The organism is Sphingomonas sp. PP-CE-3G-477, assembly GCF_003050745.1.
Classification (GTDB): Bacteria; Pseudomonadota; Alphaproteobacteria; order Sphingomonadales; family Sphingomonadaceae; genus Sphingomonas.
Genome location: NZ_QAOF01000006.1, coordinates 1 through 57,671 on the forward strand (window position 1 = coordinate 1; position 57,671 = coordinate 57,671).

Here is a 57,671-nt window from a genome sequence, read left to right on the forward strand (position 1 = left end):
GAGGAGCCCGAGAACCGCAAGCCGCCGCCCACATGTCCCTTCATCTTAACCTACAATGTCAAAGAGCCGACAAAAATACCGACACTCGCATAACCTCCCTTTCGAGAAGCTTGGAGCATCTGGTTTTTTACGACCGTCGCAGAAGCCGTGAGGCACTCCGCTGCGGTGACACCCCTCTAGGGCCACCTCCCGATACCGTCAAACGCTTTTTTACAGTTTCAGGTCACTTTTCGGATAATTCAAAGCTCGCACGCTCAGTGGCGCTGAGTGTCGCCGTGTGACCCTCAGCGAGGGTGCAGCTTGGCGAGCGCGATGCCGGCAAGGTTCTGGGCTCGACCAATATGTCGTATGCGAAGCCGGTCGAAACGGATCGCCAGTTGCTCGAACGTTACCCGGTGTGCCTCGAGCTCTACCGAACGGCACCGCGCCGTTCCCTTGGCCTGGGTCACGACCAGCGTGGAATCGCCGATCAGCGTGATATCGCGGTCGCCGTTTATGGCTGCGATCTCGAGCGCATGAATGGCCGCCAGCCATTCGGCGTCGCTGTTGCTGCCGTTGCCCAGATCGTGGCGGTAATGGGTAACGCCCTTGCGGACGACTGCGCATTCGATCGGGCCAGGGTTTGGCCGGCACCCGCCGTCGAAAAACAGCTTGGTCGACTCCCCATAAGCCATCAGGCTTTGGCTCGCGGGTTCGTCGTTCCCTTGTCGGATGCCGTATGCTTCCGATGCGCGAGCACTGCGCCGACGGCGATCATGCCAAGACCCGCGACCGGCGATCCCCGTCGGATCGACCGCAGTCCACCGAGCGCCAGAAGCGATGCGGGTAGGCCTGCCTGCACGCCACTCAGATGCGCGACGGCCAAGATCCCTGCCCCGTCCGGCTCCACGGGCCTAGCAATTGGTCGCGACTCGACTTCGGTCGCAACCGTATCCGCGACGGCCGCACCCCGCGTTCCCATCGGCGTGGCGGCGCCGGTCGTCGTATCGCTCGTCGTCTGGTGTTCGAGTTCCGAATTCAGCTCTGCGCCAAGCAGGAAGACGTAGGCCGAGAGCCACAGCCATGTCAGCAGCACGATGACCGCGCTCAGCGATCCATAGGTCGCGCCGTAATTTCCGAAGCGCGAGACGTAGACGCCGAACCCGATCGTCGCACCCAACCAGATAATCGTTGCCGCCAGCGATCCGGGAGTCAGCCACGCCCACTTGGCTTTGTGCCGATTGGGGCCGAACCGATACAGGCATGCCGCCGCCGTGACGCCCAGCGACGCGAGCACGCCGTAACTCACGAGGCGGATCGCTGTGAGCAGGATTTCAGGCGCGCCGGGTATCAGGCTGTCGAGCAACGCAAACGCCGCTGTCGAGAGCGCGGCGACCAGCGCCAGCAGGACGGCACCCCCGGTGATCGCAAAGGCGAGCAGGTTCAGCGCGATGAACCCTCGCGTCTCCTTCTCTTCGTACGCGATGTTCAGCGCGGTAACGATCGACGATGCCCCCTTCGTCCCGCCGTACAACGCGATCCCAAGCGCGATGACGAGACCGAACCCCTTTTTGCCTTCCGACGTATTGACGACCGTGGCGAGTTGGTCGCCAATCACGCGCGCCGCATCTTCCGGAAGGACGTTAAACAACGCGCGGATGTTCGCGACCACCGTCGTCGTGTCCGCGACCAGGCCGTAGATCAACACGACCGACGCGAGCAGCGGGACGATCGCGGCGAACCCATAGAATGCGGTGCCGGCCGCGATCAGGCCGATATTGTCGTCGTTACCCTCGGCCCAGGTGCGCTTCAGGACCTTCCACCATTCGCTCGCCGACATCGACCAGGGGCTGGTGGCGGTATGCGCCATCGGGTGATCGGTATCGGCCAGCGTCTTGCTCCTCGGGATCGGTTCGGCGGGCAAATCCCTCCGCCCACCTAACGCAGCGCGCGCATAAACGTGCCGGATCGGCGGCTAGAGTTGCCGCAAGGCCTGCGCGGGTCGCGCACCCAGGATCGGCCATGCACCGATCAGCCCGATAGCCATGGTCAGCCCCGCCCCGCCGAGCAACGTGACAAGGACGGTCGCATAATCGGGCAGCCATTCGAACGTGAACAGCTGCGTCACGACATACCACGCCCCGCCAAGTCCCAGCAGCAGCGCGAGTACCGACAGGACGACGCTGAGAAACGCATATTCCAGCGCCTGGACGCCAAGCACCTGCCAGCGTGTCGCGCCGAGCGTCCGCAGGATCACGCCGTCATACGTACGCGCCTCCCGCGCCGCCGCGATCGCACCGATCAGCACCGCGATACCGGCGAGGATCGCGACCGACGCGGCGGCGGTAATCGCCGTCGCCATCTGCGTCACGATCGCGCGCACCTGGCCCAGCACGCCGCGGACCTCGATCACCGATACCGATGGAAAGCGGGGTAGCAGCGCGCGCATCACTATCGACTCCTGCCCGGGCGCGAGATCGATCGTCGCGGCAAGATTATGCGGCGCGTCCTCGATCGCATTGGGCGAGAAGACCATCACGAAATTGAAGCCCAGCGTATCCCAGCTGATCCGGCGGAACGACGCGATCCGCGCGGTCCGCTCGACCCCGAGCAGCGTGTAGCTAAGCGGGTCACCGATCTTCAGGTCGAGAACCTTGGCTAACCGCTCGTCGATCGAAACCAGCGGCGGTCCGCGGTAATTGCGCGGCCACCAGCGGCCCGCGGTCAGTTCGCTTCCCTCTGGGAGGGTCGCCGAATAGGTCAGGCCGCGCTCGCCCCGCAACGCCCAGGCGCCCTCGGGCAGCGTCTTGAGGTCGGCAACCCGCGTCGTACCATAGCCGGTGATGGTACCGCGCATCGCGGGCACGGTCCGTATCACCGGGTGCGTCGCGATACCCTCGATCGTGCGGCGAAATTCGGCTTCGCGGTCGGGGGGCACGTCGAGCGCGAACAAGGCCGGTGCACGGTTCGGCACGGTGCGCGCGATGTTGGCATCGATGCTGGTACGAATGCCTGCGAGCAGGACGAACAAGGTAAGACCGAGGCCGAGCGCGACGACCAGCGTGCCGGTCCGCGCGCCAGGACGATGCAGCCCGGCAACCGCAAGCCGTAACAAAGGACGCCTGGACCTGGGCAGCAATGCCGCGCCGCGCCGGACACCCCATCCGAACAGAGCAAGCATCGCGAGGACGACAGCGACGGCCGCGAGGAACCCGGCGCTGAGCAATGGCTGTTCGGCGGTCGACAGCGCCAGCGCGACGACGGCGGCGCCCGCACCCAGGACCCAAGGCAAGGTTTGGCGCTGCGGAACGCGGCGCTCGCCCGGCAGTCCGCGCAACAGCCCGGCGGCAGGAATCTGTCCGGCCTCGATCAGCGGTGGCGCCGTGAAGGCCAACGCGATCAGCATGCCATAGGCGGCGGCAAGCGCGAGCGGTGCGGCCTGGACGGTGAACCGGGGTGCGACCGGCAGGACGTCGCCCGCAAGCCACACGATCAACGGCACGGTCACGACACCCGCGATCAGTCCTGCGGCGATTCCCATTCCCGCGACGACCGCGACCTGCAGCACGTAGATCCGCGCCACGATGCCCGACGTCGCACCGAGCACCTTCAACGCGGCGATGCTGCCACGGCGCGCGGTCAGGTAGGAGGATACGCCGTTGCCGACGCCGATCCCGGCAATGACCAGCGCAGACAGTCCCACGAGCAGAAGGAACTGCCCCATCCGGTCGACGAAACGCTCGGCACCGGGTGCGGCCCGATCGCGGGTCTTGGTTTCCCAGCCGCCGGTCGCGAACGCCGCCTTGAAGCGATCGGTTGCCGCTGTCGGGGAGGCTCCCGTCGGCAGCCGGATGCGGTATTTGCTCTCGTACAGGCTCCCCGGCTGGACAAGCCCGGTTCGGGCGATACCGTCGAGCGACACGATCGCGACCGGGCCAAACGTGAACCCCTCCCCCAGCCGGTCCGGCTCGCTCGTAACGATGCCGCCGACGGTGAACGCCGCGGTTCCCAGTCTCAGTTGCGCGCCGCGCCCGATCCCAAGGCGCTCCGCCAGCGCCGGTCCGATCAGGACGGTGTTCGCATCGAGCGATTTCGCGGACGTTTCGCCACGCAACGCAAGCGTGCCGTACAGGGGATAAACGGCATCGACGCCCTTGAGTTCGATCGGCACGCTGTTGGTGCCGCGCACCGCCATCGCCTGCATCCGGATCGTTTCGGAGACGGTACCAAGGCGTGCCATCGCGGCGCGCTCGGCTTGCGTGGCGGCGCGTTGCGACGCGGCGAACTCGACGTCGCCGCCCAAGATCGCGCTACCGCGAGACGCGAGTTCCGTGTCGATCGCCTGTGTCAGGCTGCCGATCGCCGCCAGCGCACCCACGCCAAGGAACAGGCAGGCAAGCAACAACCGAAGTCCGCGAAACCGCAGGTCGAGTTCACGCCGCGCAAGCCGCCACGCCAGCCGCCAGTCGCTCACCGTTGGTGGTCCGTCAGGATGCGGCCGTCGGAAAGTTCGACGATCCTGTCGCAGCGCGCCGCGAGGACCGGGTCATGGGTGATCACGATCAGCGTCGCGCCGGTGGCCGCGCGGCGATCGAACAGCAGGTCCATGATCGACGCGCCGGTCGCGGCATCCAAATTGCCGGTGGGTTCGTCCGCGAACACGATGTCCGGCCGTGGCCCGAGCGCGCGCGCGATCGCCACGCGCTGCTGTTCGCCGCCCGACAACTGGGTCGGATAATGGCCGATACGATGCGACAGCCCGACCGCATGCAGTTCGGCCTCCGCCCGATCGAACGCGTCCGCCATCCCGGCGAGCTCCATCGGCACGGCGACGTTCTCCAACGCGGTCATCGTCGGCAGCAGATGGAACGCCTGCAGGACGATGCCGATGCGACCCCGGCGCGCGCGCGACAACGCGTCCTCGTCGAGCGCCCCGAAGTCCAGCCCCGCGACCCGAACTCGACCACCGCTCGCCTGTTCGAGCCCCGCCAGGATCGCCATCAGCGAAGACTTGCCCGATCCTGACGGTCCGAGCAGCGCGGTGCTGGTATCGCGCGCAATATCGAGGTCGATACCCTTCAATATCGTCGTCGCCGCGGTCGACGCGCCTAGGGTCAGGGTGACATCGCGGATCGAGATCACCATGTCCCCACCAGCAAGCTCTTGGTCCTTGGCGGCAGGCTGTAGGTCGTCGGCAGCAAGCGCGGGCGCAATGTCAGTCATGGGCGGTGGGAGATCTTCACGTTGGAGCAAAATCGAAACGGCAGACGCTGGACACTCTATGGGGTCGGCGCGCTGCTTCTCCAAGCGGCGTTGCTGACCGGCTGCGACAGGCACGATGCGCCGCCCGCCCCTGCGCAGGTCGAGAACACCGCGGTGCCGGCCCCTGCCCCCGTGGCCGCGACCCCGGCGCCAAGCGGACCGGCTCGCCTGATCCTGGCGTTCGGTGACAGCCTGTACGCCGGATACGGCCTCGATCGCGGCCAGAGCCTGCCCGATGCCGTGCAGAACAGGCTGCGACGCGACGGGATCAATGCGACCGTCGTAAACGCCGGCGTGTCGGGCGACACCAGCGCGGCGGGGCGGCAGCGGTTCGCATTCGCGCTGAGCAACCTGCCGCGCAAACCGGACCTCATACTGATCGGGCTTGGCGGAAACGACGTCCTGCGACAGATTGCCCCCGCCGAGACGCGCGCGAACATGACCGCGATGCTGGAGGAGGCAAAACGTCGCGGGATCCCGACGATGCTGACCGGGATGATGGCACCGCCGAACCTTGGCCCGGAATACACGTCGCAATTCAATCGGATATGGCCCGATCTTGCCAAGACATACGATACATCGCTGTACCCGTTTATTCTCGACGGGGTGATCGGCGACGCCAAGCTGATGCAGGCGGACCGGGTTCATCCCAACCCCGTCGGTGTGGATCGCATCGCAGCACGCGTTGCGCCACTCGTCGAAACGGCGTTAGGACAAGGTAGCTAGGATCGGTACGGCACCGGCACCATCGCCTGGTAAATCTACCAGGCGGTGACGGTGCATCGCACGCTGAAGGTAACGGGCTATGCTGTCGGGCTAACAGCAGGCGTGGAGCAGAAAAAGGGACTCGAATGCAATTGAGCGGTTTGATCGCACGGCTGGGGCGACATCTGGATCTCACCGAGGCGGAGCGCGAGGCGATCCTCCATGCCGAAAAAGGCGAGCGGCGGCTGAAGGCCGGCGACGTATTGATGGCGGAAGGTGGCGAAAGCCACGCCTTGTACGTCGTTCGCCAGGGCTGGCTCCATTCCTCGACCAAGCTCGTCACGGGTGGCAGGCAGATCCTGCGGTTCCATTATGCGGGCGACCTGATCGGCACGTCGAGCATGGCATGGTCGCAGGCGGCGGCTACGCTCACCGCGATCTCCGATTGCACCGTCATCGAGATGCCGAAGACCGAGCTCGGCCTCCTGTTTCGCGCACAACCGCGGATCGGCGGGCTGCTTTACGCAATCGCCGCCGCCGAGAATGTCGCGATGAGCGATCGGCTGACCACGATCGGGCGGATGGGCGCGAGCGAGCGACTGTCGACGTTGCTGCTCGATATCATCGCACGACTGCGGGTGACGGCCGGCGGGATCGTCGACTCGTTCGATCTGCCGCTGACGCAGACCGATATCGGCGATGCGCTGGGTCTGACCAAGGTCCACGTCAACCGGACCATTCGCGCGCTGGAAAAGACCGGCGTGATCGAACGGACCGGCCGCCGCGTGAAGATCATGGACGAAGCCGCATTGGTCGCCGCGACCGGGTTCACCGATCGCTATGGCGAGATCGAGACCGCCTGGCTGCCTGCCGCGGCGGCGTAGGAATCAGGTGCGGTCGACGACGAACAGCGTGACGCGGTCGTACTTGATGTCGCCTGGGTTGAAGATCGCGTCGGGCACGAACGAACGATCGGTAACCGCGATGTCCTTCAGGCCGGCAAGCTTGAACGTGCCGAGCTTGATCTCCTTGGGCGGCTGACCGTCGCGCTCCAGCGTCACCGCATCGACGAACACGTCGTCGTGCTTGGTGTACAGGATGTGCGGCGCCAGCGTGCAGACCATGCGGTTATAGGTCGCGGTAATGCACTTGCGCATCGCAATCGCCTGCAGAAGCAGGGCGTTCGCGTTGGCCGGGGCGGACTGGTCGTCGGGGGTCGAGGTCATGTTGTGCATCGCAGCATAAGTTGAAGGATCGAAGCCGTTAGGCCCAACGCGGCGGTCGCGACAAGGGATAACTTGTCGCCGAGGCAGCTTTAGGCCGCCGACACGACCTCGTCGGTATGCACGTCGAAGCCGACCAGACGCGCAGGACCGAAGGTGGTCGTAAGCGCCGTATCGGTTGCGTCCCTGCCGCGTGCCATCAGGATCCGGCCGATCCGCGGCTGATTGTGGCGTGCATCGAAGGTATGCCACGTTCCGCCGAGATACACGTCGAACCACGCCGAAAAGTCCATCGGCGCGTCGACCGGGGGGATGCCGATGTCGCCGAGGTAGCCGGTGCAGTAGCGGGCGGGGATGTTCATGCAGCGGCACAACGTGATCGCGAGGTGTGCGAAATCGCGGCACACGCCCTGGCGCTCTTGATAGACGTCCCACGCCGTTTTGGTCGGCCGGGCATAGTGATAGCCGAACTCGACATGATCGTGCGCGAAGTCGACGATCGCCTGGACTCGCTGCCAGCCTGCCGGGACGTGCCCGAACAGCGACCATGCCGTCTCCGACAGACGATCGGTCTCGCAATACCGGCTGCCGAGCAGGAAAATGAGGATATCGTCGGGCAGATCCTCGACGGCGTGCTGGATCGCATCCGGCGTCACCGGGTCAGGCTCGCCGCTGTCCTCGATCGTGAAATCGCACGACAGCGTCAGCCCACCCTTGGGAACGGTGATCCGCGTGCAGACGTTGCCGAACGCATCGAGATAATCATACGCCGGCACGTCGGGGTCGTCGACGATCCGGTGCGGGGTGATGAGATCCTTGTTACGCGATGGGTGGATGCTCAGCATCGTCAGCATCGGCGTCGCGACGTCGGTTTCGAAGCGGATGGTATAGCCAGCGCGGATCAGCATCGAAGTCCCCCTTATCAAACCGTTAGCGATGAGTGTTGATAGTCTGCAGCAACGTCGTCGACGGTGATGTCGACCGACACACTCATGTCGAGAAAGCTTCCCGGAAAGCCGCTCCAGGTGCCGGAGACCGGTACTGCCTGATATATGTCGCGCGCGACCGCGACACGGACGAGGCCGCGGTTGCCGACGATGCCGTTGGTCGGATCGAACTCGACCCAGCCCGATCCGGGCAAGTACACGCGGACCCAGGCGTGCGTGTTGCCGCCGCCGGTCCGCTGCTCTCTACTTGTCGGATTGTAGACATAGCCCGAGATGAACCGCGCCGCGAAGCCGAGCGCGCGAACCGCCTCGATCATCAGCATCGCGTAATCCCGGCAGGTGCCCTTGCGCTTGGCCAGCGTCTCCATCGGCGACTGCGTGCCCTTTTCGGGGCGCGGGACGTAGGTGAACTCACGCCGGATCGTCGCCGTCATCTCGGACAGCATCGCGAGCGTATCGGTGGGGCCGCCGGTCCCGACGAACCGCCGTGCCCAGGTGTCGATCTCGCGCAGCGGATCGTGATGCTGGCGCTCGATCGAACGAAGCAGGTCGGGCATCTCTTCCGACGAATAGGTGAAGGGATACAGCCGCGCGTAATCCTCGATATCGACGTCCTGCAGCTCGGCCGGGGTGTGGAGAAGGCGCACCGTACTGTCGATGACCAGCTCCCGCGCGCGCTTCTTGAAGGTGGCGATCGCGACCGAATTGCCGAACACGTCCTGCAACCAGCGGACGTCGGAGGGCTCGGGGCTGATCGTGAGCTGCGCGTCGATCAGATGCTGATCGTAGCTCTCACGAGGGCGAACCATGATCCGGTGCTCGCCAAACGCAACCGGATTGCGGTACGAGTATGTGGTTACATGAGAGAGCGTTAGAGATGGCATCCGGGATCCACGTCGCATGAACAGCAATGTCAGCCAATCGCTGCTTACGACCGAGGATACCTCTCCGGTCAGGGTGATCAACCCGGCAGGCGCATCATCGTTCCTGCTGATCGGCGATCACGCGGGAAAGGCGGTTCCGGCGCGGCTGGAATCGCTGGGGATCGGCGACGCGGATCTGTCGCGCCACATCGGCTGGGATATCGGCATCGGCGAGCTCGGCGCGCTGCTGGCCGAGCGGCTCGATGCGGTGTTCGTGCGCCAGACCTATTCGCGGCTGGTAATCGACTGCAACCGCAGCCCCGATCAGCCCGACGTCATCGCAACGGTCAGCGACGGGACGCTCGTTCCGGGCAACGCGGGGCTGACCGAGGCGGAGCGCGCGGCACGCTTCGCCGAGATCCACGCGCCCTATCACGCCGCGATCGCCGCCGAACTCGCGCGTCGCGATGCACTGGCCATGCCGACGGTCGTGATCGCGCTGCACAGCTTTACGCCCATGATGAGCGGCCCGATGCGCGATCAGGCACGCCCCTGGCAGATCGGCATCCTCCACGACGGCGGCGATACCGTGTTCGCACACGCCCTGCTCGACGTGCTGCGCAGGGAGCCGGACCTCACCGTCGGTGACAACGAACCGTACCGCATGGACCTGATCGACTATACGATCCCGCGTCACGCCTACCCTGCCCGCGGCTATGCCGAGATCGAAATCCGGCAGGACCTGCTGGGATCGACCGCCGATTGCGATGCCTGGGCGGATCGCCTCGCGCGGCTGCTTCCACTGGCGCTCGAAAGGGCGGGCAGGATCTGAACGCGCATGGTCCGAGCCACCGTGCGGGATCGTCTTTCCCGTTGATGCGTTTGCTCGCCGCCCTTGTCACGTGAGGTCGCGCCCTCCGACGTTCGAGATATAATGCAGCGACCAATGACCACGCCGAATGCCGTAATCCCGGCGCAGGAGCGTTATCAGGCGTTGTTCGAGGCGATCGACGCGGGGCTGTGCATCATCGAGATGATGTTCGAGGGTGAACGCGCGGTCGATTACCGGTTCGTCGAGGTCAATCCTCAGTTCGAAAGCCAGACCGGACTGGTCGACGTCGTCGGCCGAACGGCAAGCGAACTCGTCCCCGATCTCGAGCGGTTCTGGTTCGACACCTACGGCCGCGTCGCGCTGACCGGCGAACCCGCGCGGTTCGATCACGGCTCGGAACCGATGGGACGCTGGTTCGACGTTCATGCCTTCCCGGTTGGCGACGGCTCGCCGAGGATGGTGGCGATCCTGTTCAACGACGTCTCCGCGCGCCGCCGCGCGGCGATCGCGACGCAGGAGAGCGAGGAGCGCCTCAACCAGGCGCTCGCGGCGGGCAACGGCATCGGCACCTGGGACTGGGACGTTCCCAACGACCGGGTCAAGGCAGACGAGCGCTTCTCACGGCTGCACGGCGTTCCGGCAGAGCTTGGCCGGAAGGGCGCGCCGCTCGAGCTGTTCTTCGGCAATATCCACGCCGACGACCTCCCCGGCACGCGCGCGGCGGTAGCCGATGCGGTCGGGGCCGGCGGTGACTTCGCGGTGGAATATCGCCTCGTCCAGCCGGATGGTGCGATCCGGTGGGTGGCGGCGCAAGGCCGTTGTCGGCTCGCGCCGGACGGCACCGCGCTGCGGTTTCCCGGCGTCAGTTTCGACATTACCGAGCGCAAGCAGGCGGACCTGCGCCAGCGCACCCTGCTCGAACTGAGCGATGCGATCCGCGACCTCCACCATCCCGAAGAGATCGCCTATGCCGCCTCGGAAATCCTCGGCAAGGCGCTCCAGGTCAGCCGCATCGGTTACGGCATCATCGACAAGGCGAACGAGACGATCACGGTCGAGCGCGACTGGTGCGCGGCCGGTATCGCGACGCTCGCCGGTACACTCGATTTTCGCGCCTATGGATCCTATGTCGAGGATCTGAAGGCCGGCGTGACGGTCGCGATCGCCGATGTCGACTGCGACGACCGAACGCGGGACACCGCGGACGCGTTGCGCGGGATCAGCGCATGGTCGTTCGTCAACATGCCGCTGGTCGAGCAGGATGACTTCGTCGCGCTGCTCTACGCGAACCACGCGACCGCGCGGGTGTGGAGCGACGACGACCTGCTGTTGATGCGCGAGGTCGCCGAACGTGTCCGTACGGCCACCGAGCGTCTGCGGGCCGAAGACGCGCGACGGGTGAGCGACGAGCAGTTCCGCGTATTCGCCGAGGCCGTCCCCAATCAGATCTGGGCCGCGCGTCCCGACGGATACCTCTATTGGTTCAATCAGCAGGTCTATGCCTATAACGGCCTCGAACCGGGCGGACTCGACGGGACGCAAGTCTGGGGCAGCATGCTGCATCCGGACGACCTGTCGCTCGCCGCGGACCGCTGGAGCCATTCGCTGGCGACCGGCGAGCCGTATTCGGTCGAGTTCCGCGTGCGCGGTGCCACTGGGGAATACCGATGGTTCTTGGTCCGCGCGAAACCGGTGCGTGCCGGCGACGGCACGATCCTTCGCTGGGTCGGCACCAATACGGATATCGACGAGAGCCGCCGCCAGACCGCCGAACTCGCGCGGTGGAACGAGACGCTCGAGGAACAGGTGGCCGAACGCACGCGCGAGTTGATGGTCGTTGAGGAGGCGCTGCGCCAGAGCCAAAAGATGGAGGCGGTCGGCCAGTTGACCGGCGGAATCGCACATGATTTCAACAATTTGCTGACCGGCATTACCGGCAGCTTGGAACTGCTGGGGATCCGCATCGCGCAGGGGCGGCTGAACGACGTCGAGCGCTATTCTCTCGCCGCGCAGGGGGCCGCCAAGCGTGCCGCCGCGCTCACCCACCGCCTGCTCGCGTTCTCGCGCCGCCAGACGCTCGATCCGAAGCCGACCGACATCAACCGGCTTGTATCCGGGCTGGAAGACCTGGTGCGGCGGACCGTCGGCCCCGAAGTCGAGGTCGAGGTCGTCGAAGCGGTCGGGCTGTGGGCGACCCTGGTCGATCCCAACCAGCTCGAGAACGCACTGCTCAATCTGTGCATCAACGCGCGCGATGCGATGCCGGAGGGCGGGCGACTCACGATCGAAACCGCCAATCGCTGGATCGACGCGAGGACGGCACGCGAACGCGAACTCGATGCCGGCCAATATGTGTCGCTGTGCGTATCGGACACCGGCACCGGCATGACCCCGGACGTGATCGCCAAGGCATTCGATCCCTTCTTCACCACCAAGCCGCTCGGGCTCGGCACGGGGCTGGGCCTGTCGATGATCTACGGGTTCGCGCGGCAGTCGGGCGGTCAGGTGCGGATCTATTCCGAGGTCGGCGAAGGCACGAACGTCTGCGTCTACCTGCCCCGCCATTTCGGCGCCGCCGAGCACGGCACGACCGAGGTCGAACTGTCCGACGCACCGCGCGCCGAGGCTGGCGAGACCGTGTTGGTGGTCGATGACGAACCGACCGTGCGGATGCTGGTGGTCGAGGTTCTGGAGGAACTGGGCTATGCGGCGATCGAGGCAGCGGATGGCGCGGCGGGTTTGAAGCTGCTGCAGTCGGAACTGCGTGTCGACCTGCTGGTCACGGATGTCGGCTTGCCGGGCGGCATGAACGGACGACAGATGGCGGATGCAGCCCGCATTGGGCGGCCCGACCTCAAGATCCTGTTCATCACCGGCTATGCGGAGAACGCCGTGGTCGGCAACGGCCATCTCGATCCCGGCATGCACGTGATGACCAAGCCGTTCGCGATGGAGGCGCTGGCCGGGCGGATCAAGGAACTGATCGTCGCGGCGTAGGCGGCGCAGAGGCACACATTGGGCCTGTCCGGTCCGTTACCAACGCCCTTCTGCACTCTGCACCGTCGGGCGTGACGACCGTCACCCACCCTGCCACGATCCAGCCTTCGCCAAACAGCGTGGGACGATCGTGTCACCGTTACGCGCTGCACTAACCCATGTTGCCCTGCGGCAACAGCACGGGCGGGATCGTCGAACATGGCATCCTTGTCACTTGATATGATGTATCATCAAATATACCCGCATTGTCGTACAGGGATGACACAAGGGAATTTCATGAAGACGATGCTGTTCGGCGCCACCGCCCTGGCTGCGCTCCTCTCCTCGCAAGCTCACGCGCAGACCTCGACGCAGGGTAGCGACTCCGCGGCCCCTGCCCCCGCTCCAACATCGGTCGGATCGACCAACCAGCGCGACATCATCGTCACCGCGCCGATCCAGACCAGCGAGCGCGACGTCTTGCAGGGCACCACCGTCCTGACCGGCCAGGAACTCACCCGCCAGTTGCGCCCGTCGATCGGCGAGACCCTCGCGCGCCAGCCCGGCGTATCGGCATCGTCGTTCGGCCCGAGCGCCTCGCGGCCGATCCTGCGCGGCTTCCAGGGTGACCGCATCCGCGTGCTGACCGACGGGATCGGCTCGATCGACGTCTCGAACACCTCGGTCGACCACGCCGTCATCATCGACCCGCTGCTCGCCGAGCGTATCGAGATCCTACGCGGCCCCAGCGCACTCCTATACGGCACGTCCGCAGTCGGCGGCGTCGTCAATGTCATCGACACGCGCATCCCGCGGTCGGTGCCCGAGAACGGCTACCGCGTGAACGGCATCGCCAACTATGGTTCGGCCGCCAACGAGCGCTCCGGCGGGATGGCCGGCGACGTCGCGGTCGGCGAGCACCTCGTGCTCCACGCCGACGGCTCGTACCTGAAGTCGGGCGACCTGCGCACCGGCGGCTACATCCTGTCGCGCGACGCCCGCGCACAAGCCTTGGCGACGGCGGCCACCACACCCGTTGATCCCAACGACGCCGAGTCGATCGACTATGCCGCATCGGCACGGTTGAAGGGCAAGCTGCCCAACACGCAGGCCGAGACGTGGACCGCGGGCGCCGGCGCGTCGATCATCACCGACAACGGCAATCTCGGCATTTCGTATAGCCACTATGACAGCCTCTACGGCGTGCCTATCCGCTACGCCACGCAACCCGGCCAGGAGCAGGAGGCGCCCCGCCTCGACGTCGTCCAGAACCGCGTCGACCTGCGCGGCGAGATCGATACCGGCGGCGACGTCATCAGCAAGATCCGCATCCGCGCCGGGCAGGCGAGCTATCGCCATTTCGAGCTTGAGGAGGACAACTCGGTCGGCACCGCCTTCTACAACAAGGGCCTCGAAGGACGCCTAGAAGTCATCCAGGCGAACCGCGGCGGTTGGCAGGGCGCGTCCGGCGTGCAGTTCTACAACCGGATCTTCAACGTGGTCGGCGACGAAGCCTTCCTGCCGAAGAACGAGACCAACCAGACCGGCCTCTTCACGCTGCAACAATATGAGGCCGGCAAGTTCCGCGCCGAGGGCGGCGTACGCTATGAGATCACCGATCTCGCTGCGCGCACGCCCGAGGACGATCTGCGCTTCTTCCGTGGCAGCCAGAGCTATCATTCGGTCTCGGGTTCGCTCGGCGCCTCCTATGCTCTGACCGACACCATCCGCGTCGGCCTGAACGGTTCGCGGACCGAGCGTGCGCCATCGGCCGAAGAGCTGTTCGCGAACGGTGCGCATGCCGGTACGCAGGCCTACGAACTGGGCAACCCGAACTTCCGGCTCGAGAAGTCATGGGGCTTGGAGGGCACGCTGCACGCGCATGGCGACGGCTTCAGCTTCGACGCGTCGGCCTATTACAACTGGTTCTCGAATTACATTTCGGAGAACCAGGTCGCGTCGACGGTCTGCCAGGCGGCCGCCGATCCGTCGGGCCGCACCGTCGACCTGCCCTGCTTCCAGTATCAGCAGGCCGACGCGCGCTATTACGGGTTCGAGGCGGATGCATCGGTGAAGGTCGCGCAAATCGGCGGTTATGCGGTCAACGCCGACGTGCTGGGCGACTACGTCCACGCGAACATCGTCGACCAGGGCGCGGTCCCACGCATTCCGCCGATGCGCGTGCTGGGCGGTATCGAGGCGCAGGGCGACCGGATCAACGGCCGCGTCGAGGTGGAGCACGTGTTCGACCAGAACCGCATCGCCGCGTTCGAGACGAAAACCAACGAGTACACGATGGTCAACGCCTCGATCGGCCTCAGCCCGTTCGGAAAGGATTCGAAGACGACGCTGTTGCTGAGCGCGAACAATCTGTTCGACGTGAACGCCCGCCGCGCGACCAGCTTCCTGAAGGACTTCGCCCCGCTCGCCGGCCGCGACTTCCGCGCGACGCTCCGCTTCGGGCTGTAAGTTGGGTTAAATCCTCCTCCGCCCTTCCTCCATCACACCAGCGAAAGCTGGGGTGACGGAGGGGGAACATGAACTAGTTGTCATTTTCCGGTTTACGCCACCCTGCCCCGGCGTTTAGAGAGCCCCTTCGAAAAGGGTGGCAAGGTGATGATGCGGAAGGCTATTTTTCTTTCCGTGGGCGCGTGCCTGCCGATGTTGGCGGCGTGCAACCGGCACCAGTCGACGCTCGCGCCGTTCGGCGAGGAGGCGGACAAGGTCCTCTCGATCACCATCGTTCTGGTCATCGGCGCGATCATTCTTGCGGGCGGGCTAGCGTTGCTGATGCGCCACGCGATGCGCGCGCCGGAAGGTCGGCTGACGCACAAGGGCGGGATGAAGCTGGTGCTGTGGCTCGGCGGCATCGGACCTTCGATCCTGCTGCTGGGCCTGTTGCTCTACGCCCTGCCCGCGATGCGGCCGCGCGAGGTGGCCAACAGCGACTTGCGGATCGGCGTCGAAGGCGAGCAATTCTGGTGGCGCGTCCGCTATGCGCCGCCGGGCGGATCGGTGGTCGAGACCGCGAACGAACTTCGCCTCCCCGTCGGCCGCACGGTCGAACTGTCGCTGCGCAGCCCCGACGTGATCCACAGCTTCTGGGTGCCGGGCTTGGCGGGCAAGATGGACATGATTCCCGGCCGCACCAACCGCCTCGTCGTCCGCGCGACCAAGGTTGGCACGTACCGCGGCGTCTGCGCGGAGTTCTGCGGGCTCGGCCATGCGTTGATGGCGTTCGACGTGATCGCGATGGAGCCCACCGCGTTCGAGCGCTGGCTCGCCGAGCAGCGCAAGCCCGCCGTCGTCACCGCGTCGCCGGGCGCGCGCGCCTTCGCGAGCTATGGCTGTAGCGGGTGCCACAGCGTGCGCGGCGTCGGACCGGTCGCGAAGATCGGCCCCGACCTGACGCACTTCGGGTCGCGTCCGACGCTTGCCGCGGGCGTGTTGCCGATGACGCACGCCAACATCGCCGGGTTCGTCCGCGATCCCGGCAAGACCAAACCCGGCGTGCGGATGCCCGCCTTCCCGCAGATGTCGGCCGCCGAAGCCGACCAGATCGCAAGCTACCTTCAGGGGCTCAAATGACCACCGAGAGCACCCAATATATCGCGCCCGACCAGAACGATCCCGCGGTCCGCAAGGGCCAGGAAGATCGTCTGCGTGAAGTGTGGAAGCCGCCGTCGGGCTGGTTCTTCCGCTGGACCGACGTCAACAACAACCGGATCGGCGTGTGGTATACGCTAACCGCGTTCGGCTTCATGCTGTTTGCAGGCGTGCTGGCGCTGATCATGCGGACGCAGCTGGCGGTACCGAACAACGATCTCGTCACGGCGAACACGTTCAACCAGCTGTTCACGCTGCACGGCTCGATGATGATGTTCCTGTTCGCGGTGCCGATGTTCGAGGCGGTGTCGATCATCCTGCTCCCCCAGTTGCTTGGCGCGCGCGACCTGCCGTTTCCGCGGCTGTCGGGGTTCGGATATTGGAGCTTCCTGATCGGAGGCGTCTTCGTGTCGGGCTCGATCTTCTTCGACGCGGCGCCCGATGGCGGGTGGTTCATGTACCCGCCGCTGACGACGCGGACCGATCTCAGCGGGCTCGGCGCCGACATCTGGATGCTTGGCCTGAGCTTCATCGAGGTGTCGTCGGTGGCGGCGGCGGTCGAGCTGATCGTCGGCGTGCTGAAATGCCGCCCGCCGGGCATGCGGCTCAATTTGATGCCGCTCTACGCCTGGTACATCCTGGTCGTCGCGGTGATGATCCTGTTCGCGTTCCCACCGCTGATCGCCGGCGACGTGCTGTTCGAGATGGAGCGGCTGCTGAACTGGCCGTTCTTCAACGCGGAGAAGGGCGGCGATCCGCTGTTGTGGCAGCACCTGTTCTGGATCTTCGGGCATCCGGAAGTCTACATCGTCTTCCTGCCGTCGATCGCGCTATTCGCGATGCTGATCCCGACCTTCGCGCAACGGCATCTCCTCGGCTATCCGTGGATCGTGCTGGCCGCGGTGGGGACGGCGTTCCTGAGCTTCGGGTTGTGGGTCCACCACATGTTCACGACGGGTCTGCCGAAGATCAGCCTCGCCTTCTTCGCGGCGGCATCGGAAGCGGTGGCGATCCCGACCGGCGTACAGATCTTCGTGTTCATCGCGACGCTGTGGGCGGGCAACGTCAAGAAATCGACGCCGTTGCTCTACGCATCGGGCAGTCTCGCCGTATTCGTGATCGGCGGCCTGACTGGCGTGATGGTCGCGGTCGCTCCGTTCGACTGGCAGGCGCACGACACCTATTTCATCGTCGCGCATCTCCACTACGTGCTGATCGGCGGCACGCTGCTGCCGCTGTTCGCCGGGCTGTATTATTACTGGCCTCTGGTGACAGGCAAGAAGCTGTCGGACAAGCTCGGGCGGATCGCGTTCTGGATCATGTTCGTCGGCATGAACCTGACGTTCTTCCCGATGCATCTGTCGGGCCTGCTCGGGATGCCGCGGCGCGTGTTCACGTACCCGGAGGAACTCGGCATCGGCGGTCTCAACCTCGCCTCGACCGCAGGGTCGTACATGTTCGCGCTCGGCGTGCTGATCGTCTGCATCGACCTCGCGCTGTCGCCGCGCCGTCCGAAGGCGCCGCGCAATCCGTGGAACGCGGGCACGCTCGAATGGCTCGCGCTGCCCGACGATGAGGATTGGGGTATCCGCTCGGTGCCGCTGATCGAGAGCCGCTACCCGATCTGGGACCAGAAGAACTTCGTCCAGAAGGTCGACGAGGGCCGCTTCTTCCTGCCCGACGCGGAGGAGATGCGGCGCGAGTCGATCATCACCACCGTACTCGACGCGCGCCCCCTCCAGGTGATCCGCCTCGGTACGCCGAGCGTGAAGCCGATGATGACCGCGGTCGCGCTGGCAGGCGTGTTCATTCTGACGACGTACCATCTCTACATCTGGTCGGCGGTCAGCGGCGTCGCGACGCTTGCCTGCGTGCTGTGGTGGCTGTGGACCGGCACCGCGGAGATCCCCGAAAAGCCGACCAAGCATATCGGCCACGGCATCGAGGTGCCGCTCTACACCTCGGGGCCGTCGGCACCGGGCTGGTGGGCGATGTTCATCACGATGATGGCGGACGCGACGGCATTCTCCGGCCTCGTGTTCGGCTATTTCTTCTTCTGGACGATCCACAACGATTTCCCGCCGAGCGGGGTCGGGCTGAACGGACCGGGCGTGTTCTGGCCGATGGTCGCGCTGGCGCTGACGCTCACCGGCTGGGCCGCTACCGTTGGGGCGCGCGAAGTGCATCGTCGCGGCAACGTCGCCGCGGGTCGCGCGCTACTGATCGTCGGGATCGTCGCGACGCTGTCGAGCCTGTTCGCCGGACTCGCCGGACCGTGGTATTCGGGGCTTGATCCCGAACTTCACGTCTATCCCGCGATCGTCTGGACGCTGGCGATCTGGACCGCGGTCCACGCCGCGATCGGGGTCATCATGCAGGCCTACACGCTCGCACGCAGCCTCGCGGGGAAGATGACGCCGGTCTATGATGCGGACCTGCGCAACATCACCGTGTACCACCATTTCCTCGCACTGACCGGGATCGTGACGTTCTGCACGATCGGCCTGTTCCCGGGGGTCGCATGACGGACAAGCCCGAGCGCAAGCCCCAAGCCGAGCGGAAACATTGGGCCCGCGACCTGAAGGTGACGCTGTGGACGCTGATCGTCCCGCCGACGATCTGGGCCGTGCATTTCCTGTTCTGCTATCTGTGGGTGGCAGTAACCTGCGCGAAATCGTCGAGACCGGGGACGGCGTTGACCGGCTTCCCGCTGGCGACGCTGATCGCGACGATCGTGGCGCTGCTGGGGATCGTCGCGGCGGGTTACATCGCGCGCGTTCAGTCGGAGACGCCCGGCGATCCGGCCCCGCACGAACAGGGCACCGCGATCGATCGCCTCCGCTTCCTCGCGCTGTCGACGCGGTTGCTGGCGGGGCTGAGCTTCGTCGCGGTGATCTTCACCGCTCTGCCGGTCATCATGTTCGGCGACTGCCGATGAGACGTGCGAGCCTCGTCCTGGGCGCGGCGCTAGTCCCGCTCGGCTGGGCCTTCGCCGCCGCCCCGCTCGGGATGGTCGGGCACATGGCGGGTCACATGATCGCGGTTGCGGTTGCGGCGCCGTTCCTCGCCTACGGGATCGCCGGGAGCAAGTTCGACCCGGCCGAGCGCTGGCCCGCGGTCGTGAGCCCGCTCGCGATGTCGCTCGTCGAACTCGTCGTCGTATGGTTCTGGCACCTCCCCGCGCTGAGGCTCCGCGTCGACATGCAGCCCCTCGCGCTGCTCATCGAGCAAGCGAGCTTCCTCATCGCTGGCGTCCTCCTCTGGAGCGCGGTACTTGGCACCCGCATTGGCGGCGCCACCGACCGTCGCGCGTCCGGCGTCGCAGCGCTGCTGCTCACCTCGATGCACATGACGCTGCTCGGCGCGTTGATCGGCCTCGCCCCGCGACCGCTCTACGCAATGATGGCGATGCACCCGGCAACACACGGCCTCGACGCACTCGAAGACCAGCAACTCGGCGGCGTCGTCATGCTGATGGTCGGCGCGGCAAGCTATTTCATCGGCGGGCTCGCGATGCTCGGCGGACTGTTGAAAACACGGAGCGCGACCGCATGACGATCCGGATCACCTGGGCGCGCGCCGCCGCCGCCATCGTCGCGCTGGCACTCGCCGGACTGTTGTTCGCCTGGTCGGGCGTGTTCAACATCGCCGCGTCGTCGGGCCATTGGAAGATCACCGACTGGTTCCTCCACTGGACGATGCGCAACTCGGTCCGCACCTACGCCGCGGTCACCGCGCCCGACGATCCCAAGGCGAACGAGGGTCTCGTCAGCGCCGCCGGCCTGTTCAAGGCAAGCTGCGCTTCGTGCCACGGCGCCCCCGGCGTCCGCCCGCTCCCGGTGATGCAAGCCGCGACGCCCCCTGCCCCAAACCTGTCGATCAACGCGCGCGAGTGGACCGACAAGCAGATCTTCTGGATCCTCAAACACGGCGTCAAATACACCGGCATGCCCGGCTGGGCCGCCAAGGACCGCGACGACGAAGTCCGCCGCATGGTCGCCTTCGTCCGTCTGCTCCCCGAAATGACGCCCGCGACCTATCGCTCGTTGACCGAAGTGCCGGGCGTCACCGATACCAAGATCGCCACCTGCGCAGGCTGTCACGGTGCCGACGGACGTGGTCGCGGCCAGCCCGACATGCCCGTGCTCGGCGGCCAGAGCCCCGCGTATCTTCGCGCAGCACTGGAGGCCTATGCGACCGGAAAACGTCAGAGCGCGGTGATGGCGAACGCCGCCGCAACACTGACGCCAGAGGACATGACGCGGTTGGCGGATCACTTCGCGGCGATGCCGGGGATCGGCGGCGTCACGCCGTCGGGATCGACCGCGGCTGCCCGGATCGACCGCGAAGGCCTGCCCAAAATGCAACTCCCCGCCTGCGCAAGTTGCCACGCTCCCGGCAAGCCCTACCCCGTGCTCGCCGGCCAGCGCGCGAGCTATATCGCGCAACGCCTGCGTAATTGGCGTGGTGACGAGACGGTGGTCGACGCGCGCAAATCGCAGTCGACGATGCCGGTCATCGCCCGCCGCATTCCCGAGGACATGATCGACCCGCTCGCACGCTATCTGGCGGGCCGCTGAGGGAACGCCGCCCCGAGCGACTGAAAGGTGGGCCGGGGCGGTGCGGGATCACTTGCCGATCAGGACGTCGCTGGCCTTGACCAGCACCGTGACCGTGTCGCCGGTCGCAAGCGCGAGGTCGGCGATCGCTTCCTCGGTGATGTTGGCCGTGACAACGTTGCCGCCGCCGATATCGACCTTGATAGAGCCATTGACCGCACCCGGCGTGATCGAGACGATGGTGCCGAAAATCTGATTGCGTGCGCTGATCTTCATGAACGTGCTCCTGATGAAAAATCGCCGTTTAGCAACGACTTGGCTACCCCGCTACGGCATCCAACACGACGACCGAAACGGCTGACGTGCCAAGCAGGTCGGCGATCGTTTCGCCGGACGACAGTGCGGTATCCGCCCACCAGTCGCTGGCATCGACCTCGCCGACGTAACGTCCGACGCTGCGCAGGGCCGTTACGCACCGCACCGCCATGCCGTCATGCACACGGTTAAATGCGATTATGTGCTCGGCTCGTGGGCCCGTTACGGCGATCGGTTCGTACGAGCCGCCCGCGAACAGCGCTAAATACTGACGCCGTAGCGCCAGCAGGCGAGCGATCAACGCGACCTTCGGCTCGGACGCGGTTGCGAGCATTTCCTGGCGCGCACGATAGTCGACCGGCCGCCGGTTATCTGGATCGACCAGGCTCAAATCGGCGGTTTCGGTGCCTTGATACAGGTCGGGAACGCCCGGAACTGTGTAACGCAATGCCACCTGCGCGAGGCCGTTCGCCTCCGCTGCCGGCGCCACGAGATCGACGAACGCCATGATGTCGCCGAGGAACGCCGCCGACCGCTCTGCATCAAGAAGCGCCCGCGCCAGATCGTGACAGCGGGTCTCGTACGCCTCGTCCGGCGCCTCCCAGGACGACCGGAGCTTGGCCTCACGCAACGCCTTTTCCTGCCACGCGACGATCCGCTCGGCATACTCCGAAAGAGCCTCGCCGTTCGACGCGCGAAGGTTCGTCGGCCATGCGCCGAACAACGTCTGGAGCAGCGTATAGGTGTCGGCGGGATCGACGCCGTCCGCATAGGGGGCAGCCAGTTCGAACCAATGCTCCGCCCGCGAACGCCAGAGGTCGGGTATCTCGCTCAGCACCGCGAGCCGCGCGCGGACGTCCTCGCCGCGCTTGTGGTCGTGCGTCGCGGTGGCGAGCATGGCGGACGGCCAGTCCCGAGCGCGCTCGATCATCGCGGCGTGGAAGGCGTCGATATCGAGCGACATACGCGCGGCGTCGAACCCGACGTCGTTGCGCGAGAGCAGACGGCCATAGCGGTAGAAGGCGGTGTCCTCGACCGCCTTCGCCGCGATCGGTGCGGAGAGTTGCTGGAATTTGCGCACCGCCTCGGCGGCGAATGCCACGTCGCCTGGCCCCTCGCCTGCCAACCAACCCAGGATCCGGTCGACGACCGCGCCTTCGCCGGGCGGGACGAACTCCGCAACCCGCTGGCGGACGGTATCGCGGATCCTGGCGTCTGCGAGCGGCGCCGCTTCGCCCGTTCCATAGGTCCGATACACCGGGAAGACCCAGAGCAGCCGCTCGATCGCGCGGTGGAGCATGCCCCTCGTCAGTCCATCGCAGTCGGGTGTCGAGCGGGCCAGCGCTACGAACGCCGCGACACATCGGCGGTGCTGCGCATCGAACTGCCACGCGAGCAATTCCTGCCGCGCGCGCAGTTCCTCGGGCGCGAAGTCGGCGGAGCGGCCGCTTATGTCGGCCCAGAGTTCTGCGAGCGGTTCTGCACCACCGGACGCGTGGAGCAAGGCGGTGACCTGCTCCATGAAGTCGTACCCGCTGGTGCCGTCGACGCCCCAGTCGGTGCTGAGCGGTTCGCCGTCGGCGAGGATCTTCTCGATGACGATGTAGGCGGGCCAAGCCGGTGCGCCAACGGGGCGCTCGATCGCGTCGAGGCGAGCCCGGAGTTGCTGGCAATAGCCGGCCGGGTCGGTCAGGCCGTCGACGTGGTCGACGCGGACGCCGTCGATCAGGCCCTCGGCGTAGAGGCGGAAATACAGCGCGTGCGTGGCGTCGAACACGATGGGGTCTTCGGCGCGGAGGCCGGCGAGGTCGTTGATCGTGAAGAACCGCCGCCAGTTGAGTTCGTCGTTCGCCACGCGCCACGAGGCGAGGCGGTAATGCTGGCGGCCGATCAGCGCGGCGATGTCGTCCGTCGCAGCGCTGGCCTGATCCTCGTCGCGGAGGGGCAAGCGGTGTTCGCCATATGCTTCGAGGACGTAGCGGCCGTCGACCTGCTCGACCTTGAGCGCGCCGCTCGCGATCGTTTCGGCAAGCGGATCGCCGAGGATCGGGAGGACGAGCTTCTCGCGCCAGTCGATATCGAAGTAGCGCGCGAATTCGCTAGCTTCACCGTGTGTTAGGACTTCATTCCACCACCCGTTCTCACCACCGGCTACGCCCATGTGGTTGGGGACGATGTCGATGATGACGCCCATGTCGCGGGCGCGCAAAGCTGCAACCAAGCTCCGGAACGCGGGTTCGCCGCCAAGTTCCGGATTGATCCGGGTAGGGTCGACGACGTCGTAGCCGTGGGTCGACCCGCTGCGGGCGGTGGTGATCGGCGAGGCGTAGAGGTGGCTGATCCCGAGTTCGTCCAGATACGGCACCAGCGCTTCGGCATCGGCGAAGGTGAAATCCCTGTGGAACTGGAAGCGGTAGGTTGCGCGCGGCGTGGTGGAGGGAGTCATGCGGGTCTCGTGGCGTTGAGCGTGTCGATGCGAGCGGCGACTTCGGGGCGGGCGAGCAGCGCCTCGGTCGTGTCGGGCATGCGGCGGCGCCAGTTGGGGTGCTCGTCGATCGTGCCGGGGAGGTTGGGTTGCTCGACCAGTCCGGCGAGGTCTTCGATCGGGATTATGGCAAGCGCGCACGGCGTGCTGGCGACGTGCGCGATTGCCACGTCAACGACCGGGGCGGTGTCTACGGGGGTGGGCTGTTCGGTGCCGGTGTCGAATGCGGACCAGAGCGCGACGCGGTCCTCGGCGCGAGCGGCGAGGTCCGTGGGTTTGTCGGCGGCGTCGGACTTGCGTCCGAGGTCCCACGTCCAATCGATATCGCGGCCGCTCCACCAGCCTGCGACGGTGGCAAGGTCGTGCGTACCGGTCATCGCCACTGCATCGGGCGACCATTTGACGGGCGGCACGAAGCCGTCCGCGTCGCGTTCGAACCACAACACCCGCATGCCGAGCATGGCGCGGGCGTCCATCGCCTCGCGGAACCCGTCCGGGACGGTGCCGAGGTCTTCGCCGATGACGATTGCCTTGGCACGCTGCGATTCCATCGCGACGATCCGCATCAGGTCTTCGAACGGCATGTCGAGGTACGCGCCCTCTGCGGCTGACGCACCTTCGGGCACGACCCAGAGACGACGGAGGCCGAACGCGTGGTCGATGCGGATGCCGCCGGCGTGCGCGAGCGCTGCGCGGATGGTTGCGATGAAGGGAGCGAAGGCGTTTTCGCGCAGGGCTTGTGGGTCGAAGCCGGTAATGCCCCAGCTTTGCCCGTCTGGCCCGAGCGGATCGGGCGGTGCGCCGATCGAGAGGCCTGTCAACAAGTCGCTGCGCCGGCTCCAGCCGTGGCTGCCGCCGGTGTCCATGCCGACGGCGAGATCTGCGATGAGGCCGATCGCCATGCCGGCGTCCTTGGCGGACGTCTGCGCGGCGTCGAGGTCGCGCCGCGCCAGCCATTGGAGGAAGATGTAGAACGTGACGTCGTCCGCATGCTCCGCGACGAAGCGGCGGACGGCGGGACTAGCGGGATCGTGATACTCGGCAGGCCATTGCTGCCAGCCGCCGCGTGCACCGGTGGTCGCGAAGAAGTGCGCGTGGAGGGCGTCGAACTCGGCATGGCGTTCGAGATCGCCGCCACCTTGCCGCCTGAACGCTGTCAGAGTTTCCTCAATCTGTGGAAGCACTTGATCGAAGCTCTTGCGTAGTCGCGCTAGCTTTTCGGGGATCGCGGCGTGCCAGCCGATCAGTTCGGGGAGGTCGCGGCTGTCGGACTTTGCGCCGAATGCGGCCGGGTCACCGTACAGCCCGTTGAGGAATTGCCGGCTCGAGGGTGCGTAGGGGCTGTACCGGCTGACGTCGGCGGGGAACAGCGCGTGGGTGGGGCTGATCGCGAGGGCATCCGCACCGCACTGGCCGAAGGCTCGGGCGGCATCGGCTAGCGAAACGAAGTCGCCGAACGCCTTCGGCACGTCGGTACGGAGGCTCGGGATCTGGACGGCGGGCGCCCAGAGTTTACGGCCTGGTAGCGCGTCGGCGATCGTGTAGCAGCGGCGTGGTGCGACGAGAATGTCGACGACTTCGCCATTGATTTCAATCTTGTGGTAGCCGCTTTTGCTTATCGGACTCAACTCGCCGTCATCGACCGTGACGGAGCGCGTCGTACCGTCTTCGAACGTAAGTTCGGCTTTGCCTGATACCTTTGATGCCAGCCGGATCGCGGCTCCCACATCGACGGACAGGAAACGGACACCCTGTGTGTTTCGGTCTTCGATCGCGGCGAGGCTTTCGGCGATTTGCTGTTCGCTGGCGGACGGATGCCCGAGACGGTCGAGGATCGCCTGTAACGCGCCGTCGGCGACGGTCTGGCGACGACCCGCTGCGTCCTGCCACTCGGGTTGCAGGCGGGCCGCGACAGCGAGTTTTCGGAGGCTGCTCATCGATCCAGCCATACAGCGACGCTAGCAGCCTTTCCGGGTTCGCCATCGGCGAAGATCGGCCAGGTCTCTAGCGCAGGAAAATCAACGACATCGTCGCCGAGGTTGAGCGCGATCGTGAGGATTGCACCGTCACCCATTTTCCAGCGCGCAACGACCGCCCCCTCGCCGATCGCTTCGGCGCCGATCGCTGTTGTGCCGCGCAGGCGGGGGATGATCTGCTCATGGCGGATCTTGAGCAGGGTTCGGTACAGGTCCTGCCACTCGGCCGCATCGGCCCCGGGCCGTGCTCCCGATTGCAGGAAGGTTTCGTGCGCGTTGGGGTCTGGGATCGCTTCGCGCGCTTCGGGGTCGGCGAAGGCGGCGAACTTGGCGAACTCCTTGCGCCGGCCTTCGCGCACCGCGTCCGCTAGCTCGTCGTGAAAGTCGGTGAAGAACAGGAACGGGCTTTCGCTCCCGTGCTCGTCGCCGATGAAGAGCAAGGGTATCTGCGGGCCAAGCAGGAGCAACGCGGTCGCGGCGCGGAGCTTCCGGCGGTCGGCGAGAAGCGTCAGGCGTTCGCCCATCGCGCGGTTGCCGATCTGGTCGTGGTTCTGGAGGAACGCGACGAACGCAGTCGGCGACAATTGCGCGCTGGGTTTGCCGCGCGGCTTGCCGTCATGGTTGGGGGAGCCTTCGCCCTGGTAGATGAAGCCTTCGCCCAGGCAGCGCGCGAGGCGTTCGGCGGGACGGTCGGCGAAGTCGGCGTAATAGGCGCTGGTCTCGCCGGTGAGCAGGACGTGGAGGACGTTGTGGAAATCGTCGTTCCACTGCGCGTCGAACGCGGCGGGGTGGAGGCGGTCGGTATCGTTGCCCTCGTTTTCGAGGACGAGGTGGACGTGGCGGCCGGCGGTCTTCTCACGCAGTTCGGCGGCCATCGCGTCTAGGAAGGCGTTATTCTCGATCGCGTGGACCGCGTCGAAGCGCAGGCCGTCGAACTTGTACTCGTTCAGCCACATCAGCGCGTTGTCGACGAAGTAGCGGTGGACCGGCGCCTGGTCGACCGCGACCGCACCGCCCCAGGGGGTGTCGACTTCGGGGTGGAAGAAGCCCTTCGCATAGGCGCCGAGGTAGTTTCCGTCGGGGCCAAAGTGATTGTAGACCACGTCGAGAAACACGGCCAAACCGAGTTCGTGCGCGCGGTCGACCAGCGCTTTCAGGTCGTCGGGGGTGCCGTAGCTTTCGGCGGGGGCATAGGGCAGCACGCCGTCATAGCCCCAGTTGCGCGTGCCGCCGAACGAGTTGACGGGCATGAGTTCGATTCCCGTGATGCCGAGTTCGGCGATCGCAAGGAGGTGGTCCGCGACGCCGGCGAAGCCGCCGAGCGTGCCGACATGGACCTCCTGGATGACCATCTCTTCCCACGGTCGGCCGCGCCAGTCCGGGGTGCGCCACGCGTAGGCGTCACGGTCGACGACCACGCTCCAGCCGTGGACGCCACCGTCCTGTGCCCGTGCGGCGGGGTCTGGGACGGTCAGGTCGTCCGCGAGCCGGAACCGATACCGAGCACCGGCGTCGACCGCTGCCTTCGCGCTGAACCAACCCTCCGGTTCGGGGGTCATCGGGACCGCGTCGCCGTCGGCGATCTCGAGCGTCACCGCATCGCGGTCAGGTGCCCAGAGACGGAAGACCGTCCCGTCATCGGCGAGAGTCGGTCCCCAGATCATGCCGCTGCGATCGTCCAGGAGAGTAGTGCCGCGCCCTGTTGCGGCAGTTCGTAGCTGTCCTTGATTAAAGTCGCACCCTGCCCCGGCTTGCTGCTGTCGATCAGCACGGTGCGCTCGACCTCTGCAGGCGGCGGCATGTGGAAGGTCAGCGGACCTTCCGAGGCATTGAGCAGCAACGAGATGACCTGCACCTCACCCGACTCCCGCTCGCACGCGCGGCGCATCACCAGCGCACGGCCGTTGGTGTTCTCCCAGTCCTCAGACGTCAGTTGCAGGCCACGCTCGTCCCACCATTCGATGTCCTTCAGCCCTTCCGCGGGCGTGTCCTCGCCGTAGAGGAAGTTGCCGGCGCGGAGCATCGGGTAGTCACGGCGCAGCGCGATCAGGCGCGCGGTGAAGTCGATCAGCGCGTCGCCTTCGGGGGATTTTGCCTTATCCCAGTCGAGCCAGCTGATCTCGTTGTCCTGGCAATACGCGTTGTTGTTGCCGTTCTGCGTGCGGCCGAACTCGTCGCCCGCGACCAGCATCGGCGTGCCGAGCGAGGCGAACAACGTGGTCAGCATTGAGCGCATCACGCGCGACCGGGTCTCGAGGATCGCGGGGTCATCGGTCGGGCCTTCCACGCCCCAGTTGCGCGAGCAGTTGTTCGAGTGGCCGTCGTTATTGTCCTCACCGTTCGCCTCGTTGTGGCGCTCTTCGTATGCGACGGTGTCGGCGAGCGTGTAGCCGTCGTGGGCGCCGAGCAGGTTGACGCTCGCCCAGGGGCGGCGTGCGCGACGATCGAACAGGTCGGCGGAGCCGGTCAGGCGGGCAGCGAGGTCGGCACGCTGCGCGTGGTCACCGCGCCAGAATTTGCGCACGGTGTCGCGGTATTTGTCGTTCCACTCGGCGAAACCGGGGGGAAAGTTGCCGAGCTGGTAGCCACCGGGGCCGATGTCCCAGGGCTCGGTGATGAGCTTCAGCCTGCCGAGCACGGGGTCCTGGCGGAGCACGTCGAAAAAGCCTGCGCCGGGATCGAAGCCGGTATCCGTACGGCCGAGCGTCAGCCCGAGATCGAAGCGGAAGCCGTCGATGCCGAAGCTGGTCGCCCAGTAGCGCAGCGAGTCCGCGACCATCTGGATCACGCGCGCCTTTGTGAGGTTCAACGTGTTGCCGGTGCCGGTGTCGTTGATCGAATAGCGCGGGTCGTCCTTGACCAGACGGTAATAGCTGGCGTTGTCGAGGCCGCGCCACGACAGCGTCGGGCCTTGTTCGGATCCTTCGCAGGTGTGGTTGTAGACGACGTCGAGGATCACCTCGATCCCGGCCGCATGGAGGCGGCGGATCGAGCGGCGGAGTTCGTCATGGCTGTCGGTCGCGAAGAACGAACGCTCGGGCGTGAAGAAATTGAGGGTGTTATAGCCCCAGTAATTGCGCAGCCCCTTTTCCTGGAGGAAGCGGTCCTGGATGTAGGTGTGGATCGGCAGTAGCTCGATCGCGGTGACGCCGAGGCGTTTCAGGTGATCGATGACCTTGGGATTGCCGAGCGCCGCGAAGGTGCCGCGTTCGGAGGGCTGAACCTCCTCGAACAGCTTGGTCAGACCCTTGGTATGCGCCTCGTAGATCACCGTCTCGGACCAGGGCGTGTTGGGGCGCACGTCGCGCGACCAGTCGAAATGGCTGTCGGTCACGACACCTTTTGGCATCGTCAGCGCGCTGTCGCGCTTGTCGAAGCTCAGGTCCGCGCGCGGCGACTTCACCTGATAGCCGTACATCGCGTCGGTCCAGCGGAGTTCGCCGATCATCTGCTTGGCGTACGGATCGAGCAGCAGCTTGTTCGGGTTGAAGCGGTGGCCTTCCTCGGGCGCGTACCGGCCATGCGCGCGGTAGCCGTAGACGAGGCCCGGCTGCGCGTCGGGGAGGTAGCCGTGCCAGACTTCGTCGGTCCATTCGGGCAGCGGATAGCGCTTCAGCTCGCGGCGGCCGGTCTCGTCATAGACGCAGAGTTCGATCTTCTCGGCATTGGCGGAATACACCGCAAAGTTGACGCCGAGGCCGTCGAAGGTCGCGCCGAGGGGATAGGCCGAGCCGGCGTCGAGCGTGTCGGGCAGTAGATGCAATGCGAGGACCCTTTTCGTGTCGTAATCGTCGCTGCGGGCGCGGCTTTATCGCGGTGCAGCATTCCTTGCCATGAAACCCGCCCGCCCGTTCCTATGTTCCGCAAGCAGCAGCGAGTTTTCGCCGCACTCTTCTACGTATCAAGGACATGCACATGCCTTACACCATCCGATCGATCCTCGCATGAGCGGCCCGAAACTGTTCGAGCCGCTCAAGGTCGGCAACCTGACGCTGGCCAACCGGATCGTGATCGCGCCGATGTGCCAGTATTCGGCGACCAACGGCTGCATGAACGACTGGCACCAAATCCATCTGGGGCAGCTCGCGCTGTCGGGCGCGGCGCTGCTGACGATCGAGGCGAGCGCGGTTCTCCCCGAGGGTCGCATCACACATGGGGACGTCGGGCTGTACGACGATGCGACCGAGGCGGCGATGGCGGGGGTGATCGAGAGCGTGCGGCGCTGGTCGGACATGCCGATCGCGATCCAGTTGTCGCACGCCGGGCGGAAGGCCTCGTGCGAGGTGCCGTGGAAGGGTGGACTCCAGATCGCACCGGGCGAGCCGAACGGGTGGCAGACCGAGGGGCCGTCGACAGTGCCGTTCCTGCCGGAGGAGAACGCACCGGTCGCGCTCGACGCCGAGGGTCTGGCGCGGGTGCGCGATGCGTTCGTGGCGGCGACGGTGCGTGCCGCGCGGCTCGGGATCGACGCGGTGCAGTTGCATGCCGCGCATGGATATCTGCTGCACGAGTTCCTGTCGCCGCTGTCGAACCGGCGCGAGGACGAGTATGGCGGCAGTCTCGAGAACCGGATGCGCTTCCCGCTGGAGGTGTATGACGCGGTACGCGCTGCGTTTCCGGCCGAGCGTGCGGTGACGATGCGGGTTTCTGGGACCGATTGGGCCGAGGGCGGTTGGGATTCGGAGCAGACGGTGGCGTTTGCGAAGGCGCTGGAGGCGCGTGGATGCAGTGCGATCCACGTGTCGAGTGGCGGGATCACGCCGGCGCAGCAGATACCGGTCGGGCCGAGCTATCAGGTGCCGCTCGCGCGGGCGGTGAAGCAGGCGGTGTCGATCCCGGTCGTCGCGGTCGGGCTGATTACCGATTTCGAACAGGCGGAGGCGATTATCGGGACGGGTGATGCGGACATGATCGCGCTGGCTCGGACGATCCTGTACGATCCGCGCTGGCCTTGGCATGCGGCGGCGCATCTTGGGGGCAAGGTGAAGGCGCCGAAGCAGTATCTGCGGTCTCAGCCGCGGCAGTTTAAGGATTTGTTCGAGGGGTAATGCAGGCCTCCCCCCAACTTCGTCATCCCCGCGAAGGCGGGGATCCATACTGGCTAGCGGTACTGCGAGATCGCCGAAGTCCGAGAGTATGGATCCCCGCCTGCGCGGGGATGACAATGATTAAAAGGCGGGTCACCCCGCGACGGTCATCACCGAACCAGAATCGACCCGAATATCCGCACCGTTGATGAAACTGGCCCGTTCCGAGCACAGGAACACGATCGCCGACGCGACCTCCTCCGCCGTCCCGCGACGCTTCAAGGTCATCCCTGGGCGCTCTTCCTCGAGAAACGTCTCGATCGCCTCGTCGAAGCTCGTGCCCTTCTCGTCGGCGCGCTTCTGCATCATCTTGTCGGTCATCGGCGTGGCGATGAACGCGGGCGACACGGTGTTCACCAGCACATTGTCACACCCGTAAGCCTTCGACAGCCCCTTCGACAGGCTGGAAATACCCGCCTTCGACGCGCAATAGGCGAGTTCGTCGACATAGGGCTGCACCGCATCCTCCGAGCTCATCAGCACGATACGACCCCATTTCGCGGCGCGCATCGCCGGGATCGCCTCGCGGCAGACGCGGACGGCGCCCATCAGGTTGATGTCGATCGTTGACTGCCAGCCTTCATCATCAACTTCAAGGAAGTCGCCGGTCGCGCCGGTCACGCCTGCGCAGTTGACCAGGATGTCCGGATCGCCGAGCTGTTCGCGGACCTTGGCGAACAAGGCCTTCACGTCGTCGAGCTTGGTTAGGTCCGCCTCGACCGCGATCACTTCGCCGTGCGCCTCGAGGTCTTCGGCACTGGCGTCTAGGTCGCCGCCGGGTTGATCGGTGATCGCGACGCGGACGCCTTCCTGGAGCAGCATCCGGGCGGTTTCCTTGCCCATGCCGCTGTCCGCGCCGGTGATGAGCGCGATCTTGCCTGTGATATCGAGGTTCATGCTGTCGTCCTTACGTCAGTGAAAAAGGTCATGCCCATTCCCGCGGCCCGTCGCTGTCGAGCGCGCGGTCGAGGTAGAAGGCCGCGCTGATCAGCGCCAAATGGCTGAAGCCTTGCGGGAAATTGCCGAGGAAGCTGCCGTCCTGCGCTATCTCCTCGGCGAACAGGCCGAGATGATTGCCGTGCGCGAGCAGCTTCTCGAAGTTCAGCCGTGCCTCGTCGAGCCGCCCTGCCCGCGCCAGGCATTCGACGTACCAGAACGAGCAGGCGACGAACGTCCCCTCCTGCCCCGGCAAGCCATCATCGATCCGGTAGCGATAGACCTGCCCGTCGTCGGACAGGTCGTTCCCGATCGCCTCCAGCGTCGCGAGCCACTTGGGATCGGTCGCGCCGACGAAGCGGACCAGCGGCATCATCAGCAGCGCGCCGTCGACCGCCAGATCCTCCGGCGCATCGCCGATCGCGCGGACGAAGCGGCCAAGATCGTTGTTCCAGAAATTCGCCCAGATATCGTCGTGGATCGCCGTCCGCGTCTCGGACCAGCGGACCAGCGGCGCGGGCAGCGAACGCTTCTGCGCGAGTCGCACCGCGCGGTCGACCGCGACCCAGCTCATCAACCGCGAGTGGAGATAATGCTTGTTCGGCCCGCGGACCTCCCAGATCCCTGAGTCCGGCGTGTCCCACGTCTCGCAGACCTGATCGACGATCCGCGAGATCGCGACCCACGAGTCGTGCGCGATCGGCTCGCCGTATTTGCTGCCGAGATAGGTCGCGTCGAGCAGCGCGCCGTAGATGTCGTGCTGGGTCTGGTCCTTCGCCTCGTTGCCGACGACGATCGGGGTCGCGCCCTCGAACCCAGCAAGGTCGAGCTTGCGTTCGTCGGCGATCTCGCCGCCGTCGAGCGCATACATGACGCCAAGATGGCCTTTCGAACACGCCTGCGCGCGGTCCATCGCCCAGTGGAGGAAGCCGACCGCTTCGCATTGGTAGCCGAGCCGGAGCAGCGCGTAGACGGTGAACGAGGAGTCGCGGATCCACGTCGCGCGGTAATCCCAATTGCGGACGCCGCCATGCGCTTCGGGAAGGCCGAAGGTGGCGGCGGCGGCGATCGAGCCGTGCTTTCGCGAGGTCAGCAACTTCAGTGCCATCGCCGAGCGCTCGACCGTCTCGCGCCAGCGGCCGCGGTAGCGCGACTTGCGGCTCCATGCGCGCCAATAGGCGATGTCCTTCTCTACGATCGCATCGAGCGCTTCGGTATCGAGCGAAACGTCGTCGGGGTTGCTGAGGATCAGCGAGACGGTGTCGCCTTCGTTGAGATGGATCTCGGCAGTCAGGTCGCAGCCGTCCGCGACGAGCGTCGCGGCACCGTGAACTGCGAGCGCTAGGCCGCTCTCGTGATCGAACCGTCCGCGCGACACGTCCGCATCGGTCGTCGTGACGGAGGCTGTGCGGCCCATCACGCCATAGTCGAACCGCGGGGCGCACCGGACGCGGACCGTCGCCGATCCGCGCGTGCACGTCAGCCGACGGACCAGCCGCGACGGCGCGTCGTCCTTGTCGTTGCCGACCGGCATGAGGTCGACCAGATCGACGCTCGCTGCGTTGGCCATCCAGCGGGTCAGCAGGATGTTGGTCTCGGGCAGGTACATCTGGACGATGTTCGCGTCGGGCAGATCGGGCTCGACCGCGAAATGCCCGCCCTTGTCGCCATCCAGCAACCGCGCGAAGACCGACGCGCTGTCGAGGCCCGGCCAGCAGAGATAATCGATCGTCCCGGCCGTATCGACCAGCGCGATCGTCTCCAGATTACCGATCGCGCCGTGATCCGCGATCGATATGCCGAGCTTATCCCCAAGCTCACCCATTATCGCGGAAGCCGGGATACAGGCTCATGCCGCCATCGATGGTGAGCGTCGATCCGACGATATAGTCCGCCGCGTCCGACACGAGGAACAGCGCCGCCCGCGCGACGTCCTCGGGGTCGCCGATCCGGCCGTAGGGGATTAGTTCGAGCAGCTTGTCCTGGTCGGCGGTCGCGTCCTCGTTGATTTCGGTCGCGATCGCGCCGGGGGCTATGCCGTTCACGCGGATGCGGTCGCCGGCGATTTCCTGCGCGAGCGTGCGCATCAGCATCGCGCTGCCGCCCTTTGACGCAGCGTAGTTCGCATGGCCTGCCCAGGGAATGACCTCGTGCACCGAACTCATGAACAGGATCTTCCCGATCGAGCGGCTGAATCCGCGGTCGCCCTGCTTGCGGAAGCGCCTAACAGCCTCGCGCGAGACGAGGAACTGGCCGGTCAGGTTGACGTCGATGACGCGCTTCCAGTCCTCCAGCGTCAGGTCGGCATAGGCCGCATCCTTCTGCATGCCGGCGTTGGCGAAGACGATGTCGACGCTGCCGAAGCGCTCGACCGTCTCGTCGAACAATTTCAGCACCGCCGCCTCGTCCGACGTATCCGCCTCGCAGGCGAACGCTTCGCCGCCCGCCTGCTCGATCGCCTCGACTACCTCGCGCGCCTTGTCCGCGCTGCTATTGTAGTTGACCGCGACCTTCGCGCCGGCCTTGGCAAAGGCGATGGCAGAGGCGCGGCCGAGCCCTGAGCTCGCGCCGGTAACGATCGCGGCCTGGCCTGTCAGGTCGATGTGCATGGCTGGTCTTTCGCTGGGGATTATCGCGGCTTAACGCGCGCCCTCCGGCATTTCTCCCTGCTCACGCCCTCCCCCCGCAATCTTGCTGATCTGCGTTAAGTCCTCGTTTCCGGTGCAACTCTTCGCCCGCCCCGCGCGCTGTGGGTCCTGAGAAGCTACGAGGACGGCACATGACCAAGACGATCGCCAAGGATACCGGCACGCCCCCGCGGGGCGCCAAATTCGAAACGCAGATCGGCGAAGGCGGCGAACTGCACCAGGTCGCGAGCGGCGACGGCGACGTGCTGACGACGCAGCAGGGCATCCCGGTATTCGACGACCAGAATTCGCTCAAGGTCGGCGATCGCGGGCCGACGCTGCTCGAGGATTTCCACTTCCGCGAGAAGATCTTCCACTTCGATCATGAGCGTATCCCCGAGCGCGTAGTCCACGCCCGCGGTTACGGCGCGCACGGCACGTTCACGCTGACCGAGAGCCTCGAGGAATTCACCAGCGCCGGCATCCTGACCGAAGTCGGCGAGCAGACCCCGATGTTCCTGCGTTTCTCGACGGTCGCGGGCAACAAGGGCTCGGCCGATCTCGCGCGTGATGTGCGTGGCTTCGCAGTGAAGTTCTACACCAAGGAAGGCAATTGGGACGTCGTCGGGAACAACATCCCGGTGTTCTTCATCCAGGACGCGATCAAGTTCCCCGACCTGATCCATGCCGCCAAGCAGGAGCCCGACCGCGGCTTCCCGCAGGCGCAGACCGCGCATGACAATTTCTGGGACTTCATCAGCCTGACCCCGGAATCGATGCACATGGTCATGTGGATCATGTCCGACCGTACGATCCCGCGCGGCTTCCGCTTCGTCGAGGGTTTCGGCGTGCACACGTTCCGCCTCGTCAATGCCGAGGGCAAGGGCACCTACGTCAAGTTTCACTTCAAGCCGAAGCTGGGCCTCCAGTCGGTCGCGTGGAACGAGGCGGTCAAGATCAATGGTGCCGATCCCGACTTCCATCGTCGCGACCTCTGGGACTCGATCGACCAGGGTAACTTCCCCGAGTGGGATATGGGCGTGCAACTGTTCGACGACGAGTTCGCCGACAATTTCGAGTTCGACGTGCTCGACGCGACCAAGGTCATTCCCGAGGAGCAGATCCCGGTCCGCATCATCGGCAGCTTCAAGCTCGATCGTCTGGTCGACAATTTCTTCGCCGATACCGAGCAGGTCGCGTTCTGCACGCAGAACATCGTGCCGGGGATCGGCTTCACCAACGATCCGCTGTTGCAGGGCCGCAACTTCTCGTATCTCGATACGCAGCTGAAGCGCCTCGGCAGCCCCAACTTCACGCATATCCCGATCAATGCGCCGAAGATCCCGGTGAACAATTGCCAGCAGGACGGCCACATGGCGATGCATGCCCGCAAGGGTCGTGCGAACTATGAGCCGAACAGCTGGGCCGGCACTCCGCGCGAAAGCCCAACGAAGGGCTACAAACACTTCCCGTCGCAGGAGACGGGACGCAAGGCGCAGGTGCGCTCGGTGACGTTCGCCGATCACTACAGCCAGGCGCGGCAGTTCTTCATCAGTCAGACCGAGATCGAGAAGAAGCACATCGGCGATGCGTTGACGTTCGAGCTGTCGAAAGTCGAGCGGGTCGACATCCGCGAGTTGATGGTCGGGCATTTGCTCAACATCGACGAGAAGCTCGCGAAGACGGTTGCCACCGGTCTCGGGCTCAAGGCCATGCCGCCAAAGGCCAAGGCTGCGGTCGAAACGCGGACCGACCTGCCCGCTTCGGACGCGCTCAGCATCCTAAAGAACACCAGCGGCAGCTTCGAGGGTCGCAAGCTCGGCATTCTCGTCACCGATAGTGCTCCGGCAGCGATCGTGCAGGCCCTGGTCGACGGGATCGTCGCGGCGAAGGCCACGTACGAGATCATCGCACCGAAGGTTGCCGGTGCGACGCTCGACGACGGTACGCTCGCGGAAGGCAAGCAGAAGATCGATGGCGCGCCATCGGTACTCTACGATGCCGTCGCGATCGTGGTGTCGGCGGACGGGGCCAAGAAGCTCGGCAAGGACAAGACTGCCAAGGACTTCGTCAGCGACGCGTTCGGGCATGCCAAGTTCATCGGTTTCAATGCCGAGTCGAAGCCGTTCCTCGAAAAGGCCGGCATCGAGGACGAAGACATGGATGACGGCGTGATCGCGCTGGGCGGCAAGGGCGATGTCGACGCGTTCCTCAAGACGCTCGGCAAGCTCCGCATCTGGGACCGCGAACTGAACGGCGACCTCGACGCGCCAGCGTTCGAAAACCCCGAGGCGGCTTGATCGCTTCGTTCAAACCCGGGTCGTCGCCACCGTACGCTCAGCGTGCGGTGGCTATCGCCATTCCGGTCAAGAACGAAGACCAGTATTTGTCTGGCTGCCTCGACGCGCTGGATCGCGCGGCGGGGCGGTATGGCGGCAAGGTCGTTATCGTCGCGATGGCGAACGACTGCACCGATGGTACGATCGATATCCTGACGAACTGGCGGCCGGCGCATGCGACCCTCGCATGGTCGGCCGTTTCGCTTTTGCCGGGTGCGCGGCACGCCGGCTGGGCACGCCGCCTTGCGCTGGACGCCGGCGCCGCGCTGCTCACGCATCACACCGATCTTCTGTTGTCGACCGATGCGGACACAAACGTGGCTGCGGACTGGATCGTGCGGATCGTTGCGCATGTCGACGCGGGTAACGACGCCGTGGCCGGTCGCGCGCTGACGCTGCGGTCCGATCGTGCGAGCCTTGGCGCGGTGGCACGGCGGAGGCTCGATCAGCTCGGGCGCTATTATACCGCGCTCGATTATCTTCGCGCGCGCGCCGAGACCGAACAGCATGATCCTTGGCCACGCCATTTCTATGAAGGGGGCGCGAGTATCGCGGTGACGCACGCCATGTACCGCCGGATCGGTGGGGCCCCTACCCCGCCCGTTGCCGAAGACCGCGCACTGTTCGATCGGATCCGGGCACATGGCGCGCAGGTTCGGCACCCGCTCGACGTCCGTGTCTTCACGTCGTGCAGAATTTCGGGACGAGCGCCGGGTGGCATGGCGGACGCGGTCGCGCGGTGGATCGACCAGCCGATCGATGCGCCGCTGCACGAGACCTATGCGGTGACGGCGGCGCTCGATCCCGCCTCCGCGAACCCGAGCGACCAGCTCAGCTTCGCGACGTTGCCCGCCGCGATCCGCGAGGCGCAGACGCTGATCCGCCTAACCCGCGTCTTCCAGTCGCCAGAGGTCGAGCCGATACGCTTCGTGCCGATCGCTGCGAACGACCGTGACGCGGTCACCGAGCGCGGCGTGCAGTTCGGCAACGGCATCGTCCCCGCTTTTGGGATAGTCGGTCTCGCCGATCCAGTGGACCAGCATCACATACCCGCCTGACGCCGCCGCCGTGCGGACGTACGCGGCCAGCCGGACGATGTCGGCGCTGTCCCAGTAATAGACCACCTCCGACAGCAGGATCAGGTCGAAGATGCCTGCGGGAGCGTCTTCGGGGAGTCGGCGTTGCTCGATGCCAATATGCGGCTGGTCCGCACACCGTGCCCGCGCCGCCGCGACCGCGGTTTCCGACACGTCGAGCGCCAGCAGCGCGTCGCAGCGTGCCCCAAGCCGCGCGGTCAGGACGCCGTTGGCGCAGCCGACCTCCAACGCGCTCTCGAACCGCTCCTTCGGCAACGCGGCCAATGTGTCGTCATACTTCGCCGCCTCGTACGCGCTGGTCTCGAACTCCCACGGGTCGCCCTTGTCCTTGTAGAGCGCCTCGAAATATTCGGGCTCGATCGAGTGTTCACGGCGCATCGCGGGTCTCCAGCAACAAGGTGTTCGGCCGGTCCATCAGCCGCATCATCGCGTTGGGCAGCCGGAAGTTCTCGCGCGCGCCGACGATCCGCCCGCCGCGCTGGCTGCGATGACACGCCATCGCGCGACGCTGTCTGGAACGACCGGACGCCGTGACGATCGACAGCACGCGAGCGCCGCGCAGGCGCTCGGTCAAATCGGGGACGGTCCAGCCCCAGACGAGATACTGCCAGAGACGGCAATGCGCGCGCCGTGCCACCGCCTCAGCGAGTGCGGCGGCGGCCTCGTGGTCGCAATGCGGTTCACCCGACCATGTAACCGCGATCTGGTGGACACCGCGAGCGCTGCACCACGCGGCCAGTCGGTCGACGGTGCGTTCGAACAGCGGATCGCCCTTCGAAGCCGGCGACGCGTCCGGCCAATCGAGATAGAGCGCGTCCTGCTCGCCTCCCAATGCCTTCAACGCCGCCTGCGCCTCGCCGCGCCTCAGCCCCGCGATCCGCTTTCCACTCCAACCCGGTGCATCCGGATGCGAACCCGAGCCATCGGTCAGGAACGCGGTGTGCAACCGGCCGCCTGCCGCGGTTACCGAGGCAATGAACGCGCCGCAGCCGAGCGTCTCGTCATCGGGATGCGGCGCCAGCACGAGCCATGGCCCCTGCCCCGCCGCCGTTCTGGCCGACATTCGAAGTGCGCGCCGCGTGAGGTTGCTCCAGGCCTTGCCGCCCGGCGCTACCACCACCGATCGTCGCCCCAGCAATCATCCTCCAGCCACGCCGCCGCCGCCCGGTCGCGCGCCTGATCCGGGACCGGCTGGCGCAGGTATAGTCCGAGATCGCGCGTGATCCGGTCGATCCGGCTGGCCGCGAAGAACGACGCGGTGCCGACCGAGCGCGCCGCCGCCTCCATCGTCTTCAGGCCCGCCTCCTCGACGATACCCCGCGTCATCAGCACGAAAGGGATCGCCTCCGCCGCCTGCGTCTCCGCAAGGTGTGCGGCGCGGCGAACCCACAGCCCTGCACTGCGCGTTTCGGTCAGACACGTCGCGAACCGCGCGCGCTGGATCGCGTCGTCGCCCTTGCCGGTCGCGACGAGGTGATCGCGCAAATGCCGAACCAGCGCTTCGATTGCGCCGAGCTGTACCGCGGTGAACCGCCACGCGCCGGCACTGAACCGCGGTTCGGTCTCATATACGTCGGGCGCACCGATCATCCCCTCGGGACCGATCGGCATGCCAGAGAAATCGAAGAGCCCGCTGCACGTCCCGCGCATGCCGCGGACCTGCCACCCGCTATTGTCGGCGCGTGCGGTTTCGCCCGCGATCGGCACGAGCACGAGTTGCTTGCCGCCGGTCGCATCGCGCGCGGTCACGAGGATGCGGTCGAGATGCCCTGCCCCCGTCGCAAAACTCTTGCGGCCGTCGAGCACCCAGCGGCCGGGCGCGGACTGCCGGATCGAGAGGCCGGGCGTGGGCTCGGTATTCCAGACGCCGAACACGCGACCGGCTGCCAGATCGTCCGCCAAGGCCGCACGCTGTGCGTCGTCGCCATAAGCGGAAACAAGCTGGGCCGCATTCACATGCCCCTCGAATACGCGGCCCAGACTCAGGTCCGCGCCGCCGATCGCCCGCAGCACGTCGACTAGCGCATCGGTCCGGGCCGGCGTCGATACGTCAATGAATTCGGCCAGCGCCCCCGCTTCGTGCAGCGCGGCAACGCGGTCCGCCGGAAACGACTCCTCGCCGTTGCTGCGATCCCAGTCCGCCGCGAGCGCGCGAACGCTTTCCAGAACGGTCCAACCCTTTGGATGAACGGGCGATTGTGCCGGCGATAGTCTGGTCAGTGGATCGATCCCCGCGCGCTGCGGACCGTGCGATACGGCCGCTGTGCGACTAGAACGCCGGACCGCCACGAGCGTTGCGTGAATCGCCTTCGACAATGGTTAACCGCATCCGAATCCGTCCCGAACCTTTGGTTAACGCTTGCCCGGCATAACGGCGCAATCGGAAGGGACACGGATCGATGGCACACAAACAGGATATCTTCGCGCTGGTCGGCAAGCGGATGTGCGCGTCGCCGAGCCATCACGATCTGACCGCGAGCTACGATCGGCCGCAGATCGCCGACCTCATCCGCAGGATCGACCGCGCGCTGCTGGATCGCCGCGCCGCCTGATCATCGCTTCAGTCGTCGGATCGTTCGGCGAAACCGATCGCCGCGGCATAGGCTTCGGCGGCGCGGATCTCGCGCACATCCTTGAACGCGACATGCGGCGCGGGCGCGACACCGGTCGCACGCAGAACCGCCCAGAGCGCAAACCGCCGCCCCGCCTCCCGCTCGGTCCCGAACGCGATCGACACGCGCTCGCGTCCCGCCTCCAGCGCCTCGGGGCTGAGCGTATCGATGTCGGTCGTGCCGAAGAAATGCTGCGAGATCGCGTCGAGGTCCATGGACCGCGCCTAGCCGACGCTCCGCCTCCTGCGCAATCGCATGCGCGCACGCGTCCACACATACCAGATCGGCACATCGCGGTGGTTGCGATCGCGACGCTCTCCGCTTAGACGCCGTCGTCCCGGCTCGCCGGGTCACGGCGTGGAAGAGTGTCCGAGTGGTTTAAGGAACTGGTCTTGAAAACCAGCGATGGGGTAACTCATCCGTGGGTTCGAATCCCACCTCTTCCGCCACGTGCCGCCGGAAATCGGGCCTGAAAGTGGCTCAGTTGGTCTTTTCGGGCGGAACGACGGGTAGCGGCAGCGGCGCGACCGGCACGCCCTCGTCGACCAATGCCTTCGCTTCGGCGAGACTGGCCTGACCGTGGATCGTGGCCTGCTTCTCCTCGCCGAGATGCATCGCGCGCGCACGGTCGGCGAAGGCAGAGCCGACCCATTCCGACGATTCGAGCGCTTTTGCCTGGCGCGCGGCAAGCGTCTTCATCGCAGCCTTCAGCGCCTCCGGGCTCGGCGGAGAGGGCTTCGAGTTGCTCTTCGACGGAATTGCGGGCGCCATGACCGCCTTGGACACATCGCCATCGTTGCAGACCGGGCATTGCACCTGCCCTGCCTTGCGCTGGCTTTCATACGCGTCGCTAGATCCGAACCACGCCTCGAACACGTGCCCGCCGCCGCATTTGAGGTCGAAGACGATCACGATAGGGTCGTGACGACGGGGATCGAGCGACGATGGGCGATCACCGGAATGCGCGAACGGACCTGCTCGACGCGAGCGGGATCGATCTCGGCGAAGGCCAGCCCGGCCGTCTCGCCCATGTCGAGGATCACGTCGCCCCACGGATCGACGACCAGCGAATGGCCATAGGTCTCGCGTCCGTCCGCATGAATGCCCGTCTGCGCGGCTGCGACGACGTATGCGCCCGCCTCGATCGCCCGCGCGCGCAGCAGGACATGCCAATGCGCGGCGCCAGTCGGACGCGTGAAGGCAGCCGGAACCGAGAGGATCGTCGCGCCTGCATCGCTGAGCGCACGATAAAGGTCCGCGAACCGCACATCGTAGCAGATCGACGGACCGAGGCGTCCCGCCGGCGTATCGACGACGATCGCCGCGTCGCCACCGGCGTAGGCGGCGGACTCACGCCAGCTTTCGCCGGTCGGGAGATCGACGTCGAACAGATGGATCTTGTCATAGCGCGCGCGGATGGTCCCGGCCGCATCGATGACGAACCCGCGATTGGCAAACTTGCCGTCAAGCCGCCGCACGGCAAGCGAGCCCAGGTGAACCCAGATCCCGGCTTCGGCGGCCGCGGCACGCACGGCGGCGAGTACCGGGTCCGAATCCTCGGCGACGATGCAAGATGCGCCACGAGACCGATCGCGATCGATCAGCCCAGACATTTCAGGCGTGAACAGGACCGACGCGTCGGCCTTTCCTGCGTCACGGATCGCTTCGACCAGCGTCGCGGCGTTGACGGCGGGATCGATCCCGCTCGTCATCTGGAGGACGCCGATCTTCGCCATCAGGCGAGGAGTGCGTCGAGGCCGCCCTTCGCGTCGAGCGCGGCCAGATCGTCCGATCCGCCGATATGCTTCCCGTCGATGAAGACCTGCGGCATGGTCATGCGACCGCCCGACCGCTCGACCATCTCGGCCTTTTTCGGGCCACCCATCGTGACGTCGAACTGCTCGGGCTCGACCCCCTTCGATGCGAGGAGCTTCAGCGCGCGCGTGCAATACGGACAGAACGCCTTGGTGTAGATTTCGACTTTAGCCATGAGGCGGAAATGTGATCTCACCCTGCGCTTGTCAATCGTCGGCGGCGGACGAAAGAACGCGTGCCCAGCACAATATGACGACGGACCGCGCGCCTGCGTTGAGCAGCACGCGCGTGCACGCATCGGCAGTCGCGCCACTGGTGTAGACGTCGTCGACCAGCGCGATCGTCCTGCCGCGTATGCGCGCCTTGTCCGAGGCAACGAACGCGCCCGCGACCGCCTTGCTACGCTGCTTCCCGCCAAGTCCGCGCAGCGGCATGGTGCGTCGGCTGCGGACCAGGACCTCGCGATCATGCGCGACACCCGACAGTTCGGCGACGGCATCCGCAATCAGCGCCGCCTGGTTGAAGCCGCGCGACCAGAGCCGCCAGCGATGCAGCGGCACGGGTATCAGCAGGTCGATCTCGGCCGGCAGCAATCGCCGCATCTGCCGCGCCATCGTCTCGGCAAACGCGATCCGACCACCGTCTTTCAGGCGCAGCGCCAGATCGCGCGCGACGGGGCCGTAGGCGACGGCGGCAAGGACTCCGGCATGACGCGGCGGGGCGACGAGACAGAGTGCGCACAGCGCCTCCAATCCGCGATCGAACGCGAACGGCCGGTTGCACCCGGCACACCAGGGTGGGCCCAGGAACCGGAGGCTCGTCCAGCATGGCGCGCAGAACCGGTGATCCTCGGCGACGGGCACGCCGCATCCCGGACACCGTGGCGGCAGGGCGATCGCGGCGATGAGACGAAACGGTTCGAGTATCCTCACGCCGCCTCTTCCCCCTTTGGGTTGCCACACGGACCTTGTCGTGGAAGCGAGACCGCGTCACAAGCGCGACCGTGTCCGAAACCGCTCCCGAAATCTTCGATCGCACCGTGCGTCGCCTGCGTCGCGACCGCGCCGCGCCTCACTATGCCGAGCATGATTTCCTGCGCGCGACGATGTTGGACGGCATTGCCGAACGGCTCGATGCGGTCACGCGCGATTTCACCGACATCCTCGATCTCGGCTGTTTCGACGGCGCGTTCGCCGCCGCGCCGGGTGCGCGAATAGCCCGCTGCGACGCTGGGTTCGCATTTGCCGCGCGGTCCGCCGGCGTACAGGCCGATGAAGATCGCCTGCCGTTTGCGGACGCCTCGTTCGATCTGGTGGTGAGCGCGGGCGTTCTCGATCAGGTCAACGACCTTCCCGGCGCGCTGTCCCTGATCCGCCGGGTCCTGCGTCCCGACGGCTTGTTCCTCGGCGCGTTCGTCGGCGCAGGCAGCTTGCCCGCACTCCGGAGCGCGCTGCGGGTGGCCGAGAGCGATCGCCCCGCCGCGCGGCTGCATCCACAGATCGACGTGCGATCGGCGGGCGACCTTCTGATGCGTGCAGGGTTCGCGTTGTCCGTTGCCGATGTCGAGACGCTCGACGTCGGCTATCGCGATCTCGGCCGGCTGTTCGGCGATCTGCGCGGGATGGCGGCCAGCAACGTGCTCGCCCAGCGCCAGCCTTTGGTGTCGGGCACCGTCGCAAGGACGATCGCCGCCTTTGCAGAGGCCGCAGACGATCGCGGCCGGACGCATGAGAAATTCCAGATCGCCTTCCTGACGGGCTGGTCGCCAGATCCGTCCCAGCCGAAACCGGCGCGGCGCGGCAGCGCGACCGCATCGCTCGGCGACGCCCTGGGGCGCAAACCGGGCGCGACAGCCTAGCCGATCATGCCTTCGCCCTCGACGTCGCGCGCGAGAACCGTACCCATCGCCTCGAACAGCGCATCCATCGCGACGGGCTTGAAGATCACGTCGTCCGCGCCCGCCGCCAAACAGCGCGTCCGCAAATCGGGCGCGATATCCGCCGTCACGACGATGATAGGGACCCGGCCCTTGGCATCGCCCCGTGCGCGAATATGCTCGATTGCGGTGATGCCATCCATGCCGGGCATGCGAAGATCGACGAGTATGATCGCGAACTCCTGCTCGTCGATGATCTCCAGGCCGCGCTCCGCGCTCTCGGCTTCGACCATCGTGGCGCCTGCGACATCGAGCATGTCTTTGACAACCCGCCGATTCATCCGGTCATCCTCGATGAACAGGACGTTCACGACCGCGTCCGTATCAAATCAACGAGCAGGGAGAAGATGGTCGTCATGGTGCTGCATCTACGCGTCATGCAGCACGGGGCACAAGGTCGGGAATTACGTTGTTTATTGAAACTGACCTTGCGAACATCGCGTCGATCAGCGCACCGCCGCTGACCGGCTTGGCGACGACACGCGTGACACCTGTCGCGATCAGCTCCTCGCGTTCCGGCTCGGCAGCCACCGGCCAGAGCAACGTCGTCTCCGCACCCGTAGCATCGGCGGCCTGAGCGACTCTCGACAACCCCGCATGCGGCGATCCACCGACCCGAACCGTCGCATCGTCGATCAGGACACGCGCCACGCCACCGGCAGCGAGACGCGCGACCGCCTCGTCGACCGAGGTTGCGAAGACCACCGGACTTCCGTGCGGCGCCAGCAACGCCTTGAACATGCTTCGTGTGATAGGATTATGGTCGACGACGAGCGTGGCCGGGCAGGTATCGGCCGCGACGGCGAACTCGGCCGTCGGCTCGGCGCGAACCAGTGGCAGGACGAGCGTAAACGTCGCGCCTTCCCCCATGACGCTGGTCACGGACACGTCGCCGCCCATCGCGCGTGCGAGATTGCGGCAGATCGAAAGGCCGAGACCGGTTCCCCCGAACTGCCGGGTCGTGCCGGCATCCGCCTGGCGAAACGATTCGAATATTTCTTCGTACTTCTCCGCCGCGATGCCGATGCCCGAGTCGGACACGGCGACCCTCAGCTGGTCGTCCTCGCCGACATCGATCGTCAGAGCGACCTTTCCTGACTTGGTGAACTTGAGCGCATTGGAAAGGAGGTTGAAGACGATCTGGCGCACCCGGACGGCATCGCCGACGATCATCGCAGGACAGCCCCCGAGATCGACCACGAACGACAAGCCCTTGGCGCGCGCCTGCTCCTCCCACATCCGCGTTGCGTCGGTCACCGTTGCGCAGATGTCGAACGGCACCGCCTCGATCGTCAGGTTGCCCGTCTCCATCTTGGCGACGTCGAGGATGTCGTTGACCAGCGCGCGCATCGTTACGCCAGCCCCGTAGACCACGCCAATCCGGTCACGCATGTCCGGCGAGAGTTTCGGATCGGCGAGCATCACCTGGGTCATGCCGAGGATTCCGTTCAACGGCGTCCGGATTTCGTGGCTGGTGGTCGCCAGGAACTCCGTCTTGGCGGCGAGAGCCTTCCCCAGAGCACCATTCGTCACCGCCAGATCGTCGTTTGCGGCGCGAACCTGATCGCGACTGCGGCGGATCGTGAAAAGGCCGATCGCCAGGAGCCCGATGACGACGGCGACCGCCAAGGCCGCGCCGATAAAGACATACCGCTCGGTCTGCGCACGCGCCCGCTCGAAGGCGATGCTGCGCTGAAGTTCGGTCGCCTTGAGTTTACTAATCTTAAGTTCTTGGTTCGCAAAGTCGAACCGCGCCGCCATCAGCGCGGTCTTGGTACTCGTAGCAAGCTTTGTCGCATCATCGTCAAGTCTCTTCAGTGCCTGGAGATGCACGAGCGCCAACTTGGTATCACCGGTTGCCACGAAGATGTTGTAGGCGGTCTGGTGAAAGTCTCGATACGAGATGCCGGTGACTTTTGGGTCTACGCCGACCAGTGCTTCCGCAATCAAACGCTTGGCGCGATCCAAGTCACCGTGCTGCAACGCCGATTGCGCCGCAGTAGCCATCAAGCGTCCAAACAGACTCTCATCTGCCGGATCGGCCACGGCGCGCCCCTGCGCAATCGCCCTGTCGGCGAGTGCCAGATTGCCCATGTCGAGCTGAACGCGTGCAAGGTTCATGTAAATTTGTTCGAGCAGATTTCTGCTGCCGAGCTTTTTCGCCAACTCGAGCGCGGTCTTCAGTTGCGCTTCGGCCTGTGGATATTTTGCCGCTTCGGCTAGAACCAAGGCACGATTGTTATAAATCGAAACCGATAGATTGATGTCGGACTCGTAGATATCGAGCGCCTGAAGATAGTATTTTTCGGCGTTCTCGGGATCTTTCGCCTGAGTGTAGAGCAGTGCGATGAACACCAATGTTCGAGCTTGGCCGCGGGGATCGTTCAACGCACGATAGATCCCGAACGCGCGTTGGTAGTCGACCAAGGCGTTACCGACCCTCCCCTCATAGCTATCGACCCAGCCAAGCGATATCAGCAGATCCGCATGCAGCTTCGACCTGGGTTGAAGACGCGCAACCGCTTCGATCGCTTGCCGAATCGGCCCGCTTGCTTTGTCGGGATGGTTCGTTCGAAGATAGGCTTCGCCCTGCAACCACTGTGCTCTGGCAACAGCGACACCGCGGGACCGACGTTCCGGGATTTGCGCACCGTATCGCTCCGCGACGATCGCCTTGGTCAGCGCCTTCGCTGGATCGATCAGCATGGTAGCGTTTGCGTCGGCTACCGTGGTTTCGAAATTGCCCGCCGCGGTATCCTCAGACTGCGCTGCTGCAACTGATGGCACCAGCGCGACCGCGAGCAACAGCACGACGGCGGCCTCCAATGCAACTCGGATACGCATCCGCGTCAGCCACGCTTCCAGACGGTCGCCAACCGACTGAACGGTGCCCGCAGGTCCGCGGCCATGGCTTGATACTTTCCGTCTTCCATGAAGTGGATGAGCGCATCGAGGTTGATCGGGCGGCTGATGAGGAAGCCCTGGATCATATCGCACCCCATCACGGACAGCAGCGCCATCGCCGCCTGAGTTTCCACCCCCTCGGCGACCACTTCCATCTCGAGTGCATGAGCGAGATCGATCGTCGATCGTACGATCAGCGGGTCGCGGTTCGAGCTCGTCAATTGCGTCACGAACAGCTTGTCGATCTTCAACTCGCGTGCAGGCAATTGCTTGAGATACGCGAGCGATGACAACCCGGCGCCGTAATCGTCGATAGCGATGACGATGCCGATCTCGGCGAAGACCTTCAGATTGGCGATCGCACTGTCTGGATCGCGGATGACCGATGTCTCGGTAATCTCGAACCCAAGACGCGCGCCGCTGGCCTCGACCAACGCGCAGGCGCGGCGGACGAAGCACGTATCGGCCAGCAGGACGCCTGCGATGTTGATGAATATCCGCAGGTCGTGGCCATGGTCGGCGAGCGTCTTCTGATCCTTGATCGACTGCCGAATGGTCCAGAGCGTCAGCGCGACGATATCCCGCGATTCCTCGGCCAGCGGAATGAAATCGCCGGGCAACACCAGTCCGCGCGTCGGATGGTTCCACCGAACCAGCGCCTCGACGCTGGTAATCTCCTGGCGCCGAAGGTGAACCTTCGGCTGATACTGGAGGAACAGTTCCTCTCTCTCGATCGCCTTCGTCAGATCTTCCGCAAGTTCGGCGCGATCGATCGCGGCAGTATTGCCCGTCGCGTCCCGCGCGATCGGCGAACGCTCGGTCCGCGCCTCGGACAGCGCGAATTCAGCCTCCTCGATCAGATGAACTTCGTCGCGATGCCCTGCCGCTGCGGCACCACCGAGGCGGATCTGAATCGTATGCGATTCGCCGTCGATATCGAACGCCCGTTCGAACGCCACTTCCAACGCAGCGATCGACACGTCCAATGCCAGCCGTGCCTCACATTCGAAAGCCACTTCGGCGACATCGCGGCCTGCTATCACGACCCTGGCATCAGGCAGCGCTTCGCTGATGCGCGCAGCCACATCGACGATCAGCGAATCCACTCTTGGTCGGCCGAGATGACGTCGCAGAACGCCGAAATTGGCGATCTCCGCGAGAATCAAAAAGCGCCAGCCCGTTTGAGACAATTGGGAAATAGCATCGCGCGACGACGCCGTAAGCGAACCCGGGTCGATCGGTCCCCGACCACCCCGTGCCGTGCCATGCTCGAACTGCGCGTGCGATATTTCCCTCATGCGTACCGAGGTACCCGCAACGCATAAACATACCCTTAAGTGCGTAATTCACGAGCACGCGCGAAGATGGTTAACGGATTACAAACGATATTGTTTAATGACCTGTTAACCGATATGAAGTGGAGGCGCCCAATAGGGTGTCAATAAGGGAGCATAAAAATGCTGAAGCTCATCATCTCGTTCATCTACGAAGGCATTCGCCCCTGGTGAATGTGTTTCGTCGGCCCGAAGATCGCTAATCCGCTGAATAAGAGCGGGTTTCGGTAGTCGGGCCGACACTTCAGGGATGATGGCATTGCTGATCGTCAGTAATGTCTGAAATTTAGAGCGGTCACTCCCGACAAGCCGCTCGATGTACTAGGCCTCTCCTTCCCTATTAATCTATGTTAGACGGAAAGTCTTAAGATAAGATTTTGATGACGTTTCACTCTCGTGATCATGGAAGTCGTCGCGCTGCGGCCGACAATAGATTTTCAGTCGACGTAGATCTCGAACCGCTTAAGCGATAATGTTGAGACGCTGCCGCTAGGTCAGCCTGCCCCCACCGGATGTCGAGTTTCAAGACGCACGGGGTTCGACAACCGCATGGCGTCGTCGATCGATCCGAACTTGAGCGCCAGGATATCCAACGCGTAATTCTGGTTCAACTTCCAGGGCTTGCGCTCACCTTGAGTTGGCAGCGCAGCCGCGGCGCGCTGCACGTAGCCGGAGGTGAAGTCGAGGAACGATTCGCTCTTCATCGTCGGGTCGTCATTATGCGGCGTCGCCTCGCGCAATCCGCGCTTCTTCATCGTGTTGAGCAACCGGCACATGTAGATCGCGGTCAGGTCCGCCTTCAGCGTCCACGACGCGTTGGTGTAGCCGAAGGTCGAGGACAGGTTGGGCACGCCGTCGAACATCATGCCCTTGTACTGGAGCCGCCCGGCGAGTTCGATCGGCTTGCCGTCGAGGCTGAACGCGACTCCGCTCATCAATTGCAGTTCGAGGCCCGTTGCGGTGACGATCACGTCGGCGGCCAGGTCCTTGCCCGAATCGAGGTGGATGCCCCCGGGCATGATTCGCGTGATCGTGTCGGTGACGATCGAGGCGGTGCCGGCGTTGATCGCGGTGAACAGGTCACCGTCGGGCACCAAGCAGACGCGCTGGTCCCACGGGTTGTAGCGCGGGGTGAAGTGCGTCGCGACGTCGTAATCGGGACCGAGGTGATCGCGCACCATGCCGATCATCCGCTCCTTCACGACCGCAGGCTTCTTCCGCGCCATCCGGTAGAAGAACATGCCCATCAGCACGTTCTTCCACCGCGTGATGCCGTACGCAGCCTTTGCCGGCAGCTTGCCACGCAGCCAGTTCGCCACACCGTCCTCGCCGGGACGCGCGACGATGTAGGTCGGCGAGCGCTGGAGCATCGTCACGTGTGCGGCGGTCTTCGCCATCGTCGGCACCAAGGTCACTGCAGTTGCGCCGCTGCCGATCACGACGACTCGCTTGCCGCTATAGTCGAGGTCCTCCGGCCAGAATTGCGGGTGGACGATCTGCCCAGCAAAGCTCTTCGCGCCCTCGAACTCGGGCGAATAGGCCTTGGCGTAATTGTAATAGCCCGCGCACATCGAGAGGAAGTTGCAGGTCAACGTTACCGGGCCGTCGGGGCCGGTTGCTTCGACGGTCCAGCGCGCATCCTCGGTCGACCATGCCGCGGACTTCACGTGATGGCCGTAGCGGATCTTGCGGTCGATGCCGTACGCCTGCGCCGTTTCCTCGACATAGGCGCGGATCGAGGGGCCGTCGGCGATCGATTTGGCCGCCGTCCAGGGGTGGAAGACGAATCCCAGCGTGTGCATGTCCGAGTCGGAGCGGATGCCGGGATAACGGAACAGGTCCCACGTCCCGCCCATCGACTGCCGCCCCTCGAGGATCATGTAGGTCCGGTCGGGGCAGCGCGTCTGGAGGTGGTAGCCGGTGCCGATCCCGGAAATGCCGGCGCCCACTACGATCACGTCGACATGTTCGGTCATGCTGCATCCTCACGCCCCGGCGTTACGCCGTAGGTTTCATAACCGAACCTATCCAGTTGTGATCTTTACTCAATAGTCCTTCGTATATTTCACGCTCGCGCTCTGCCCGCCGCTCGATCCCGCGGCGGACAGCAGGCTTAGCGCCTTGGTCAGCGCGATCTCGAGCTGCGTCGAGGTAAAGCCCTTCGCGTCGGTCACGATCTCCACATAGATGTTCTTCGTGATGTACTTGCCCGCAGCAAGGCTGGTGCCACGCCCGGTCGCCTGGTCGGCGCCGAGCACGCGCAACCGGTCGAACCCGGTTGCCGAGCGCAGCTTGCCGAGCGGGTTCAGACCACCGCCGCCCGACCCACGCAACGAGTTCAGCGCGGACGCCAGCTGGATCGCCTCGGTCGCCGAAAGGTTGGCCGGGCTCGACCCGAACAACAGGCGGCTGAGCACCTCGTCCTGCGGCAGTACCGGGGTCGACGTGAACGCGATCTGCGGCTTCTGGCCGGTCCCGGTGACGTTGATGACGACGGTGATGTCGCTGGTGGTCGTGGTCGCCTGGATGTTGATATCGGGATCGGTCAGCGCGCCGCCACGGAAGCGGATCTGGCCCTTGTTCACCTCGAACCGCTTGCCCGAGAACGAATAGGTGCCGCGGACCACGTCCATGCCGCCGGTGACGATCGGTGCGGCGGAGGTGCCGCCGATGTGCATGTCCATCTCCCACTCGGATTCGAGGCCCATGCCCGAGACGAACAGCTGGTTCGGCGCACGGACGCGGAGGTCGAGCTTGAACTTGCCGATCGCAGGCACGTCCGAGCGATCGGTCGAGACCGGTGTCCGGATGTCGCTCTTGCGACGCACGCCGGTCAGTTCCGGAACCTCGGCTTGGCCCTGGCGAATGATCTGGTAGCGCGCCTCGGGGATCTGGAGATCGCCCTGGATCAGGCCACCATTGCGTCCGTTGGTGAGGTGGACCGTGCCCGTCGTGGTCGCGCTGATCGCGTCGCTCTTGGCGAGCTGCGCATTGTTCAGCGTCGCGCGGATGTCGATCGGGAAGCCGCTATCCGCCGCGAACCCGATCGTGCCCTGTGCCTGCACGGTGCCGTCGCCGGCCTTCGCGGTCAGCTGCGTCAGTTGCAGATCGGTGTTCGAGAACCGCCCAGCGATCCGCATCTGCGACAGGCGCGTGCCATAGGTCTCGTTGTCATAGGTCAGGTTATCAGCGCGGACGACGCCGTTCAGCTGCGGCGCGGCCAGCCGCCCGGAGAAGTCCGCGGCGACCGCGATCGGCCCCGACAATTGCTGGTTCGGGATCGCGGCAAAGCTGAACAGTACCGCGGACGGGCCGTTATAGCGGATCCCACCCGACAGCGGCGCGGCCATCAGGCGCGTGCTCCACGAACCGTTGCCCGCCGGCAGCGGCCGCAGGTTGGCGACCATGCGGCCGATGACCGACGTCCCGCGACGCACCAGCGCACGACCGGTCGCGCCCTCGCCGCCGAGCGTCCCGGCGAACACGATGTCGACGGGATCGGAGACTGCTGCAAGACCCGAGCGCGTGAAGTTGGTGACGGTCACGCGAGCGTCCGCGGTCGGCAGTGCGGCCGAGTTCGCCTGCGAGAAGTCGAGGCTGCCGGTCGCCTTGCCACCGATCCCGAGGTTCGGGACCAGAGCCGACAATGTCGACAGGTCAAGGCGATCGAGCCGGACCTGTGCGTTTGTGCCGCGGCCGTAGCTGCCCGCCAGGCGCGCGGAGCCACCGCCTGCGCCACCGAAGTCGATCCGGGTCGGCGACAGGCGATATTCGCCCTTCACCGCCTGGACGCGCGCCGGGTTGACGGTGCGGAAGTCGATGCCGTTGGCTTGGCCCTGTGCGGCTACGAGGTAGTTGTTGGGGCTGAGCTTGGCGTTGACGGCGAGGCGGAACGGGACGCCGTTCGAGCCGGTCAGCAGCGCCTGCGCAGTGCCGTTGCCACCGACATAGTTCACCTTCGCACGTGCCGCGGAGAGTACGATCGCACCATAGCGCATGTCCGCGACCTGCGCGTCGGCGACGATCTGCGGTGTCGGCGTCATGACCGCGGTGGCGTTGACGATCGCGCGGCCGATCGTGAAGTCGACCATGCCGGGGATCTTAGCGCCGTTCGCACGGGCCGCGACATCGGCGCGCTGGTAGCCGCCCTGATTGGCAAGGCGGACGTTGCCTGACAGGCCCTGCCCGGCGAACTGGAGCGCGCCCACGAACGGACCGGCCGCAGTCTGGACGATTCGGCCGCTGCCGACGATCCCGGCGAACACCACGCGGCGGACGTCGACCGCGAGTTGCGCGCCCGGCTTGACCAGCACGTCGGCAGTGAATGGGCCGTAGTTGGTGCCGCCGCTCGCGGTGACGGCATAGGCGCCGCCACGGCCAACGATCCGCGCGTTGAGGTTGACGAGCCCGACGCCGACACCCGGACGCGGTGCACGCAGGACGACGACGGGGGCCGTCGCGCTGCCCGTGACGCGGGCGGACAAGGGGCCGTACGCGGTCGAATACGCGTCGGCATTCACCAGCACGGCACCGGTGGCCGGATCGAACCGGCCTTCGCCGCTGGTCACGCGGAACTGTGGCGCGTTCATCTGGAGATTGCGGAAGGTGACGATGCCTTCGGGGCTGTAGCCGACGTCCGAGCGGACGATCGCGTTGCCGCCGAGGAAGCTGCGCGCGCCCTCATTGAAGATCTGCGAGGTCTGCGCGACGACGCGGCCGGTGATCCCGAAGCCGCCCTTGGGCCCCGGTACCAGTTTCGCGTCGGTCGTCAGGTTGACGATGCCAATGCCGTCGACGCGGTAATTGTTGATCCGCCCCTTGAGCGCGCCGGTGTAGCGCCCGGTCGCCATGTTCGCGACGACCACCGCGGTCGCATCGATCTTGTCCGAGCGAATCTTGAGGTTGTCCGAGAGGACGTTGACGCCCGAGATCGCAAAGTCGCCGTCGATCGCGACGTTGGTGGCGAGCCCGCCGACGGCGGCATTGAGCCCCGTCACGCGACGCGCGCGCGCCTTGATCGGTACGAGGATACGGTCCGAGTTCACGCGTGCGAGACCCTCGGCGTAGAGGTTCTCGACGCCCATGTCGCCGAACGCGATCGTTGCCGCGCGAACCTTGTAGTCGACCGTCGGCGTCGCGAACGCGCCGTCGAGGACGACGCGTGCCGTGACATCACGACCGCGCAGGTTCGGCAGGATTGCGCCCGGGGTCAGCAGCTTCGCGTTGACCGCGAAATTGCCGAAACGGCTGTTGGCGAGATCGATCAGACCACCGGCGTCGACCGCGAGCGCGTCCGACTTCAGCGTCATCCGCGTATCGGCCTTGCGGTCGTTGAGCGTGGTGTCGATCGCGACGTCGAGCTGCGGCGCGGTCAGGCGCTCGACCGGACCTTCGAGATACAGGCCGGGCCGCGTCGAACCGCGCACTTCGATATGACCGTTCTTCGCGGTCAGCCCGAGATTGGCGAGTTGCCCGCTGCCGAGCGTTGCGACCGCGCGCCCCTGCCACGAGGCCCAGCTGCCGCGACCATCGACGGTCGCGGTCAACGGTGCCTTGAACGACCCCATCGTCGACACGACGCCGCCGACCGGTGCGGTCAGCTTCAAATTGACGTTGAGCTTGTTCTGCTCGGGCACCGCGTCGAGCTTGAGCACGAGGCGGTCGCCACCGGCGATGCCAGGGCCGGTCAGCGCGGTCGCGTTGGTGGTCAGCTGCGCGCGCTTGTCGGCGATGTGCACCGCGCCGTCGACCTTGACGATATGCGTCTGGCCGGTGACCGGCTTGGCGATCAGGAAGCGATCAATCACGAGTCGGTTCACGTCGATGTCGAGATCGGGGAGCAGCGGCGCGTTCGGATCGGTCGGCGTCGCGTTGAGCACCGGGCGGCGCTGCAACGTGACCAGCGGCGTGGTCAGCGAGCGCACGTCGACATGGTTCTTGGCGAACGCGAACGGACGCCAGTCGACGGCAAGCTTCGGGCTGGTCAGGAACACGCCCTTGGGATCGGACACGCGCACGTCGCTGAGCGTCATCGCGCCGTAGATCGAGCCGTCGATCCGGCCGACCTTGATGTTCAGCCCCGATGCGGTCGTGTAGCCGCCGATCTGGTCGGCGACGAGGCGCCTGCCCGGATCGGTGTTGATCCCGAACAACACGATCAGGACGAGCGCGACGAGGCCGACGACGAGGATCGCCAGCCATTTCAGGATGCGCTGCCACAGGGGGCGCCGTTCTACGATCACCGTTTCGGTCTGCTCGAACTGGTCCCGCTCAGCAGGGCCCTGTTCAACAGGTGGAGTGCCGTTTTCGGCCATCAGAATGCCTGCCCGATCGAGATATAGAGGGCGATCTTGCCGTCGCCCTCGCGTGGGTTCAGCGGCGTCGCGACATCGAAACGCATCGGGCCGAAGCTGGTATAGAAGCGCCCGCCGATGCCCGCGCCGTAGCGCAGGGACGACAGGTTCGGGGTGCTGCTCTCATAGCTGTTGCCGGCGTCGATGAACGGCACGATGCCGAAATCGCCAAACCGGTAGCGGGCCTCGAGCGCGAATTCGTTGAGCGAGCGCCCGCCGACCGGATCGCCGTTGGGATCGAACGGCCCGAGGCGCTGATAGCCATAGCCGCGCACCGATCCGCCGCCGCCGCCGTAATAGCGCCGCGATGGGGCGAGGTCGTCGCGGGAGACGCCCTGGATAGAGCCGGCCTTGGCGCGGCCGGCGATGACGATGCTGCTGGAGACGGGGTAGTAGAACGTCCCCTCGATCATCGTCCGGATGTACGGCTTGACCGAGCCCTGGACCGAGGTCTCGGGGCTGAGGTTGAGCGTCAGGCGATAGCCCTTGGTCGGATTGAGCAGGCTGTCCGAGCGATCGAACTTCACCTGGCCCGGCAGCGCGACGATACCGTAGGTCCGGCGGACGTTCCTGCCCTGCCCGAAATCATAGACGCTCTCGTTCGTGCCGACGAGTTCGCCACCATAATAATAGGTCAGCGGCTTCTGCCAGATCGGCGTGGAATCGTAGCTCCAGCGGACGCCGACGCTGGTCGTGAACGCGTCATAGGCGTCGTAATTCGAATGGTTCGCGCCCGCGGTCAGGCTGAACGTGCGATCGCGGCGGCCTGCGTTGGCGCGGCGGAACGTGCCCGACACGCCCTGCTCCTGCGTACCGGCGATCACCGATCCGATCAGCGCGCCCTCGTACGGAAACAGGTTGCGGTGCTGCCACGTACCCTCCGCGCGGAAGCCCTGCCCAGTCGAGAACCCGACATTGCCGCCGAGCGAGCGCGGCTTGCCCTCGCTCTGGCGGACCAGCAGGTCGACCTGCTCGGTGCCGTCGGGGTTGATCGTCCCGGTGCGGACCGGCTCGACCGACACCGTCGAGAACAGCGACGTCGCGACCAGCGCATCGCGCAGGTCGTCGGTCATCCGGTTGTCGTAGAGTTCGCCCGACTTGAACCGCGGGAACAGGTTCAGATGCTCCAGGTTGAAGACCGGATCGCCCTCGGTGCGAAGCTGCCCGAACGACGAGCGCGGGCCGGTATCGACGGGCAGCGTGTACGCGCCGGTCGGAGTCTGATCGTCGAGCAGGATATCGCGCTCGCCGACCTTGACGAACGGATAACCCTGCTGCGGCAGCGTCAGGCTGACATTCGCCTCCGCGCCCTGGATCCGCGCGGCCTCGATCGGATCGCCGACCTTCAGCGGCAATTGCGTACGGACGAGATCGGGGGGCGTCGTCGCGTCCGCCTTCACGGTGATCGACGACAGCGAATAGAGCCGGCCGGGTTGCGCGCTGACGGTCGCCTTCAGCCGCGTGGGCTTGGTCTGGTCGGCGTCGGGGATCGTCTCGATCGTCGAGATCGCGGTCGCATCGTAATAGCCGAGCGACTTCAGCAGCCGCACCGCCAGCGCCTCGTCCTCACGCGCACGCGCTGCGACCTGCGTGGCGTTCGCCGCCTTGCCCTTGCCCTCGGCGAGCGCGGACAGCGCCTTGTATTCACCCTCGAGCCCGTCGCCCGCCTTGTCGAGACCCTTGGTCGCGGTCTCGTAGCGGATGTCGGGCGCGTCCTTGTCCTTGATATCCGCCGCGGTCTGGAGCGGGGTCGTGTCGAAGCTCGACAGCGGCGTCAGCGGTTGCGCGAGTTGCGGATCGCTCGGGCCGGTCGGCGGCAGGACGTCGCCGGCCAGCGTCGTGGCGGGGGTCGTCGCGGTAGCAGGCATCGCCGGTGTCTGGGCGGGTGTTTGCGTCGACGTAGCAGGCAGCGGCGCCATCGCCTCCAACGGCGCATTCAGGTCACCGCTTAACGGCGGCAACGCGCCGTCGAACTCGGCGTCCGGCACGATCGGAGCGTCGGAACGCGGATCGTTCGACCGCGGCTGATCGCTTGGCTTGGGCGCGTCGGGGCCCTTGGCCGGGGCGGTGCCCGGCTTCACCAACTGCGCGGAACCGACGCCCGCGAATCCCGTTGTCGACGCTACCAACGCCAGAGCGAGCCAATAATGCCGGCTGTTAGAAGCTGTCACACGATCCCCTTTACAGGCAGCGATCGTGCTCGATTCACCCCCATCTTCGTCCACGTAACGCACATAGGACGGCTTGGTTTCACAAAAATTAACCTCAGACACAGCCGATTAGGCCACCGACCGGCATGACGACGGTATCGCGGCCGGGGCGGTCGATCCGTAGCGTCGCGGACGTCACAGTAGCGCCCGCCGAGATGTCGGCGCGCACCGCGACCGCCATGTCGAGCGTCGCGGTCACGTCGCCGCCGCGGTATTGCGTGACGCCGCCAAAGCCGAAACCGATCGTGGGCGACTGCGTCGTCATCGCGTAGTCGTTGGTCTTGCCGTCGATCGCTAAGCGGACCTGCGCGGGGTCGGCCGTGGCCATCGCAACGAGCTGCCGGCCGGCATCCATGCTCCAGAGATACGCGGCGCATCCCTTGGCGGGGAGCTTCTGCGTGCCGATCGCGCCGAGGGGACCCGGACCCGGATTCGTCCCCGGATTGGCCGCAGCCGACGGCGTCGCCGCTTGCAGCGCGAGCATAAGAGCGAGCGATATCATGGCGTCAGGCCTATCATGAACAGCCACGCAGGATAAGCCGCGATCGCCAGCAACGCGCCGAACGGAAGCGCAGTATCCGCCGCCATGCTGCGTCCCTTGATGTGTGCGGCGAGGACGACGCCGAGTCCGATCATGCTCGCGATCAGCAGGACGGCGGGCAACATCTGCCACCCGAGCCACAGCCCGATCGC

At 65.7% G+C, this 57,671-nt stretch carries 45 protein-coding genes, 1 tRNA gene and 1 pseudogene (1 of these 47 running past the window's edge); 16 read left to right on the forward strand and 31 right to left on the reverse strand.

Annotated elements, in window-relative coordinates; all coding sequences use genetic code 11:
- Positions 1–284: 284 nt before the first annotated feature.
- Genes C8J45_RS12705 through C8J45_RS12720 form a run of 4 tightly spaced genes read right to left on the reverse strand, consistent with a single transcriptional unit; the run spans position 285 to position 5,124 of the window.
- Positions 285–674: a reverse transcriptase-like protein gene (locus C8J45_RS12705; protein WP_107963551.1), complete on the reverse strand. Its 390-nt coding sequence runs from the start codon at positions 672–674 to the stop codon at positions 285–287.
- Entirely contained in the window at positions 674–1,903 is a 1,230-nt protein-coding gene (locus tag C8J45_RS12710) for a YihY/virulence factor BrkB family protein (RefSeq protein ID WP_258191443.1), read from the reverse strand. The genes C8J45_RS12705 and C8J45_RS12710 overlap by 1 nt, the downstream gene beginning before the upstream one ends.
- A 51-nt stretch (positions 1,904–1,954) precedes the next feature.
- Entirely contained in the window at positions 1,955–4,453 is a 2,499-nt protein-coding gene (locus C8J45_RS12715; RefSeq protein ID WP_219907372.1) for an ABC transporter permease, read from the reverse strand.
- On the reverse strand, positions 4,450–5,124 hold the full coding sequence (locus C8J45_RS12720) for an ABC transporter ATP-binding protein (protein ID WP_107963707.1): 675 nt from the start codon (positions 5,122–5,124) through the stop codon (positions 4,450–4,452). Before C8J45_RS12720 ends, C8J45_RS12715 begins: the two co-directional genes overlap by 4 nt.
- 99 nt (positions 5,125–5,223) lie before the next feature.
- Between C8J45_RS12720 and C8J45_RS12725 the strand changes: the two genes are divergently transcribed.
- Together C8J45_RS12725 and C8J45_RS12730 are read left to right on the forward strand one after the other, a co-directional pair.
- The gene (locus C8J45_RS12725) at positions 5,224–5,967 is read left to right on the forward strand and encodes an arylesterase (protein WP_107963552.1); all 744 of its coding nucleotides are present in this window, start codon (positions 5,224–5,226) and stop codon (positions 5,965–5,967) included.
- Positions 5,968–6,098: 131 nt separating this feature from the next.
- Positions 6,099–6,830: a Crp/Fnr family transcriptional regulator gene (locus C8J45_RS12730; RefSeq protein WP_181321214.1), complete on the forward strand. Its 732-nt coding sequence runs from the start codon at positions 6,099–6,101 to the stop codon at positions 6,828–6,830.
- Between the two features lie 3 nt (positions 6,831–6,833).
- Here C8J45_RS12730 and C8J45_RS12735 read toward each other — a convergent pair whose 3' ends face one another.
- From C8J45_RS12735 to C8J45_RS12745, 3 genes are all read right to left on the reverse strand, one after another.
- A complete protein-coding gene (locus tag C8J45_RS12735; protein WP_107963708.1) occupies positions 6,834–7,172 on the reverse strand; it encodes a hypothetical protein in 339 nt (112 codons plus the stop codon).
- Positions 7,173–7,261: 89 nt separating this feature from the next.
- The gene (locus C8J45_RS12740) at positions 7,262–8,077 is read right to left on the reverse strand and encodes a transglutaminase family protein (protein ID WP_107963554.1); all 816 of its coding nucleotides are present in this window, start codon (positions 8,075–8,077) and stop codon (positions 7,262–7,264) included.
- A 14-nt stretch (positions 8,078–8,091) separates the two neighbouring features.
- A complete protein-coding gene (locus tag C8J45_RS12745) occupies positions 8,092–9,018 on the reverse strand; it encodes a transglutaminase family protein (RefSeq protein WP_308811349.1) in 927 nt (308 codons plus the stop codon).
- Here C8J45_RS12745 and C8J45_RS12750 point away from each other — a divergent pair.
- The 8 genes from C8J45_RS12750 to C8J45_RS12785 all read left to right on the forward strand — a co-directional run bounded on the left by C8J45_RS12750 (position 9,017) and on the right by C8J45_RS12785 (position 20,973).
- Positions 9,017–9,811: an N-formylglutamate amidohydrolase gene (locus C8J45_RS12750; RefSeq protein WP_107963556.1), complete on the forward strand. Its 795-nt coding sequence runs from the start codon at positions 9,017–9,019 to the stop codon at positions 9,809–9,811. The genes C8J45_RS12745 and C8J45_RS12750 overlap by 2 nt on opposite strands.
- Before the next feature lie 114 nt (positions 9,812–9,925).
- Entirely contained in the window at positions 9,926–12,808 is a 2,883-nt protein-coding gene (locus C8J45_RS12755; protein WP_219907373.1) for a PAS domain-containing protein, read from the forward strand.
- Between the two features lie 276 nt (positions 12,809–13,084).
- The gene (locus C8J45_RS12760; RefSeq protein WP_107963558.1) at positions 13,085–15,256 is read left to right on the forward strand and encodes a TonB-dependent receptor; all 2,172 of its coding nucleotides are present in this window, start codon (positions 13,085–13,087) and stop codon (positions 15,254–15,256) included.
- Positions 15,257–15,406: 150 nt separating this feature from the next.
- Complete coding sequence (locus C8J45_RS12765) at positions 15,407–16,375, forward strand: cytochrome c oxidase subunit II (protein ID WP_107963709.1); 969 nt, start codon at positions 15,407–15,409, stop codon at positions 16,373–16,375.
- Complete coding sequence (ctaD, locus tag C8J45_RS12770; RefSeq protein ID WP_107963559.1) at positions 16,372–18,918, forward strand: cytochrome c oxidase subunit I; 2,547 nt, start codon at positions 16,372–16,374, stop codon at positions 18,916–18,918. The genes C8J45_RS12765 and ctaD overlap by 4 nt, the downstream gene beginning before the upstream one ends.
- Positions 18,915–19,331, forward strand: coding sequence for a hypothetical protein (locus tag C8J45_RS12775; protein ID WP_107963560.1), 417 nt, complete (start codon positions 18,915–18,917; stop codon positions 19,329–19,331). The genes ctaD and C8J45_RS12775 overlap by 4 nt, the downstream gene beginning before the upstream one ends.
- Entirely contained in the window at positions 19,328–19,948 is a 621-nt protein-coding gene (locus C8J45_RS12780) for a cytochrome c oxidase assembly protein (protein WP_107963561.1), read from the forward strand. The genes C8J45_RS12775 and C8J45_RS12780 overlap by 4 nt, the downstream gene beginning before the upstream one ends.
- A complete protein-coding gene (locus C8J45_RS12785; protein ID WP_107963562.1) occupies positions 19,945–20,973 on the forward strand; it encodes a c-type cytochrome in 1,029 nt (342 codons plus the stop codon). Before C8J45_RS12780 ends, C8J45_RS12785 begins: the two co-directional genes overlap by 4 nt.
- Before the next feature lie 48 nt (positions 20,974–21,021).
- Here C8J45_RS12785 and C8J45_RS12790 read toward each other — a convergent pair whose 3' ends face one another.
- The 5 genes from C8J45_RS12790 to glgX are packed head-to-tail and all read right to left on the reverse strand — an operon-like array spanning position 21,022 to position 29,491.
- Complete coding sequence (locus C8J45_RS12790; protein ID WP_107963563.1) at positions 21,022–21,228, reverse strand: molybdopterin-binding protein; 207 nt, start codon at positions 21,226–21,228, stop codon at positions 21,022–21,024.
- 43 nt (positions 21,229–21,271) lie between these two features.
- Positions 21,272–23,713, reverse strand: coding sequence for a malto-oligosyltrehalose synthase (gene treY / locus C8J45_RS12795; RefSeq protein WP_107963564.1), 2,442 nt, complete (start codon positions 23,711–23,713; stop codon positions 21,272–21,274).
- Positions 23,710–25,689 (reverse strand): 4-alpha-glucanotransferase, encoded by a 1,980-nt coding sequence (gene malQ / locus C8J45_RS12800; protein WP_107963565.1) that lies wholly within the window; start codon positions 25,687–25,689, stop codon positions 23,710–23,712. The genes treY and malQ overlap by 4 nt, the downstream gene beginning before the upstream one ends.
- The gene (treZ, locus tag C8J45_RS12805; protein ID WP_107963566.1) at positions 25,686–27,392 is read right to left on the reverse strand and encodes a malto-oligosyltrehalose trehalohydrolase; all 1,707 of its coding nucleotides are present in this window, start codon (positions 27,390–27,392) and stop codon (positions 25,686–25,688) included. Before treZ ends, malQ begins: the two co-directional genes overlap by 4 nt.
- Complete coding sequence (glgX, locus tag C8J45_RS12810) at positions 27,389–29,491, reverse strand: glycogen debranching protein GlgX (protein ID WP_107963567.1); 2,103 nt, start codon at positions 29,489–29,491, stop codon at positions 27,389–27,391. The genes treZ and glgX overlap by 4 nt, the downstream gene beginning before the upstream one ends.
- Before the next feature lie 181 nt (positions 29,492–29,672).
- Between glgX and C8J45_RS12815 the strand changes: the two genes are divergently transcribed.
- Complete coding sequence (locus C8J45_RS12815; protein WP_107963568.1) at positions 29,673–30,776, forward strand: NADH:flavin oxidoreductase/NADH oxidase; 1,104 nt, start codon at positions 29,673–29,675, stop codon at positions 30,774–30,776.
- 132 nt (positions 30,777–30,908) lie between these two features.
- Here C8J45_RS12815 and C8J45_RS12820 read toward each other — a convergent pair whose 3' ends face one another.
- Genes C8J45_RS12820 through fabG form a run of 3 tightly spaced genes read right to left on the reverse strand, consistent with a single transcriptional unit; the run spans position 30,909 to position 34,360 of the window.
- Positions 30,909–31,712, reverse strand: a complete 804-nt coding sequence (locus C8J45_RS12820; RefSeq protein ID WP_107963569.1) for an SDR family NAD(P)-dependent oxidoreductase — start codon at positions 31,710–31,712, stop codon at positions 30,909–30,911.
- 28 nt (positions 31,713–31,740) lie between these two features.
- Complete coding sequence (locus C8J45_RS12825; protein WP_107963570.1) at positions 31,741–33,576, reverse strand: glycoside hydrolase family 15 protein; 1,836 nt, start codon at positions 33,574–33,576, stop codon at positions 31,741–31,743.
- Positions 33,569–34,360, reverse strand: a complete 792-nt coding sequence (gene fabG / locus C8J45_RS12830) for a 3-oxoacyl-ACP reductase FabG (protein ID WP_107963571.1) — start codon at positions 34,358–34,360, stop codon at positions 33,569–33,571. The genes C8J45_RS12825 and fabG overlap by 8 nt, the downstream gene beginning before the upstream one ends.
- A 170-nt stretch (positions 34,361–34,530) precedes the next feature.
- On the opposite strand from fabG, the gene C8J45_RS12835 reads away from it, so the two are divergent.
- Both C8J45_RS12835 and C8J45_RS19750 read left to right on the forward strand, forming a co-directional pair.
- On the forward strand, positions 34,531–36,678 hold the full coding sequence (locus C8J45_RS12835) for a catalase (protein WP_107963572.1): 2,148 nt from the start codon (positions 34,531–34,533) through the stop codon (positions 36,676–36,678).
- A 47-nt stretch (positions 36,679–36,725) separates the two neighbouring features.
- Positions 36,726–37,091, forward strand: a pseudogene (locus C8J45_RS19750) (glycosyltransferase); the annotation flags it as partial.
- A gap of 510 nt (positions 37,092–37,601) precedes the next feature.
- Here C8J45_RS19750 and C8J45_RS12845 read toward each other — a convergent pair.
- From C8J45_RS12845 to C8J45_RS12855, 3 genes are read right to left on the reverse strand one after another with little or no spacing between them, the layout of a single operon-like run.
- Positions 37,602–38,192, reverse strand: coding sequence for an SAM-dependent methyltransferase (locus C8J45_RS12845; RefSeq protein WP_107963574.1), 591 nt, complete (start codon positions 38,190–38,192; stop codon positions 37,602–37,604).
- Positions 38,182–38,934: a PIG-L deacetylase family protein gene (locus C8J45_RS12850; RefSeq protein WP_107963575.1), complete on the reverse strand. Its 753-nt coding sequence runs from the start codon at positions 38,932–38,934 to the stop codon at positions 38,182–38,184. Before C8J45_RS12850 ends, C8J45_RS12845 begins: the two co-directional genes overlap by 11 nt.
- The gene (locus C8J45_RS12855; RefSeq protein ID WP_107963576.1) at positions 38,925–40,130 is read right to left on the reverse strand and encodes an acyl-CoA dehydrogenase; all 1,206 of its coding nucleotides are present in this window, start codon (positions 40,128–40,130) and stop codon (positions 38,925–38,927) included. The genes C8J45_RS12850 and C8J45_RS12855 overlap by 10 nt, the downstream gene beginning before the upstream one ends.
- Positions 40,131–40,213: 83 nt before the next feature.
- On the opposite strand from C8J45_RS12855, the gene C8J45_RS19270 reads away from it, so the two are divergent.
- Complete coding sequence (locus tag C8J45_RS19270; protein ID WP_156348872.1) at positions 40,214–40,366, forward strand: hypothetical protein; 153 nt, start codon at positions 40,214–40,216, stop codon at positions 40,364–40,366.
- An 8-nt stretch (positions 40,367–40,374) separates the two neighbouring features.
- Here the strand turns inward: C8J45_RS19270 and C8J45_RS12860 are convergent, their stop codons facing one another.
- Positions 40,375–40,641 carry a hypothetical protein gene (locus C8J45_RS12860; RefSeq protein ID WP_107963577.1) on the reverse strand — a complete coding sequence of 89 codons (267 nt, stop codon included), beginning with the start codon at positions 40,639–40,641 and terminating at the stop codon, positions 40,375–40,377.
- A gap of 144 nt (positions 40,642–40,785) precedes the next feature.
- Between C8J45_RS12860 and C8J45_RS12865 the strand changes: the two genes are divergently transcribed.
- Positions 40,786–40,875 (forward strand) — tRNA-Ser (locus C8J45_RS12865).
- A 31-nt stretch (positions 40,876–40,906) separates the two neighbouring features.
- Here C8J45_RS12865 and C8J45_RS12870 read toward each other — a convergent pair.
- From C8J45_RS12870 to C8J45_RS12885, 4 genes are read right to left on the reverse strand one after another with little or no spacing between them, the layout of a single operon-like run.
- Positions 40,907–41,338 (reverse strand): DUF1178 family protein, encoded by a 432-nt coding sequence (locus C8J45_RS12870; protein WP_107963578.1) that lies wholly within the window; start codon positions 41,336–41,338, stop codon positions 40,907–40,909.
- Positions 41,335–42,162 carry a carbon-nitrogen hydrolase family protein gene (locus tag C8J45_RS12875; protein WP_107963579.1) on the reverse strand — a complete coding sequence of 276 codons (828 nt, stop codon included), beginning with the start codon at positions 42,160–42,162 and terminating at the stop codon, positions 41,335–41,337. The genes C8J45_RS12870 and C8J45_RS12875 overlap by 4 nt, the downstream gene beginning before the upstream one ends.
- A complete protein-coding gene (gene grxC / locus C8J45_RS12880) occupies positions 42,162–42,416 on the reverse strand; it encodes a glutaredoxin 3 (protein ID WP_056063132.1) in 255 nt (84 codons plus the stop codon). Before grxC ends, C8J45_RS12875 begins: the two co-directional genes overlap by 1 nt.
- Positions 42,417–42,447: 31 nt before the next feature.
- Entirely contained in the window at positions 42,448–43,173 is a 726-nt protein-coding gene (locus tag C8J45_RS12885) for a ComF family protein (protein WP_374956445.1), read from the reverse strand.
- A gap of 35 nt (positions 43,174–43,208) precedes the next feature.
- Between C8J45_RS12885 and C8J45_RS12890 the strand changes: the two genes are divergently transcribed.
- Complete coding sequence (locus C8J45_RS12890) at positions 43,209–44,099, forward strand: class I SAM-dependent methyltransferase (RefSeq protein WP_374956446.1); 891 nt, start codon at positions 43,209–43,211, stop codon at positions 44,097–44,099.
- Here the strand turns inward: C8J45_RS12890 and C8J45_RS12895 are convergent.
- From C8J45_RS12895 to C8J45_RS12930, 8 genes are all read right to left on the reverse strand, one after another.
- Positions 44,096–44,488, reverse strand: coding sequence for a response regulator (locus C8J45_RS12895; protein ID WP_107963580.1), 393 nt, complete (start codon positions 44,486–44,488; stop codon positions 44,096–44,098). The two genes, C8J45_RS12890 and C8J45_RS12895, sit on opposite strands and share 4 nt — an antisense overlap.
- A gap of 64 nt (positions 44,489–44,552) precedes the next feature.
- Positions 44,553–47,021, reverse strand: coding sequence for an ATP-binding protein (locus C8J45_RS12900; RefSeq protein ID WP_107963581.1), 2,469 nt, complete (start codon positions 47,019–47,021; stop codon positions 44,553–44,555).
- A 5-nt stretch (positions 47,022–47,026) separates the two neighbouring features.
- Positions 47,027–48,379 carry an EAL domain-containing protein gene (locus tag C8J45_RS12905; protein ID WP_107963582.1) on the reverse strand — a complete coding sequence of 451 codons (1,353 nt, stop codon included), beginning with the start codon at positions 48,377–48,379 and terminating at the stop codon, positions 47,027–47,029.
- A gap of 530 nt (positions 48,380–48,909) precedes the next feature.
- The gene (locus C8J45_RS12910; RefSeq protein WP_107963583.1) at positions 48,910–50,391 is read right to left on the reverse strand and encodes an NAD(P)/FAD-dependent oxidoreductase; all 1,482 of its coding nucleotides are present in this window, start codon (positions 50,389–50,391) and stop codon (positions 48,910–48,912) included.
- Between the two features lie 69 nt (positions 50,392–50,460).
- Positions 50,461–54,729 (reverse strand): translocation/assembly module TamB domain-containing protein, encoded by a 4,269-nt coding sequence (locus C8J45_RS12915; protein WP_107963584.1) that lies wholly within the window; start codon positions 54,727–54,729, stop codon positions 50,461–50,463.
- The gene (locus tag C8J45_RS12920) at positions 54,729–56,939 is read right to left on the reverse strand and encodes an autotransporter assembly complex family protein (RefSeq protein WP_258191444.1); all 2,211 of its coding nucleotides are present in this window, start codon (positions 56,937–56,939) and stop codon (positions 54,729–54,731) included. Before C8J45_RS12920 ends, C8J45_RS12915 begins: the two co-directional genes overlap by 1 nt.
- 94 nt (positions 56,940–57,033) lie before the next feature.
- Positions 57,034–57,480: a hypothetical protein gene (locus tag C8J45_RS12925; RefSeq protein ID WP_107963585.1), complete on the reverse strand. Its 447-nt coding sequence runs from the start codon at positions 57,478–57,480 to the stop codon at positions 57,034–57,036.
- Positions 57,477–57,671, reverse strand: partial view of an A24 family peptidase gene (locus tag C8J45_RS12930; protein ID WP_258191445.1) — the 3' portion only. 561 nt of this gene lie beyond the right edge of the window; only the last 195 of its 756 coding nucleotides appear in the window; its start codon lies off the right edge, out of view — the gene reads right to left on this strand; the stop codon is at positions 57,477–57,479. Before C8J45_RS12930 ends, C8J45_RS12925 begins: the two co-directional genes overlap by 4 nt.

What these genes read in the sequence shown, in the direction of transcription:
- C8J45_RS12705 (WP_107963551.1), bottom strand. Translation starts at nt 674, where the DNA reads ATGGCTTATGGGGAGTCGACCAAGCTGTTTTTCGACGGCGGGTGCCGG.
- C8J45_RS12720 (WP_107963707.1), bottom strand. Translation starts at nt 5,124, where the DNA reads ATGGTGATCTCGATCCGCGATGTCACCCTGACCCTAGGCGCGTCGACC.
- C8J45_RS12735 (WP_107963708.1), bottom strand. Translation starts at nt 7,172, where the DNA reads ATGACCTCGACCCCCGACGACCAGTCCGCCCCGGCCAACGCGAACGCC.
- C8J45_RS12740 (WP_107963554.1), bottom strand. Translation starts at nt 8,077, where the DNA reads ATGCTGATCCGCGCTGGCTATACCATCCGCTTCGAAACCGACGTCGCG.
- C8J45_RS12750 (WP_107963556.1), top strand. Translation starts at nt 9,017, where the DNA reads ATGAACAGCAATGTCAGCCAATCGCTGCTTACGACCGAGGATACCTCT.
- C8J45_RS12745 (WP_308811349.1), bottom strand. Translation starts at nt 9,018, where the DNA reads ATGCGACGTGGATCCCGGATGCCATCTCTAACGCTCTCTCATGTAACC.
- C8J45_RS12755 (WP_219907373.1), top strand. Translation starts at nt 9,926, where the DNA reads ATGACCACGCCGAATGCCGTAATCCCGGCGCAGGAGCGTTATCAGGCG.
- C8J45_RS12760 (WP_107963558.1), top strand. Translation starts at nt 13,085, where the DNA reads ATGAAGACGATGCTGTTCGGCGCCACCGCCCTGGCTGCGCTCCTCTCC.
- C8J45_RS12765 (WP_107963709.1), top strand. Translation starts at nt 15,407, where the DNA reads ATGCGGAAGGCTATTTTTCTTTCCGTGGGCGCGTGCCTGCCGATGTTG.
- ctaD (WP_107963559.1), top strand. Translation starts at nt 16,372, where the DNA reads ATGACCACCGAGAGCACCCAATATATCGCGCCCGACCAGAACGATCCC.
- C8J45_RS12775 (WP_107963560.1), top strand. Translation starts at nt 18,915, where the DNA reads ATGACGGACAAGCCCGAGCGCAAGCCCCAAGCCGAGCGGAAACATTGG.
- C8J45_RS12780 (WP_107963561.1), top strand. Translation starts at nt 19,328, where the DNA reads ATGAGACGTGCGAGCCTCGTCCTGGGCGCGGCGCTAGTCCCGCTCGGC.
- C8J45_RS12785 (WP_107963562.1), top strand. Translation starts at nt 19,945, where the DNA reads ATGACGATCCGGATCACCTGGGCGCGCGCCGCCGCCGCCATCGTCGCG.
- C8J45_RS12790 (WP_107963563.1), bottom strand. Translation starts at nt 21,228, where the DNA reads ATGAAGATCAGCGCACGCAATCAGATTTTCGGCACCATCGTCTCGATC.
- treY (WP_107963564.1), bottom strand. Translation starts at nt 23,713, where the DNA reads ATGACTCCCTCCACCACGCCGCGCGCAACCTACCGCTTCCAGTTCCAC.
- malQ (WP_107963565.1), bottom strand. Translation starts at nt 25,689, where the DNA reads ATGAGCAGCCTCCGAAAACTCGCTGTCGCGGCCCGCCTGCAACCCGAG.
- treZ (WP_107963566.1), bottom strand. Translation starts at nt 27,392, where the DNA reads ATGATCTGGGGACCGACTCTCGCCGATGACGGGACGGTCTTCCGTCTC.
- C8J45_RS12815 (WP_107963568.1), top strand. Translation starts at nt 29,673, where the DNA reads ATGAGCGGCCCGAAACTGTTCGAGCCGCTCAAGGTCGGCAACCTGACG.
- C8J45_RS12820 (WP_107963569.1), bottom strand. Translation starts at nt 31,712, where the DNA reads ATGAACCTCGATATCACAGGCAAGATCGCGCTCATCACCGGCGCGGAC.
- C8J45_RS12825 (WP_107963570.1), bottom strand. Translation starts at nt 33,576, where the DNA reads ATGGGTGAGCTTGGGGATAAGCTCGGCATATCGATCGCGGATCACGGC.
- fabG (WP_107963571.1), bottom strand. Translation starts at nt 34,360, where the DNA reads ATGCACATCGACCTGACAGGCCAGGCCGCGATCGTTACCGGCGCGAGC.
- C8J45_RS12835 (WP_107963572.1), top strand. Translation starts at nt 34,531, where the DNA reads ATGACCAAGACGATCGCCAAGGATACCGGCACGCCCCCGCGGGGCGCC.
- C8J45_RS12845 (WP_107963574.1), bottom strand. Translation starts at nt 38,192, where the DNA reads ATGCGCCGTGAACACTCGATCGAGCCCGAATATTTCGAGGCGCTCTAC.
- C8J45_RS19270 (WP_156348872.1), top strand. Translation starts at nt 40,214, where the DNA reads ATGGCACACAAACAGGATATCTTCGCGCTGGTCGGCAAGCGGATGTGC.
- C8J45_RS12860 (WP_107963577.1), bottom strand. Translation starts at nt 40,641, where the DNA reads ATGGACCTCGACGCGATCTCGCAGCATTTCTTCGGCACGACCGACATC.
- C8J45_RS12875 (WP_107963579.1), bottom strand. Translation starts at nt 42,162, where the DNA reads ATGGCGAAGATCGGCGTCCTCCAGATGACGAGCGGGATCGATCCCGCC.
- grxC (WP_056063132.1), bottom strand. Translation starts at nt 42,416, where the DNA reads ATGGCTAAAGTCGAAATCTACACCAAGGCGTTCTGTCCGTATTGCACG.
- C8J45_RS12900 (WP_107963581.1), bottom strand. Translation starts at nt 47,021, where the DNA reads ATGCGTATCCGAGTTGCATTGGAGGCCGCCGTCGTGCTGTTGCTCGCG.
- C8J45_RS12905 (WP_107963582.1), bottom strand. Translation starts at nt 48,379, where the DNA reads ATGAGGGAAATATCGCACGCGCAGTTCGAGCATGGCACGGCACGGGGT.
- C8J45_RS12910 (WP_107963583.1), bottom strand. Translation starts at nt 50,391, where the DNA reads ATGACCGAACATGTCGACGTGATCGTAGTGGGCGCCGGCATTTCCGGG.
- C8J45_RS12915 (WP_107963584.1), bottom strand. Translation starts at nt 54,729, where the DNA reads ATGGCCGAAAACGGCACTCCACCTGTTGAACAGGGCCCTGCTGAGCGG.
- C8J45_RS12925 (WP_107963585.1), bottom strand. Translation starts at nt 57,480, where the DNA reads ATGATATCGCTCGCTCTTATGCTCGCGCTGCAAGCGGCGACGCCGTCG.